Genomic DNA, 52,945 nt, shown 5'->3' with positions numbered 1-52,945 from the left:
GGTAATTTAGATATTTAGCAAACTTATCAACCAACTCAAGAATCTAACCATTTTAGCCAAACCCTTGTTTCTCAACAAGTTTTTATCTGCATCACCGCCGATGGATGTGCATTCTACAGCATTTCAGACCGGATGCAACCCTGTTTTTTATTATTTTCTTTTGCATGTTTCTTTTTTCAACAAAACTGATGTTTTCGTTGTTTTTATCATCTATATACGTATAAAAAGCAGGCTCTGGGCCTGCTTTTTATAATTTTTATTTCGATTTAGTCGGTGAAAGTCACACGTGCAATCGCTTTTTTACCTGACTGAATGATTAAAGTGACGTTTTCTTTGACAGAGTAGCTCATATCCACCACATTCCAGTCGACTTTAACCGCACCACGACCCACCGCGTCTTTTGCAGCAGCAGCATTCGGGTTTAAACCTGCCACGCGCAGAATAGTTGCAATAAACAACTCGCCACCAAACTCGCCACGAGAAATCGTTACTTCAGGGGTATCTTCTGGCACTTCACCTTCAGTTACACGGTTACCTGCACTTTTATGAGCATTTTCTGCCGCTTCTGCATCATGAAAACGTTCCACCAGCTCAAGTGCCAAAATACGTTTGATCTCTTGTGGGTTACGACCCGCAGCCATCTCATCAAGCAAGACTTTGATTTCATCCAGTGATTTAAAGCTGAGTAAATCAAAGTAGCGCTCAATCAGGCTATCTGGCATCGACAGGATTTTTTGGTACATCGCGCCTGGCGTGTCGAACACACCAATATAGTTGCCTAAAGATTTAGACATCTTATTAACGCCATCTAAACCTTCAAGAATTGGCACAGTGATACACACTTGTGATTCTTGACCATAGCGACCTTGTAAGGTACGGCCCATCAACAAGTTAAACGTCTGGTCTGTTCCGCCTAATTCGACATCGGCTTCAAGCGCAATCGAGTCATAGCCTTGTACCAATGGGTAGAGAAACTCATGAATCGCAATCGGCTGATGGTTGTTATAACGCTTGGTGAAATCATCACGTTCTAACATACGCGATACCGTTTGCTGGCTTGCCAACTGGATTAAATCAGCAGCGGTTTTTTGACTAAACCATTCTGAGTTAAAACGGACTTTGGTTTTATTTGGATCTAGGATTTTAAAAACTTGTTCTTGGTAGGTTTTTGCATTGGCAATGACCTGCTCTTGTGACAACGGCGGACGCGTTGCGCTCTTACCCGTTGGGTCACCGATCATGGCTGTATAGTCACCAATCAGGAAAGTCACTTCATGACCTAAATCCTGAAAGGTTTTTAATTTATTGATCAGAACAGTATGTCCCAAGTGTAAATCAGGAGCCGTAGGGTCAAAGCCTGCTTTTACACGGAGAGGACGATTCTCTTTCAGTTTTTTCAGTAAATCTTCTTCAGAGATAATCTCGTGCGTGCCTCGTTGAATGAGAGCAAGCTGTTCTTCGGCTGGCAAGAAATTTGACATCACAAAACCTAAACACATCAGTTATTCAATTTGTGCGATATACTAACATTTTTTCAGCATCTTGCAGGATAAGTTGTATATGAGCGCGATCTATATTGGTGTAATGACAGGCACGAGCATGGATGGTGTTGATATTGTTGCAACTTCATTCGATCCTTTAACACTGCATGCCACACTCACCGTGCCTTTTGAGCCAGAATTGCGTGATGAATTGATGGCATTAACGCTGCCTGACGACAATGAAATTGACCGTATGGGTAAAGCCGATGTCGCTTTGGCACAAATGATCGGGCACGGCATCAATCAACTGATTGAGAAAAATAATTTAGACCGCACGCAAATTAAAGCCATCGGCTCACATGGGCAAACTATTCGTCATCGTCCTGAGCATGGCTTTACCTTGCAAATTGGTGATCCGAATATCATCACTGAAATCACACAACTGCCCGTGGTTTCGGATTTCCGCCGACGCGATATGGCTGCTGGCGGGCAAGGTGCACCCTTAGTTCCGGCGTTCCATCAGGCGTTGTTTCAGCATGACAGTATTCATCGTGTGATTCTAAACTTAGGCGGGATTGCCAATATCAGTATGTTGCCTGCCAACAATGCAGACGGCGTTTATGGCTTTGATACAGGCCCGGCCAATATCTTGATGGATGGCTGGTGCCATCGTCATACCGGTCATCCTTATGATGAAAATGGCGACTGGGCAGCCTATGGTAATCCGATTCGCTCGCTATTAGATCGTTTGCAAAGCCATGAGTTTTTTGCCAAAGAACCGCCAAAAAGTACGGGTCGTGAAGACTTTAATCTGGAATGGCTAGACGAACAGCTCAGTGACTGGCGCAATGACCTGGGCTATGACGAACTGGAAGACACGCCAGAAAATGTTCAGGCTACCTTGATGAAACTAACCACACGTGCCATTAAGAAAGCCATTTATCGCAGCAAAGAGGCGATGCCGACAGGCGAAATCTACGTATGTGGTGGTGGAGCGTATAACTCGCATTTACTTGAACAGTTGCGCTGGCGCTTGCGTAAACATAACTGGTCGGTACAAACCACAGATGCGCTGGGTTTAGCGCCAACATGGGTAGAAGCAGCAGCGTTTGCCTGGTTAGCAATGCGATTCGTAGAACAGTTGAGTGGCAATCTTCCCGCAGTGACCGGTGCATCAGGTGATCGTATTTTAGGGACCATCACCGTGGTATAAGAATAAAAAAAGCTTCTCAACTGGAGAAGCTTTTTTTTATGACAACAAGAATCTATTAAATCGAGAAAGATGAACCACAGCCACAGGTCGTGGTCGCATTCGGGTTTTGCACCACAAAACGTGAACCTTCCAGTCCTTCCAGATAATCAACCACTGAACCGACCAGATATTGATAGCTGAGTGAATCGACCAGCATTTTCACATCGCCATTCACAAATTCAGCATCATCTTCATTGACACTTTCAGCAAAGTTAAAGCCGTAAGAGAAACCTGAACATCCGCCACCCGTTACATATACGCGTAACATAAGGTCGTTATTCCCTTCACTTTCGCGTAGTTGGCGAACTTTGTTGGCAGCATTATCTGACAATTCTAGAGCTTGGGCGTTCATGATGGATATTCCTCAGACTTCAATACGTCTTTCATAAATAAAAGACCCGATATGTAGTATAGCATACTCAATATCGGGTCTGTATTTGAAGTTTTAAAGTGCGCTTAATGACTTTTTACAAGTTTACTTGTAGTTTTCGTCTTGTAAGCCACATTCAAAATTCTTGGCATCTTCACGGCAACGGAATTGCCATAATAATTTCATCATCCGCTTGTCATAAATCCCTTTAGCGGTCAGGTTGATACGCGCTTCACGCATCAGTTTTTGATAGCCAGGCTTGTCTGCGGCAGGCACTTCCATCCAGTATTTTTGAGGAATGTCTGCTTTCATTTTGCCCAGAATACCAAACGCGCGTGGTAATTGCGCTTTCACCCATTCACGAGATTTTTGGCCAAAGCCTGTTGGAAATTTATCAGGATGAATAATCAGGTTGCCCGTCACCTGCAAGATTGGATAATTCACAATTGCGCCTTTGCTGCCTAAACCCTTATAGAGTTCCAACGGCTTAAATGCAGCGGCTGGTGCACCAATGATATCGACCTGTCCGTTATTAAATTTAGCGCCAAAGTTAGTAATATCTGAGCTCACTGCTTGTGCACCGACCTGTGAAGCCATGATTTTTTGTGCTTCATCATAGTCCAGTACGGCGATTTTCTTGCCCGCAGCTTTAGCAACAGTATTGATATTACGGTCATTTACCAATAAGTAGGCATCACCGACAGGAATCACCCCCACCACTTCATATTTGCCATTGACCATGGCTTTAGCAAAGGTTGGACTCGCAAGGCCCTGCATGACTTTCACGGCGAGTTTAAGATCAGTAATCGCTCCAATCGCATCCAGTGAACCTGTAAACGGGTTAAACTGACGACCACGCATCCCTGTGATACTGACCCCATCACATTTACCTGCTTTGAAATCTTCAGCAATAACCGCTTCATTGGTGCCCACTTTAAGCTCAATATCTGCGCCCCAGTTTTTTGCAGCCAGTTGATAATCTTTCATCAAGGCATACACATCACCGCTTTTGCCGACGATATCGAATACACAAATTGTTTGTTTGGCCTGAGCACCCGCAGATGCCGCCGCGATCCCTGTTGCAAGTAATAAGGTTTTAAACCATTGCATTTTATTGTTCCTTTGCATCTATGCTAATTGTTGTTGCACCACACCCAAATTTAAAATCCTGGTCCATCCTGTTCAGATTTCAAATAAATCTATGTTGTTATGCAGTCATGTTTCATTGTCCAGACCAAACCTGCTTTCGATCTTTCAAGATTCCATCTGGTTTTTATATATTTCTATCATTACGATCTTTCAATCTAAACACAATGACTCAAATGACAGTGGTAAAAAAACCAAAAGCCTAGATGAATCTAGGCTTTAAGTACGCTTTATGGCAATTAAGGATTATTCACCCGGTAATGCACATTCAAAGTTTGCTTTGTCTACCGAACAACGTGCTTTCTTCAATACAGACATCATGCCAGCATCGTAAATACCGCGTTTAGTAAGATCCATACGACCGTCACGTAACAGTTTTTGGTATTTCAGATTATCTTCAGCACTTAAGTTCATTTTGTATTTTGCTGGGATTTCAGACTCGTAACGTTTGATCATGGCAAAAGCTTTTGGCAATTGTTTCACGAAGTAGTCACGAGATTTTTGACCAAAACCAGCAGGGAATTTTTCTGGACGAATCACAAGATCAGCAGTCACTTGTAATACTGGGAAGCTAAACATTGCACCATTCGCGCCCAAACCTTTGCTTAACTCTAATGGTTTGTAGGCATAAGCAGGTGCACCCACCATATCAACCTGACCATTGTTGAATTTCGCAGCGAAGTTTGAGATGTCAGAAAGAACCGCTTGCGCGCCTACGCGTTGTACCATGATTTTTTGCGCATCGTCATAACCCAATACCGCGAATTTTTTACCCGCTGCTTTTTCAATTGAGTTAATGCTCTTGTCACGTACGAAAATGTAAGCAGCACCTAGCGGAGAGATACCCGCAACTTCGTATTTGTTACCACCTAAATTGGTGGTCATTTTTGCAGCATTACGCGCATCAAGAACATAGGTAATTGCACGTTGTGCTACCGCATTACTTGGCGCACCACCAAGCGAGTCAACAGAACCCGCAAATTTGTTATATGGACGAGCACGCATTGCTGTCATTGCTACAGCAGCACATTTACCCGCTTTAAAGTTATTGTCTGCAACCTGTTCATCCGTGATTGCAAGCAGGTTGACATCAGCGCCCCAGCCTTTCGCTGCGAGTGCCCAGTCCTGCATCATTTTGTATGATTCACCTGACTTTCCTAATAAGTCGAATACACACACGTCAATTGCTGCTTGAGTAGAAGCAGATACACCAAAGATCGAAGTTGCTGCAAGAGCAAGTGCCATTTTTTTCATATTTTTCATCCTTTCACAAACTTTATGTTTGTCTCCTTGTTCGAAGCAAATATTAATCATGTTTTTTGAAAAAAAATAGAGCTTCTACTCTATTTTTATGACTGGATTGTTTATTTTTTACCCTCTTTTATCTCTTTCTATTATTTTAATAGGCATTTTTGTTATATATGCCTAAGTTTGTGTATCAAATTATCTATTGCTTGTTGTTCTCCTGTTTTATTCGCCACTCAGGGTACATTCAAAATTGGTCCGTTCTACCGTACAACGGGCGCGTTTGAGTACATTCATCATACTCGCATCATACACGCCTTGCTTGGTTAAATTCATGCGTCCATCACGCAACATTTTTTGATAACGGGTTTTATCTTCATTGGTCAAGGTAATTTTTTTGGCATTCATGCCTGCTTCTAAACGTTGCACCATGGCAAAGTTACTCGGCAATTTATTGACGAACCATTTACGTGATTGCGGACCAAAACCTGCAGGAAATTTTTCCGGGCGAATAATCAGGTCACCGGTAATATTGACCACAGGGAAATTAAACAGCGCACCATTGGCCAGTCCCTTACTGATTTCCAGAGGTTTATAGGCATAGGCAGGTGCAGCAATCACATCGACCTGCCCGCTATTGAATTTTTTTACAAAATCAGAGATATCCGATGGTACTGCCACCAGATCAATACTTTCAACAATCGCTTTTTGTGCCTGATCATAATGTAAATACGCAAATTTCTTGCCTTTGGCCTTTTCTATGGTGTCGATCTTTTTATCACGAACAAAAATGTAGGCCAGCCCGACCTGAATAATGCCGGCAACTTCGAATTTTTCACCATTCATTGTTGCAGTTAAACGATGCTGATTGCGTTTATCCAGTACATAACTAATCGCTTTCTGTGCAATGGCATTACTGGTGACTGCCCCGACAGCATCGACAGAACCTGCAAATTTATTATATTTACGCGCCCGCATCGAGGTCATATATACCCCGTCGCACTTGCCGGCATCAAAATCTTTTTCTGCCTTTTCCTCATCCTGATAAGGAATTAATTCAACGTCCCCTTGCCAGGTCTTGGCAGCAAGCTTCCATTCTTCGACCAGCTTATAAGACTCCCCAGCCTTACCCAATAAATCAAATACGCAAATGTCCTGTTTTGCCTGTGCAGGAGTCGCCGTGACCAAGAGCGCCGTAGCACTCAATGCCCAAAGTCCTTTTTTCATCTTGTTTTCCCTTTCTACCCTATATTGCACAATTTTCCATCAGTGCCAGATCAATATAGTCAGCTTTTGTTTAAAAGCATAGTGCTTTTATATACATACGTCGGGTTTTCCTGACTTTTAACACTATTGATCACAGTTTGACAATTTAAGCCAACTCTTTTTTGAGAAGGGCTGTTTGCCCCCGATTACTCATCACTAGAGGGTGGACTCTATTTATTCTCCACCTAAGGTACATTCAAAATTAGTCCGGTCGACGGTACAACGTGCCCGTTTGAGTACGTTCATCATGCTGGCATCGTAAATTCCACGTTTGGTCAGATCAATCCGTGCTTCACGCAAGATGCGTTGATAACGGGTTTTGTCTTCCTGATCCAGACTGATTTTATATTTGGCAGGTAATTCCGCTTCGATTCGCTGGATTAAGGCAAAATTGCGATTAAGCCGACTGAGAAACCACTGTCGTGAGTTTTGCCCAAAGTTGGTCGTGAATTTTTCAGGTCGAATAATCAGATCCATGGTCATGTTGACCGCAGGAAAAGTAATGATCGCACCGTCATTGCCCAAACCTTTATAAATTTCCAGTGGTTTATAGGCATAGGCTGGCGCTGCCATGATATCGGCCTGCCCTTGATTAAATTTCTTGGCAATATCCGAGATATCGGAAAGTACAGCTTGCCCGCCAAGACTCCTGACCACAATTTTTTGCGCTTCGTCATAGCCCAAGACTGCAAACTTCTTGCCCCGGATTTGTTCAATGCTGTTCATTCTTTTGTCTTTGACAAAGATATAGGCCAGACCAATTTGTGAGATCCCTGCCACTTCATAGCTTTGATTCGCGACCTGACTGATTAAACGGCGCTGGTTTCGCTTGTCCAAAGCAAAACTAATCGCTTTCTGTGCAATGGCATAGCTGGGTACCGCGCCAATCGCATCGACAGAGCCTGCAAACTTGTTATAGGCACGTGCACGCATTGAGGTCATATACACACCCTCGCAACGACCTTGTTCAAAATCATGTTCAGCCATCGCCTCATTCTGATAGCTGACCAGATTGATTTCACCCTGCCATGCGCTTGCGGCTAAGGCCCATTCTTGCATGGCCTTGTAGGCTTCGCCTGATTTCCCCATAAGATCAAATACACAAATTTTAGTTGCAGCACTGGCCTGTGTATTGATAGCCAGCATCAGCATGGCTCCCAATGCCAGAATTCCCTTCTTCATTGCCCCGTCCTAGTTGACTCTTTTTGATGTGATGTGTTGTTTTTCCTAGATTTTAAATCATAATCTGATTTTCATCACAAAAATAGAGCATTTACTCTATTTTATAATAAGCGGGTGAAATGATGATGTCTGCCTTAATCTGCAATATAAAATTTGCATTCATGGGTGATCACCTTAAAATGCAGCTATCTATTCGCTATTTTGCATGCTCATGATCCAATTTGACCAAGTTTCATTACGCCGTGGTGGGCGCGTCCTGTTCGAAAAAGCCTCAATGCAGCTTCATCCTGGCTGGAAAATTGGTCTGACTGGTGTCAATGGCGCAGGTAAATCAACTTTATTTGCAGCATTTTTAGGTGAATTGGGCGCAGATGAAGGTAATTTAAGCCGTCCGGCAGTGTGGACCGTGGCACACATGGCGCAAGAAATTAAAGCGCTGGAAATGCCTGCAATTGATTTTGTCCTTTCTGGCGATGAGGAATATTGGGAGATTCAAGAAAAATTAGCCCATCCTGATCAGCTCAGTAATGATGAGCTTGCCCGTCTGCATGGCCGTTTTGATGAAATCCACGGCTATGCCGCCCCCGCCAAAGCAGCGCAATTGATGGCTGGCTTAGGCTTTCTGGATCATCAAATCCGTTTAAATGTCGCCAGTTTCTCTGGGGGTTGGCGTATGCGTTTAAACCTAGCCCGTACTCTGATGAGTCGTTCAGACCTGTTATTACTGGACGAACCGACCAACCACTTGGATTTAGATGCAATCCTGTGGTTAGAAGACTGGCTAAAAGCCTATGAAGGAACACTGGTTCTGATTTCGCATGACCGTGACTTCCTGGACGCAATTACTGATCATATTCTGCATATCGAAAATCAGGAACTGACGCTGTATACCGGCAATTACTCAACCTTTGAAACCACCCGCAGCGAACGTTTGGCACAACAACAACAAGCCTTTGAGAAGCAGCAAGAAACCCGTGCCCACTTACAAAAGTTTATTGATCGCTTTAAAGCCAAAGCCACCAAAGCCCGTCAGGCACAAAGCCGCATTAAACAGCTAGAGCGCATGCAACAGCTCGCCCCTGCGCATGTCGATACACCATTTACCTTTAGTTTCCGTGAACCTACCAAAATGAGTTCACCATTACTCAGTTTAGATGCTGCAAGCATTGGTTACGGCGATAAAATCATTGCCGAAAAGATTCGCCTGCAAATCACCCCAAGCTCACGGATCGGTTTACTGGGGATGAACGGCGCGGGTAAATCAACACTGATCAAAACTTTGGTCGGGGATTTACCGTTACTTGCAGGTGAACGTAAAGCTTCTGAATTATTAAATATCGGATATTTTGCCCAGCACCAGATGGATGCTTTGGATGCCAATGCCAGCCCAATGCTGCAACTGGCCCGTATTGCGGATAAAAAAATCAGTGAAGCTGCGTTACGCGCCTTTCTGGGTGGATTTGGCTTTAGCGGTGAACGTATGGACACCCCATGTGAAAGCTTCTCTGGAGGCGAACGCGCACGTCTGGCACTGGCCTTAATCGTATGGCAGCGTCCAAACGTGCTGATTCTGGATGAACCGACTAACCATTTAGATCTGGATATGCGTCATGCCCTGACGATGGCGCTGCAGGATTTTGAAGGCGCTGTGGTGCTGGTCTCGCATGAACGTCAGTTGATCGCCAGCGTCTGTGATGATCTATTACTGGTGCATGCAGGCAAATGCACCGAATTTGAAGGTGATTTGCAAGACTATGCCAAATGGTTACGTGAAGCACGCCAACAACAGATCAATGCACAAAGTGCCGGGCAGCAACAAAGCGTGGCCACTCAAGCTCCAGCCGTGAAGATCGATAAGGAAGCGCAACGTAAAGAAGCGGCACGCCGCCGTGAAATGACGCGCCCTATTCGTAAAAATATTGAAAAAGTCGAAGCTCAGATCGAAAAGGTACAGCCCCGTCTGGCAAATATCGAACAGGCGCTGGCAGACAGTGCTTTATACGAAGCAAGTCGCAAAGAAGACTTGATGAAACTCATGAATGAACAAAATGAGCTAAAAGCCAAACTGGAGCAATTTGAGGAACAGCTTTTAGAATTGATGATGGAGCTGGAAGAACTGGAAAGCTCATTTGCTGAATAACATGAATGATCTATATCTGTAACTGAAACAGGTATGGATCTCATCTTTTCAGGCCTCGACACTGAATAAAAATGATTTTGATAAAACCTAACCATAGTGAGCAGATACTTAAAAACACTATGAATATCATCAAAAATGTCATGATTCTGTCGATAATTTAAGATAAGGTAAAACTGGAATTTTCGTAGAAAATTGAGCTTTGGGTTCAGGCTCGATATACTCAGCTCCCATTGTTGTAATGTTATAACTGACGAATGAATCCTGAGGGTTAAATTCATTTCACATTTTTTTGTACTTTAATTTGGTGAGTACTCTATTTTGGATCATACAAACTGAATGAATTCTTTAGATTTTATTTTTAATTTTGAGCATATTCTGCCCGTTTTGGTGCAAGAATATGGTTTATGGATCTATTTTATCCTCTTCTTAATTATTTTTTCAGAAACAGCCTTTGTTTTCATGTTCTTCTTACCCGGTGATAGTTTATTGCTGACAGTCGGTGCATTGTGTTCAGTGGTTGAAATAATGCATTTAGGTTATATGATCAGTTTGCTGTTCTTTGCCGCAGCATTGGGTTATATGGTCAATTACCATATCGGCCGTCATTTTGGTGACCGTATTTTCAATATGAAATCACGCTTTATCAAGCAGGAATATCTACAAAAAACCAATGTGTTTTTCCTGAAACATGGCGGAAAAACCATTCTATTGGCGCGTTTTATTCCTTTTGCACGTTCTTTCGCGCCTTTGGCTGCAGGTTCGAGCAATATGAATTATACCCATTTTGTGATGTATAACATTCTGGGGGCTTTTCTCTGGATCAGCGTACTGGTGACAGCAGGTTACCTGTTTGGTCATGCCTTAATTCAGGTCAGTGATTTTGTAGAAAGTTAATCCCCTTTTAATACAGTATTGTATGATTTAGCAGGAAAGTTCGTCTTTCCTGCTTTTTTTAATCCATTTATTCTATGTCAGGTTTCACGTGGAACCTAGAAAAAATGTAAAAGACAGGCTAAATATTTATGCCAAGAAAAATAAAAAAAGGGAGAATCACTGTAAAAAAACAATATTACATAAACAAAAATAAGAGAAATATATCAAATAGTTATATAGTACATAAAGAATAATCGACATACTGGTGAGGGATGCTACCGCAAATATTATTATTTTAATCATTACCCCGCTTCCAGTTTTGGTTACAGGGTGAAGCGCTTATCTTTTACAGCAACGCAAAAGATAAGCGCTTTTTACATATTATTGATGCCTAAACTGATTAAGCATCAATATCTGCATTTAATGCATTTTCTTCAATGAAGGCACGACGTGGTTCTACATCATCGCCCATTAAGCATGAGAACATCCGATCTGCTTCGATCGCATCATCAATGGTCACCTGTAACATATTACGGTTTTCAGGGTCCATGGTCGTTTCCCAAAGCTGCTCAGCGTTCATCTCACCCAAACCTTTATAGCGCTGGATCATCATGCCGCGGCGCGAGTCTTGTAAAATGTGCTGCCACACCTGGTGGAAATTGCTGACCTGAATACGACGCTCACCTTTTTGCAGATAAGCCCCCTCTTCAAGCAATTTAAACCAGCTCTTCGAGTTCTTCAGCAAACGTGCGTACTCGGCAGAATTGAGCAAACCGGCATCCAGTAAATAAGAATGCGGTAAGTTATGCACATAGACCGTCACACGTGGCCAATAATGCGCTGATTTCTCACCTTGTGCATTTTCACGTTCAAATGCTTCCAAGCTAATTTCAGGACGCAGGCTTGGTTGCAACTTTTCAATCGCTACACGTAATTGCTCAGCCCATGCTTCAACATAGTCACGTTCATGGTTATGATCGCCTTTGAAAGCATCCAGCTCCAGTAAGCCATCCAGTAAACTTGCCGGATAACGTTGCGTTAAGCGCTGTAAGCTTTTTTGTGATACCTGATAATCGGCAATCACACTGGCCAATGCAGAACCATTAATCGCAGGTGCATCCGCACTCACATGCAAGGACAGCTCATCAATCGCATTGGAGATCAGGAAGGTTTCAAGCGCATCATTATCTTTGATGTACTGCTCTTGCTTGCCTTTCTTCAACTTGTACAATGGTGGCTGGGCAATATAGATATAGCCACGCTCAACCAGTTCCGGCATTTGACGGAAGAAGAAAGTCAATAACAAGGTACGAATATGTGAACCATCCACGTCCGCATCGGTCATGATAATGATTTTGTGATAACGTAATTTGTCCGGATTGTATTCTTCACGTCCGATACCACAGCCCAAAGCGGTAATTAAAGTTCCCACTTCCTGACTGGAAATCATCTTGTCAAAACGCGCACGTTCAACGTTCAGGATCTTACCTTTCAACGGTAAAATCGCCTGCATTTTACGGTTACGACCTTGTTTGGCACTACCGCCCGCAGAGTCACCCTCGACCAGATACAGTTCCGACAATGCTGGGTCTTTTTCCTGACAGTCTGCCAGTTTACCTGGCAAACCAGCGATGTCTAACGCGCTCTTACGGCGTGTCATTTCACGCGCTTTACGAGCGGCATCACGCGCACGAGCGGCATCAATAATCTTGCCAGCAATCGATTTCGCTGCTTGCGGATTTTCCAGCAGATAAGCCGAGAACTCTTTGTTCATGGCCTGCTCGACCGCAGGTTTCACTTCACTCGACACCAGTTTTTCTTTGGTTTGTGAAGAGAATTTTGGATCAGGCACTTTTACTGAAATGATGGCAGTTAAGCCTTCACGTGCATCGTCACCGGTCACGGCCACTTTTTCTTTTTTCAGTAAGCTTTCATTTTCCATGTAGCTGTTTAAGCCACGGGTCAATGCTGCACGGAAACCTGCAAGGTGGGTACCACCATCTTTTTGCGGAATATTGTTGGTAAAGCAACGCACATTCTCTTGATAGCTATCATTCCACTGCAATGCCACTTCAACGCCAATACCGTTATCTGCATCTGTGGTGAAATGGAAGATATCATTCAGATGGGTTTTACCTTCGTTAATATATTTAACGAACTCGGATAACCCACCTTCATAATCGTAAACGTGCTCAAGATTCACGCGCTCGTCACGCAATACGATACGTACACCGGCATTCAGGAATGAAAGTTCTCTTAAACGGCGTGCCAGAATATCCACACTGAAAATGGTTTGGCTAAAGGTCAATTCACTTGGCCAGAAACGCACGGTGGTACCGGATTGGTCAGTTTCACCGACAACTTTCAATGGATATTGCGGATCACCATGTGCATATTCCTGCTCATGGATTTTACCTGCGCGTTGAATGGTCAAATGCAATTTCTTAGAGAGCGCATTTACTACCGAAACACCAACGCCGTGTAAACCGCCCGACACTTTATAGCTGTTGTCATCGAACTTACCACCCGCATGCAGAATGGTCAGAATAACTTCTGCGGCAGACACCCCTTCTTCAGGGTGAATGTCGGTTGGAATACCACGACCATTATCCGAGACACTGACTGATTCATCTTCATGAATGGTCACTAGGATTTCGTCACAATGACCTGCCAAAGCTTCATCGATGGCATTATCCACCACCTCAAACACCATATGGTGCAAACCGGTACCGTCATCGGTGTCACCGATATACATGCCCGGACGTTTACGAACCGCGTCTAATCCACGTAATACTTTAATACTAGAGGAATCATAAGCCTTTTCATTTGTTTGTTCTGTTTGAGAGACTGATTGAGACTCTGAACTCATGGTTACTCCCTAGTAAATATCTAATCTATCCAAAGATGAGGAAATAAAATTATGGCGCAGCAAGACTGACTTGGCCTTGGACAACGTGAAACAATTGAAAGGAAATCGACAAATCATGTAAGTGTTTTAATACCGACGTATGGTCTAAGGTCGTCATAAAAACCTGACTTCCTAACTGACTCAATCGCTCAATTAAACGTTGTTGTGCAGCTAAATCTAACTCTGCTGTCAGATCATCTAATAATACCACAGTTTCCTTGTTACTCGCATGCAGCATTGCAATTTGTGACAGTTTTAATGCCATGATTAACAACTTTTTTTGCCCACGTGATAACACGTCATCTGCATTGCCATACGGGGTTTTCAGGCGCAAATCTGCACGATGAGGACCATACTCGGTATAACGCCGTTCCTGGTCCCTTTGGTGCTGCTGAATCAAGTCCTGCAACAGCCCCTGTTCGGTATGAAAACCGGCATGATATTCCAGTTCAATTTCAAGATTTGGCAATAGTTGCTGCAAATCTTCCTGAAAGAACTGGTTCCATTGCTCCAAGATACCGACCCGTTGCGAGTGCAAAATTTCGCCATAATCACTCAGCATTTTGTTCCACGGCTCTAAATCGGCCAGACTCAGGTTACGCCGTGTTTTTAATAAGCTATTTCGCTGTTTTAATGCGCGAGAATAGTACTGCCAGGCAAAATAGAACTCGGGTTCCACGTGGAACATCAACCAGTCCAGCAATTGCCGTCTGGGTTTGGCACCATGATCAATAATATCGGTACTTTGCGGATCAATATGTTGTAAGGGCAAAAGTTTTGCCAGTTGCCCTTGTGTGGCAATGGTATCGCCATTGACCTTGATCAGTTGCTCACCCGAAGCCAGTTTTTGCATGCCAATCCGTTCACTGGCCGACTGTGCGAAGACAATCGCATCATCAGCCTCGTACTGGATGTAATGCTTGGGAATATGGGTGCGAAATGAGCGACCTGTGGCCAATAAATGAATGGATTCCAGAATTGAGGTCTTTCCAGAACCATTCGAGCCGTAAAAAATATTAAACGGTTGCAACTCATTGAGTGCAACCGCCTTTAGATTACGTACACGTTCGATATTTAAACGCGTGATTTGCATGCTTAAAAACTCAAATCATCAATGCCAATTACACACGCATCGGCATAACAACATAAGTCTGGTCTGGATGCGCCGGATCTTGAACAAGTACCGATTGATTTGCTTCAGTCATGCTCATTCTCACATCATCACCATCCAGCACACTCAATACATCCAGGATATATTGCGCATTGAATGACATTTCCAGTGGTGCATCCTGATATTGAATTGCAATATCTTCAACCGCTTCATCTTGCTCCGGGTTATTGGCACGGAGTTGCAACGAATCCTGATTAAAATTCAGGAACACGCCACGTAATTTTTCATTACTTAAAATCGCGACCCGTTGTAAAGACTGTTTAAATACATCATGCGCAATAAACACATGCTTATCACCACCTTTCGGAATAACACGGCGATAATCAGGGAATTTACCATCAATCAATTTGGTGGTGAAACGAACGGTAATATCCCCCTGCTCTTTATCACGGCTTGGCGTATTAATCGTAACATTCAACAATTCACGACCAATGAGCAAGGTAAGCTGCTCATCTTCAATACTCAACAAACGCTGTAATTCACCCACGGCCTTACGCGGTACAATGGCCTGAATCGGTGCAGCAGCAGTTGAGGATGCCAATACTTCGCACAATGCCAAACGGTGACCGTCTGTGGTTACGGTACGTAATTGATTTTGATCAATTTCCAGCAAAGTACCAGTCAGATAGAAACGTACATCCTGTACCGCCATTGCAAAGGCAGTTTTTTCAAATAAACGTTTTAATTCACGCTGAGTCACCTGAACTTGTGTGCCCTGGCTATTTTCAGTGGTGAGTAAAGGATAATCGTCCGCTGGAAGTGTACCCAACACAAAGCGGCTGTTACCCGATTTTAAAATACAACGCTGATCTTCTGTAATTTGTAAGTCAATCAAGGCTGCTGTTGGAAGAGATTTACAAATTTCGACCAGTTTACGTGCCGGAACGGTGGTCTCCCCTGCTTCCAGACAAGCACCTTCAGCTAACGTTGTGCTTGCCACCAGTTCAACTTCTAAATCAGAACCGGTAATGGTTAAGGCCTGTTGCGTGGTTTGAATTTTGACATTTGAAAGAATATTCAAGGTATGACGACGCTCTACAGCCCCGACCACATGGGATAACACATTGAGTAAACTTTCTTTAGCGATTTTCAAACGCACGATTTTATTCCTCTTACAACAGAAGCCGATATGAATGTTAGCAGTGTACTATGCTGCACTTAAAAGCAGTTTGCAACCATGAAAATTGAGTCAGCCGAGATTATGCTCAGGCCTAACTTTGTAATAAACGAAGTAAGTTTTTATAATCTTCATTAAAAATTGGATCTTCTTCACGCAAGCTGACCACTTTTTCGCAGGCGTGCATCACGGTACTGTGATCTCGTCCACCAAAGGCCATACCGATTTCCGGAAAACTGTCTCCGGTTAATTCACGCGCCAATCCCATCGCCAATTGACGAGGTCGGGCATAAATACGGGTACGTTTTGGCCCAATCAGTTCTTTTAGCGGAATGCGGAAGTATTCACTGACCACACGCTGGATGTTTTCTACACTAATGGTCCGGGCACGGATTGCCAGCACGTCTTTTAAAGATTCTCTCACTACATCCAGATCGATGGCGGTCCCTTTAAATCGTGAAATTGCCACAACTTTGTTCAATGCACCTTCAAGCTCACGCACGTTTGCGACCACTTGTTGCGCAATAAACAAAGCACAGTTGCGCGGTAAATCAACGCCACTATTTTCAGCTTTTTTCAGCAAGATTTCGATACGGGTTTCAATATCCGGTGGTTCTACCCCCACCGACAATCCCCAAGAGAATCGCGATACCAGACGTGGATCTAGTTCGGTGAGTTCTTTTGGATAACGGTCTGAAGTGAGAATAATTTGCTTAGATTCATCCAGTAAAGCATTGAAAGTATAAAAGAATTCAACGAGACTGGCTTCTTTACCGGCAAGCAAATGAATATCATCGACCAGGAGTAAATCTAAAGAACGACAATTTTTCTTAAACTCTTCAACCTTGCCTTTCTGTAATGAACTGACAAAGTCTTGTACAAAACTTTCTGAAGTCATGTACATCACCCGTGCATTGGGTTTGGCTTGTAGCAGCGCATTACCGACCGCTTGCATCAAGTGGGTTTTACCCAAACCTGTTGGGCCATACAAAAATAAAGGATTGTGCTGAGATGCACCTAATTGGGTTAATACCTTACGGCAAGTCTCAGCAGCCATCTGGTTAGAACGGCCTTCAACAAATAAAGAAAATGTAAATAACGGATTGAGTTGTCTTTTCTTCGGTATTTTCGTGACATTTTGGCCGGGTTGGATCAGATCAGATTCTTTTTTGGCTTTAACTGGTACGGCAGTGGCGGTTGGCGCACTACTTAAAGCAGCAGTGGTAGTGGCTGGTTGTTCATTCGAAGACAAAATTGTCCCTGGGCGAGAGTCGACCAAAATCTCAACCTGACGTACGCGACCTTCAGACAGTTGTTCAGCAAGAATTGAAATCAATTCTAAATGGTTATCTTGAATATAACGGGTCCAATAAGGGTTCGGTGCGTATAAACGCATCACACCATCAACCTCTTCGGCAACTAAAGGACGAATCCACATCGCAAAGACGTTATCAGAGAGCTCTTGTCGCAAGCGAGTTAAGCAGTCTGTCCAGAGCATGTGCATCCCCTATATATCCATTTTTAAATTCAAAAAATAAAAATCACCAACCCCATCTTTCGAAGGGGTCGCCATTCTAACCAAGTTATCCACATCTGTCAGGCCAATTTATGGGACTTTTGCTGAAAAAGAAAGCAGTCGTTTATAAATTTAAATTCAAAACCACTTGTGTATAACTTTTTGCACAAGCTGTGGATAATTTTAACCATCAAGTTATCCACAATCTATAAAATTAATAAAAACATGGTTATCCACAAAGTAACTATTTGTTTGTTTATATAAAAACGTCACTTTCCACAGAAAAAATCCACCCTAATAAGAATAAATTTAAATTTTAAAATTTGAATTTACTTATAGGGGTTTAACCGAATTGTGGATAACCGAGCATATCGAAATTTAAATTCAAAATCCAAGAATTAAATTTAAATCAGAAATTGAATTGTTGATAACTGTGCTATTAAGCTGTGAATATAGCTGAATGTTGATATAATATAAAGAGATAGCTTGTGTATATTTTTTGTTTTCAATAAAAGCACTTCTTTACGCGTAGCGCTATTGCTTCAAAACAGAACAAAGAAAATGTAAAGTTTTTGATTTTTCATTGACAGCGTAAACATTGCACAATAAAATCGCGGACCTTTATAGAAAGATCATTTTGGAGTTTCGAAATGAAACGTACTTTCCAACCATCTGAATTAAAGCGTAAACGCGTTCATGGTTTCCGCGCTCGTATGGCTACTAAAGCAGGTCGTCAAGTGTTAGCTCGTCGTCGTGCAAAAGGTCGTCATAGCTTAACTGTTTAATACTGTTAAGCTGACCAGACTTGGGTGATGACACTTTACAGTTTCAGTACTGAATCTCGTATTCGTTGTGCTGCTGATTATAAAAGTGTATTTGATGGTGCGCTTTTTAAAGTGCATCAGCCCCATTTCCTTTTTTTAGCAAAATTAACCGAACAGCCTAATAGCCGTTTGGGTATTGTCGTTGCTAAAAAAAAGGTACGTCGTGCTCATGAACGAAATCGAATAAAACGTCTTGCTCGGGAGAGCTTTCGTATCCATCAAGCACAATTTAATGCTGATATCGATATTGTGGTGATGCCTAAAGTAGGTATAGAAGCAATTTCAAATGAAGAATTACATCAACAATTAGATTTTGCTTGGCAAAAATTACAACGCTTAGCAAAGAAGCATTCCAAAGTCGTTGTGACATCCCTCCAGAATTAGAGATCTCCAATGGTACGTTTACTTCATTGGTTGATAAGATGTTACCAGATTGCAATTAGTCCATTATTGGGTCCTCGTTGTCGCTATATTCCCACGTGCTCGCAATATGCAATTGAAGCTTTACAAACGCATGGTGCGCTCAAAGGTGTATGGCTATCGACTCAGCGAATTTGCCGTTGTCATCCTTGGGGTGGTTCAGGCTATGATCCGGTACCCCGCAAAGCACTTCGTTTTATTTCGTTTCATCAAATAGATTCTCAAATGCATCACGTTGCTGTACCCTTTCGTGATCGTTTATTCAAGCAAAATCTCTCTAATCATTTGGGATAATAGATATGCAACAATGGGCCAGATTTGCAATTCTTGGAGCCATGTTTGTTACCGCATATTTGCTTATTTTGGCTTGGCAAAAAGACTATGGTCATGCTGCACCAGCACCGCAACAACAAGCGGCGGCTGTCACTGCACATGATGTATCTGCAGATTTGCCAAATGCTCAAAATGCAACAGCGGCTTCAGACTTGCCACAAGCAAATGTGACTGCATCACAAACCACAGAAACACCATCTGTGAGTCAGCAACTGATTTCAGTACAAACGGATCTGTATCATCTTTGGATCAATCCTAAAGGTGGTGATATCGTTCGTATTGAATTGTTAAGCCATGATGAAAGCAAAGACAGCGATAAACCGTTTGTCATGCTGGAAAGTGATGCGAAACGTACTTACGTCGCTCAATCTGGTTTGATCGGTTTGAATGGACCAGATAGCAGCCGTGGCGGACGTCCAATGTATGATGTTGAAAAAACAGCATATACCTTGGCGGATGCAAAGAGCGTTGCCTCAAAAGATGGTAAGACACATCAAGTGTTGACTGTGCCATTGGTATTTAAAACACCTGAAGGTGTGGAAGTGATCAAGTCGTTCACCTTCACCCAAGGTGATTATCCAATTACAGTGAAACATCAGGTTGTTAACCGTAGCCAGCAAAACTGGCAAGGCCAGATGTTTGGTCAGCTAAAGCGTGACAATTCTGATGATCCGGGTAAATCTTCTCAAGGTATCTTTACCCTTGGAACTTATCTGGGTGGCGCATGGGGTACACCAGACGCGCATTATAACAAGTTGAAATTCAGCAATTTTAATGATGAAAAATTGAGTGTTGAAGCCAAGGGCGGCTGGGTTGCCATGGTTCAGCATTATTTCGTCAGTGCCTGGATTCCGGGTAATCTGAAACTGACCCAAGCGGATGGCCAGCCTTATGTGGCTAAACTGGAATCGCGCCAGTCTGCTGATCACATGAATATCATGGGCTTCACTTCTCCAGTGATTAATGTACCGGCCGGTACCTCAATGGAAGTGGATGCACAACTTTATTCTGGTCCAAAAATTCAGTCTGAACTCAAAGATTTAGCTGCGGGCTTAAACCAGACTGTAGATTACGGCTGGTTATGGCCGATTGCCAAACTCTTGTTCCTGGGCTTACAGTTCTTCCATAACATCATTGGTAACTGGGGTTGGTCAATTATCTTATTGACGATCTTGGTGAAATTGATTTTATGGCCACTTTCTTCAAAAAGTTATCGCTCAATGGCGAAAATGCGTGTGATTGCACCAGAAATGCAACGCATGAAAGAAGAATTTGGTGAAGACCGTATGCGTTTCTCTCAAGAAATGATGGCCTTATACAAGCGTGAACAAGTCAACCCATTGTCTGGTTGCTTGCCGTTATTGTTACAAATGCCGATTTTCTTGGCCTTGTACTGGGTATTGATGGAATCGGTTGAACTGCGTCATGCACCATGGTTAGGCTGGATTCAAGACTTATCAGCAATGGATCCATGGTTTATCTTGCCGTTGATCATGGGTGTCACCATGTTCGTTCAGCAAATGTTGAATCCACAACCGACTGATCCTATGCAGGCAAAAGTGTTCCGTATCATGCCAATCATGTTTACGGTATTCATGTTGTTCTTCCCTGCCGGTTTGGTGCTTTACTGGATCGTCAACAACAGTATTACCATTTTGCAACAATGGTTTATTAACAAAGGTGTTGAAAAAGACCGTCTCAACAAGGTTGAATCGAGTTCTTAAGTTCGAACTTTTACTGAATAAATCCGCTTAAGATGGTAATCTTAAGCGGATTTTTCTTTATCTGTATTTAGGGTTCCTGTTTCATAACCCTCGTGTTTTTTAGGTGAATTTAACATGCAACATCAAACCACAATTGCTGCGATTGCTACCCCATTAGGTCGTGGTGGTGTGGGCGTGATTCGACTTTCTGGCCCTAAAGCTTATGCCATTGCTGAACAGTTGACCCAGAAAACTCTTCCTGCTGCCCGCATAGCAGGCTTCCGTCAGTTCTATGATGCGGATGGTTCAGTGATGGATGAAGGCATTGTACTGTGTTTTCCAAACCCGCATTCATTTACCGGTGAGGATGTGGTGGAATTACAGGGGCATGGTGGTCCAGTTATTCAGAATGCGTTATTAGCGCGTTTACTGGATCTGGGTGCGACGGCTGCCAAGGCGGGAGAGTTTTCCATGCGTGCCTTTGAAAATGGCAAGATGGATCTGGTGCAAGCCGAAGCGATTGCCGATTTGATTGATGCAACCTCACAGGCCGCCGCACGTTCAGCGGTTCGTTCCTTACAGGGCGCCTTTTCAACCAAAATTAATACCGTTTTAGAAAAGCTGATTCACTTGCGTTTGCATGTGGAAGCTGCCATTGATTTTCCAGAAGAAGAAATTGATTTCCTTGCTGATGGCAAGATTTTAGCTTTGCTGGATGATGTGCAGGACTCGGTCAAGGCTGTACAGCAATCTGCACGCCAAGGACAGCTGTTACGTGAAGGTTTGCAGGTGGTGATCGCAGGTAAGCCGAACGCGGGCAAATCCAGCCTGTTAAACGCGCTGGCGGGCCATGAACGGGCCATTGTGACCGATATTGCGGGAACCACCCGCGATGTATTGCATGAAAAGATCAGTTTGAACGGTTTGCCAATTACCTTAACCGATACTGCCGGTTTACGTGAAACAGGTGATATCGTCGAGCAGGAAGGGATTCGTCGTGCGATTAAAGAAATTGAACAGGCCGATTTATTACTGCTGGTCTACGATTTAAACCAGGGCGATGAACCGTTACAGCTGGCGCGTGAATATTTTGCCGATCATCTTGAGCCGAAACGTTTACTGTTGATCGGTAATAAATGCGATTTAACCGGTCAGGAGGCGACTTTAAGTGATTATCAGGGCTTCCGTCATATCAGTGTGTCTGCCAAACAGGATATGGGTGTTCAGGCGCTCATAGAGGCGATTACAGCGCATGCAGGCTTTCAGCCTGAGGAAGACACCTTTATTGCCCGAACACGTCATTTAGACGCAATGAAGCGCACTCAGCGCTATCTTGCAGAGGCACGTGAGCAACTTGTGGTGTTTAACGCAGGTGAACTGGTGGCTGAATCATTGCGCCTGGCACAAAATGCATTGGGTGAAATCACTGGTGACTTTAGTGCTGACGATCTTCTAGGAAAGATTTTTGGTTCGTTTTGTATTGGTAAATAATCAATTGAATCAAATACTCATGGCTTGAATTGTATTGCAATCCAAGCCATTTTTTTATTCCTTCTCTTCAGCGGTCTGTTCTTGCTCTGCTTTTTGTTCTTGTACCACATTTAATGCCGTCATCATGGCAACCGGTGCGCCGTCCTGACGTGTGGCTTTGAGTTTGATCTGCAAACGCAATTCATTGACTGAATCGGCATTACGCAAGGCCTCATCATAGCTAATCGCGTCTTCGTTATACAGATCGAATAAAGCCTGATCGAAGGTTTGCATCCCCAGCTCACGTGATTTACTCATAATCTCTTTCAGTGCGTGGAACTGGCCTTTTAAAATATTATCTGCAATTAAAGGTGTATTCAGCAGGATTTCAATCGCTGCGCGACGCCCTTTGCCATCCTGCGTGCGCACCAATCGTTGAGAAATAATACCTTTCATATTGGATGAAAGATCCATCAGTAACTGGTTACGACGTTCTTCCGGGAAGAAATTAATAATCCGGTCCAGCGCCTGATTGGCATTGTTGGCGTGTAAAGTCCCTAGGCAAAGATGCCCTGTTTCGGCAAAGGCAATCGCATGTTCCATGGTTTCCGTATCACGGATTTCCCCAATCAGGATCACATCGGGTGCCTGACGTAAGGTGTTTTTCAGGGCATGCTGCCATGAGTGACAATCAACACCGACTTCACGATGGGTAATCATGGATTTTTTGTGTTTATGTACATACTCAACCGGATCTTCAACGGTAATGATATGTCCCGCTGAGTTTTCATTGCGGTGATCAATCATGGCGGCCAAAGAGGTTGATTTGCCTGAGCCAGTACCGCCTACCACCAAGACCAGACCACGTTTTTCCATGATCACCTGTTTAAGCGACTCAGGCAGCTTCAGCTTCTGGAAGGTTGGAATTTCTGAGGTAATGGTACGAATCACCATGCCGATCTGTAGCTGCTGTTTAAATACATTGACACGAAAACGTGAAACATGGGGAATATTGATGGCAAAATTACATTCCCATTCTTTTTCAAACTCTTGACGTTGCTTTTCATTCATTAAGCTATAGGCAAACAGTTTGGTTTTATCGGCCGTCAGTTCCTGTTGCCCAAGTGGACGCATCAGTCCCTGTAATTTAATGCTGGGCGGAAAATCTGCAGTAATAAATAAATCTGAACCACCATATTCCACTACTTTGGTCAGCATATGAAACATAAATGTTTTGGCTTCTTCGAGTAATTCTGCGCTATACATCAATCTACCTAGATCTGAATAATAAGATGGTTTGTTGCTATTCGATTTAAAAATTGCAATGAAAAGAATGGACTATATGATTTTGAAATATGTGTTAAAACTATTCAGCCTCAAAAACACCCCAAATATTTGCTGAATCATTTCCACAGCTCATCGTTTCCTGAGGAATTATTCCAAACATGGCCCGATTGATCTAGTTCTTTTCAAATTAACGCGGATATTTCAATGTGATGTGAAAATAATTGTCATTTTCTAACTAAAAATAGCTCATGAAAAGCAATCTAAAACCAGACTTGGATTGAAGCAGATGTTCCACGTGAAACATCACAATCGTCGGTTGAATTTTGGTTGTTACTGCGTAAGCTGAGCTGTTTGGCCGTCCGATAATCATTACAATAGCGGCTGATTTTTGTATAGAGTGTCACTCATGTTAAAAAAAATTGGGATTTTCTCATTATTAAGTTGTGTTTCTGCACTGGGCTTTGCCAATGTCGAGACCTTAAAAAGTAATTTGAGTAAACAATATCCCAATATTCAGGTGACCAACATCCAACCGACTGCAATGAACGGTTTATACAGCGCCAGTCTGGACAACCAGATTATCTATCTGGATGAAAGTGCCCAACATATGTTTATCGGGTCAATGGTGCGTTTAAAAGACCAGAAAAATTTGACCAAGGATCTGGTGATCCAGCAAAACACGGTGGACTGGAAACAGCTTCCGTTCAAAGATGCGATTAAAACCGTCAAAGGCAATGGTAAGCGTGAGTTGGCGGTTTTCTCCGATCCGAACTGTCCATATTGCAAGAAACTGGAAGCCGAGCTGGACAAGCTGAATGATGTGACCATCTATACCTTTATCTATCCCTTAAAAGCACAATCGGTTGCTGTGTCTCAATCAGTCTGGTGTGATGCTAACCCGGCCTATGCATGGAAAAACCTGCTGCAGAAGAATGTACAGCCGCAACAAAAAACCTGTGCGAATCCGTTAGAGCGTAATTTGCAGCTCGGTCGAAAATTAGCTGTAGATGGCACCCCAACCCTGATTTTTAGCAATGGATTTAAAATGGTCGGTGCACGAAGTGCTGCAGAGATTCAGACGATCTGGAAAGAACTCGGCCTATAAATAAAAACGCCCAATCCATTACATGAATGAATTGGGCGTATTAATCTAGACCGTTCTAGCTTTTTTTGGTGACCAGATTGTAGATAAACAAAATAATGATCGCACCAATCACAGAGGCAATGAAACCGGCTGCCGAATTTTCACCATATAGACCGAGCAAGCGACCACCATAGGTTGCCAAGAGTGAACCTGCGATACCTAATAAGGTGGTTACAATAAAGCCTGCTTTATCTTCACCTGGATGTAAAGCACGTGCAATTAAACCAGCAAAAAAACCAACGACGATTGCCACAATTAGAGACCACATTGTCTTTCTCCTTGTTTTAACAGTGATATTTATTACTATCCTGCTTGATACCGACAAACTTTGTCTGTAGTGGATTACTGAGTTATGTCGTATTTTTGTGCTGGATTTAGCGGGTTTTGATTAAAGCACGGCTGAAAAAGCAGCTTTAGATGCATTACTCAGACCAAAGCATTCGACAGTTGATCTGAGCACAAGACAAGGTAGGAACGAGACCGTTAACCGCAGGATTGGATTAAATCCCGATTTCACCAATAAATGGCAAGTGACGATATTTTTGATCAAAGTCGAGGCCATAGCCGACAATAAAGCGGTCTTCGACTTCAAAGCCCAGAAATTTTACATCTAAAGGAATTTCACGGCGCGAAGGCTTGCTGACTAAAGTACATAATTCAATTGAGTTTGGATTACGGGTTTTCAGCATTTCAACCACTTTGCTGAGGGTATTACCGGAGTCGATAATATCTTCGACCACAAGTACATCTTTACCGTGAATTTCGCCATCAAGGTCTTTTAAAATTTTGACATCACGAGAGGAAACGGTTCCACCACCATAACTAGACACGGTCATAAAATCGAGTTCATGTGGTTTGTCGATGGCACGGCATAAATCCGCCATAAAAATGACTGAACCACGTAATAAGCCGATCAGTACCAGTTCTTTATCACTTTGAGCATAGTGTGCATTGATTTTGTCGCCAAGTTCTTTCACTTTGGCTTGAATCTCTTCACTTGAAATCATAATGCGCATTGCAATGGTCATCGGTAGATTCCTAAAACTTAAAAACGGGAAAATAAAAAAGGTGTTGACCTGCAACACCTCGAAATCTTGAGCTAATCTGGCAATTTTAAAACAAAATCACTTTTCATGCACCTTTTGATGACGAAGAATGTGTTTCATTTTGAGCAGACGAGCTGTCCCGTTTCAGCAGAACTGCACATCCAATCGCAATACAGAGTAAGCCAAGTCTCTGTTTATTTAAAAATTTAGTTTTGGCTATAGGCTTTTTGTCCATAGATATAGGTTGCCTCAATATTTCGGTCATCGCCCATGGTGAATAAAGCAAACAGGCTATCTTCAACCGATTTTGAACGTGACTGACGCAGTTGTTGTAACGCGGTTGGCTGGGTATTCAAGACCACGAAATCAGCTTCTTTACCGATATTAAAGTTACCGAGTTTCTCATCCAGATCCAGCGCTTTCGCCCCACCGAGTGTGGCGTGATACAGCGATTCAAAAGCCGAGAGTTTATCGCCTTGTAACTGTTGAACTTTGTACGCTTCATTCACGGTCTGCAACAGACTAAATGAAGTCCCTGCCCCAACGTCAGTGCCTAAACCGACTTTTACTTGCTGTTCCCAGGTCTTTTGTAACGGGAATAAACCACTGCCCAAGAACAGGTTTGAAGTTGGACAGAAGGCAATCGCAGAGTCGGTTTCATGCATGCATTTCCATTCTGCATCTTCCAGATGGACACAATGCGCAAATACAGAACGTTGACCGGTTAAGCCATAATGATGATACACATCCAGATAGCCGTCCTGCTCAGGGAACAGCTCTTTTACCCATGCGATTTCATCTTTGTTTTCACTTAAATGGGTATGTACATAAACATCCGGATATTGCGCTTTGAGCTGGCCTGCTTGTTCCAGTTGTTCCGGTGTAGACGTTGGCGCAAAACGTGGTGTAATCGCGTATAAAGCACGGCCCTGTCCATGCCACTTCTCAATCAGGGCCTTAGAATCATCATAGGCGCTCTGTGCGGTATCACACAACGCTTCTGGTGCATGACGATCCATCATCACCTTCCCTGCGATTAAACGCATCTGGTGCTGTGCCGCGGCTTCAAATAAAGCATCCACAGATTCAGGATGTACCGTACAGAACACCAATGCGGTGGTGGTCCCGTTTTTAAGCAATTCATTGACAAAAAATTGGGCTATGTCTTGGGCATAAGCTTTGTCTTTAAACTGAATTTCAGTCGGGAAGGTATAGGTGTTGAGCCAGCTTAATAATTGTTCGCCGTAAGCACCGACCATTTCCGTTTGTGGGAAATGGATATGCGTGTCGATCATACCCGGGATGATCAATTGTTCGGGATAATGCTGGATTTCAACGTTTGCAGGAAGATGGGCTTGAGCGTCGTTCCACGGGCCAAACCAGCGAATTTTACCTTGTTCAGTGATCATTACGCCGTCTTCGATATAACGGACTTGATCGGCAATTTCAGTGGCTTGAGAAACGGTCTTTTGAATATCTAAGAAGCGACCACGAATCACCGTGGTTGGGGTAGCCAAAGTCATAACAACCTACAATTTTACTTTTTTCGGTTGATTGTACCTGATTTTGCCAAATTTACTGGATTATTCGGCTAATTAATGCGCTTAAAAGGTATATAAATGTGAGCAGTAGTTTGAGCCATTTGATTGTGTCTTCAGCGACGCTGTATCTATATTTTCAATAAAAAGAAGTGCATTTGAGAACAGTAGATGAATATTTGAAGACCCGGATGTGTTCTGAATCATATTATTTCATTCGCCCGGCAGTGCTTATGAAAGCTATAATCAAGTGCACATTCACTTTGCTGTCATTTAGAGTTTAGAAATCAAGAGAAAATTTATGAAAAAAACAGGGTTATTTATTTTATTGGCATGCACAATTTCGGCATGCAGTTCTCACAACGAAACCTATCAAAGCACGTTTAAGCATACTCCTGAATGCCAAGCTCAGTTAATAGACATTAGCAAAGGCAATTTTAAGCTGGATGATATTGCAAAGGAGCGTTTGAGCTTTGATTTTCAAGCGAAAGATAACAATGAAGAAATTATCCAAATGAATATCGCTGAAAAACAGCCAAATGCCACCCGATCAGCTGGGCGGATTAAGGTGAATAAAGCTCGAAATGAAATTTTCAACTCAACCTTTGATGATATGAATATAATTCCTATCAAGCTGGGTTCACATCCCTCTTTTATTAAAGACTGCTTTTAAAAAGTAGGTCATGATAAAAAAGGCCTGCAATGCAGGCCCTTTTCTATTTCCGATGGTTTATTGCGCTTGTCGCTTATTGTGTCGTAACGACAGATAAGCGGTGATGCCTAATACCAGAACGATAAAGCCTAACGAAATCCAGATTGGCATGTGGAACACATCCAGCAATAACATTTTTGCACCAATGAACAGCAAGATGATGCCCAAACCATACGGTAAGTAGTGCATTTTCGACGCCGCACCTGCCAGTAAGAAGAACATCGCACGTAAACCCAAAATCGCCATTAAGTTTGCGGTTAAAACGATGAACGGGTCGCTGGTCACGGCGAAAATTGCAGGAATGGAATCCACCGCAAAGATCACGTCAGAGGCTTCAACCAAAATCAAAACTAAAAATAAAGGGGTTGCCCATAACACGCCATTCTGGCGAACGAAGAAATTATTGCCTTCAAGCTGTGGTGTGATACGCATGTGTTTGCGTAACCATTTCAGTAACTTGATATCTTCAATATTGGTGTCTTCTTCATCCTGACCTTTCAGGAATTTAAAGCCGGTGTAGACCAGGAAGGCACCGAAGATATATAGCACCCAGGAGAACTCTTGCACAAACCACGCACCAATAAAGATAAAAATGGTTCGCAGAATGATTGCACCGAGTACGCCATAAAGCAGGATTTTACGTTGATATGCAGGCGGGATCGCAAAAGCTGCGAAAATCATTAACCAGACAAAGACATTATCAATTGCCAGCGATTTTTCCAGTAGATAACCTGCGAAGTATTCCATGGTTTTCTGATTGGCAATGGTCGCACCTACGGTTTGCTGTAGATAAAACCATAATCCGCCACCAAAAATCACTGCAACACTGACCCAGGCAATACTCCAGTAGGCTGCCTGTCTGATCGGCACGTCCTGGTTTTGTTTTTGCTTAAAGCCTAAAAAGTCGACCAGTAGCATCACGGTAACGAGACCGAAGAATGCGACATAGAGCCATAAATTACCGATAGTTTCCATCACAACTCCCTATCTGGCAAATGGACATAAAAAAACCTCGACCAGTTGCCAGATGAATTAATACATCTGTTTCAACATGATCAAGGTCTTGCCTACACCACGATGGATTGTGATGCTCAGAGTCCGACTTTTTGCAAAGTGTAATGACGAAGCTCTGACACCTAAGGCATTCAGCGCTTAGGTCTGGAGGAGGCTACTCCCCTTGTCAACTTATTCTGTATGGATATTCATATCCAAATATGCGTATAGAATTACATACTTTTAAACAATGTGCAAATATTCATCAGCAAGGTTGAACTAAAAAATTTTCAGGATTTCCGTGCGTAAAAATTGATGGCGTGGATGATGTTTCACGTTTTCATGCCAATACATGCCCATATTGATTTGAGGCAGCTCGATTGGCAAGGGATGGATATGTAAGGCTTGGGAATAATGCAAATGCTTGAGGATGCTTTGCGGAATGGTCAGAATGGCATCGGGATAATGATTCAATATCTGTAATGCCGTTGCATAGTGCTGGCAACGCAGGAAAATCTGGCGGGATAATTGCTGCCGATTGAGATAGATATCCTCGAGCAGAATCCCGGTACGCCGTGAAGACACACCGATATGTGGTGAAGACAAATATAGCGATAAATCCATATTGGGCTGCTGGGTACACACCACAAAATGATCTTCAATCAGATTTTCAAACTGTAAACTGGCCTGATACGGTTGCACCAGATCAATGACAAAATCAATCTGTTGGGCAGAAAGATCCGCCAGCATGTTTTTACGATCCAGTTTGGAGCTCAGGAACTGGATGTCCAGATTCAGTTGCGCAAAATGATGTACCAGCTGCGGAAAAATAATCGGCTCAATTTCGTCATGAATGGCGATTTTCAAGCTGTGCAACATATCAGGCACAAAGTCCTGTTGCGGTACGGCAATACTCTGGATCGTCAATAACGCGGTTTGAATCGGCTGGTAAATTTGCTCGGCATACGGTGTAGGCAGCATTTTTTGGCCGCTGCGCACAAATAACTCATCACCAAGCTGGCTACGCAAGCGTTGCAAGGCATGACTGACGGCAGACTGGCTGATACACAGCAATTGTGCCGCTTTAGAAATGCTCTTCTGTTCAAAAATCGCGATAAAAAGCGGATATAAATTAATATCGATACGATGAAAGTGCCCGACTTCCAGTAGGTTACCATTATGAATCTGATTCATAGTTTTGAATAAAATAAAATCATTTCATTCATAATAAATTTTCGCTTATGGTGATGTAAAGCAGCGAATCAGCTTTCGCCAAATTTTAGATTGAGGGAGAACAGGATGTTTGCATTATCAGCGCGTGCGCAGGATTTTATTGCACGAACGCAAGCGTTTATCCAACAAGAAATTGAACCCGTTGAAAAAGCATTCTGGGATGAGGTACATCGTCTCAATGTCGATGGTGACTGGACCCAATGGCAATGGCCTGAACAATTACAACAATTGAAAGACAAAGCCAAAGCAGCGGGCTTATGGAACATGTTCTTACCTGACGCCGAGCTTGGTGCAGGCTTATCGGTTCAGGAATATGCACACATTGCTGAACTGACTGGACGTAGCCTGCTTGCTCCAACGGTATTCAACTGTAATGCGCCCGATAGCGGCAATATGGAAGTATTGTGGCGCTATGGTAGCGATGCGCAAAAACAGCAATGGCTACAACCGCTACTCAAGGGTGAAATTCGTTCCGTGTTCTGTATGACCGAGCCTGCGGTGGCATCCAGTGATGCGACCAATATGCAGGCCACTGCGGTGGTAGAGGGTGATGAAATCGTCTTGAATGGACGCAAATGGTGGTCATCCGGTTTAGGCGATCCCAATGCCAAAATCATTATTTTTATGGCCTATACGCCTGACCCCGGCAAAGACCGTCATCACCAGCATTCTATGGTACTGGTACCGGTCAATACCGCAGGTGTAACCATTGAACGTATGTTGCCTGTGTTTGGTGATTACGATGCACCGCATGGGCATGGACAGGTTAGCTTCGACAATGTGCGCGTGCCTGTTAGCAACTTCATTGGTGGTGCAGGCCAAGGCTTTGAAATTGCGCAAGGCCGTTTAGGCCCTGGGCGTATTCATCATTGTATGCGCTGTGTTGGCGCCGCAGAGAAAGCACTGGAACTGATGATTGATCGTGGCATGTCGCGTAAGGCTTTTGGCAAAGAACTGCTCAAGCTGGGTGGCAATCTGGAACGCGTTGCAGATGCACGTGTGCAGATCGATCAGGCGCGTTTATTGACCTTATACGCTGCCTATAAGATGGATACGCAAGGCAATATGGCGGCATTAACTGAAATTTCGGCCATTAAAGTGGTCGCGCCAACAGTCTTGCAAAATGTGGTGGATATGGCGATTCAGATCCACGGTGGCGAAGGTGTTTCCCGTGATACACCGTTAACGGCTTTCTTTACTCAGGCGCGAAGTTTACGTTTGGCCGATGGACCTGACGAAGTCCATAAAGGCATGATTGCCAAATTAGAACTCAAAAAACGTGGCTATGGTCGTGGATAAGGATAAACGCAAATGACAGTAATTGATATGGGCGGTCAGGTTCGTCATGGTGAGGAACTGGATATTGCAGCGGTTGAAACATGGTTAAAAAATCAGGGTGTGAATGTGCAAGGACAAGCAAAAGTCACCCAATATTCAGGTGGCGCATCTAACTGGACTTACCGTTTAGCGTATGACAATGCTGATCTGATCCTACGCCGCCCACCGAAAGGCACCAAGGCCAAATCAGCGCATGATATGGCCCGTGAATACAATGTGCAGAAGTATCTGGCACCCTTCTACCCTGTGCTGCCTGAAATGATCGCGCTGTGTCAGGATGAGAGCGTGATCGGTTGTGATTTCTATGTGATGAAGCGGATTGAAGGCATTATTCCACGTGCCAATTTACCCAAAGAATTACAGCTGGATGAACAGCAAGTCCAGCAACTGTGCCTGAATGTGCTGGATAAATTGATTGAACTGCATCAAGTGCCTTATCAAGGCACAGAGTTAGAAAAATTGGGTAAAGGCGAAGGCTATTGCCGCCGTCAGGTTGAAGGTTGGGATGCGCGCTATAGCAAGGCCTTGACACCGAATGTACCTGATTTCGCGTTTGTGCGGGAATGGTTGCAACAACATATTCCGGCCGATTCCAAAACCTGTGTAATTCATAATGACTGGCGTTTTGATAATGTCATTTTAGATCCACAGCAACCGACTCAGGTGATTGGGGTACTGGACTGGGAAATGGCGACCTTAGGTGATCCATTGATGGATTTGGGCAGTGCCCTCGCCTACTGGATTCAGGACGATGACGATGCCTTGATGAAATCCAGCCGTCGTCAGCCGACCAATCTGAAAGGGATGCTGACGCGTCAGCAAGTGGTCGATTACTATCTGGAAAAAACAGGGTTGAAGCCTGACAACTGGGCATTTTATGAAGTATTTGGTCTGTTCCGCCTAGCCGTGATCGCGCAGCAGATTTATTACCGTTATTACCATCAGCAAACCGATAATCCAGCCTTTAAAGACTTCTGGGTCCTGATTCATGCCCTGCATATTCGTGCCCTAAAATTGATTGCACAGGACAATACACAAGCCCAGCAATTAATTCCTGAATATGGCGCAAAACTGAAGGAAATTTTAACAGCATGAGCACCATATATCTGGTACGACATGGGCAGGCCTCCTTTGGGGCGGCCAGTTATGACCTGCTCTCTGCCAAAGGTGAGCAACAGGCACAGGCAGCGGGTGAGTTTCTCAGCAAGACTTTAAAATCCTCTCCTTTGGTGGTGGCCGGTTCAATGCAGCGCCATCAACAAACCGCGCAACTCGCTTTAGCGCAAGGTTTTGCAGAGGTACCGATTCACACTGAATCCAGCTGGAATGAGTTTGATCATCAGCATGTATTTGCTCAATACGAACCCCGCTTTAATCAGCCTGAATTACTCAAACAGGATGTCGCACAGGTTGCGAACCCACGTGCCTATCTGGCGAAAATCTTTGATGGGGCGATTGAACGCTGGATTGGAGAGCAATATGACCATGAATATCATGAGACCTGGTTAGGTTTCCAAAGCCGTGTAGAAAGCGCATTGCATGGCCTGTGTCAGCAGCTTGATGCCACACAGCAGCGTCAGGCGGTGGTGTTCAGCTCTGGTGGTGTCATTTCAGTGGCGGTGGGTCAGGGGCTGGGCTTGAATGCGAAACAGATCTTTGCGCTGAACTGGTCGATTGCCAATGCCAGTATTACGACGCTGCGTTGGGTGGATGGTCGCTTGCAATTACTGAGTTTTAATGAACATCATTATTTAAAAACACATGATGCAGAACTTCTTACATGGATTTAAACAAGAATAGGTGACGGAAATGGCAAAGACAATTTTAATTACAGGTGCAAGTTCGGGTTTAGGCGCAGGTATGGCGCGTGAATTTGCCGCCAAAGGCTACAATCTGGCGCTTTGTGCACGACGTTTAGAGCGTCTGGAAACGTTACAACAGGAGTTGCAAAGCCAGTTTTCCGTTCAGGTCAAGATCAAGACCCTGGATGTGACCCATTACGATGATGTGTTTACGGTGTTTAAAGCCTTTCAGCAAGAATTTGGCAGTATTGACCGCATTATTGTCAATGCAGGTGTGGGTGATGGCCGCCGTATTGGTAAGGGGCATTTTGAGGTGAATCGGGCGACGGCGGAGACCAATTTTATTTCTGCTCTGGCACAATGTGAAGCCGCGGTTGAAATCTTTAGAGCACAAAACCAAGGCCATTTGGTGGTGATTTCCTCGATGAGTGCCATGCGTGGTTTACCGAAGCATTTATCGACCTATGCGGCCAGTAAAGCAGCGGTGGCGCATTTGGCAGAGGGCATCCGTGCGGAATTGCTGGGTACACCCATTAAAGTGTCGACGATTTTCCCAGGTTATATTCGCACTGAATTGAATGAAGGCGCCAAGAAACTGCCGTTTGAAGTGGATGAGAAGACAGGAAGCAAGGCTTTGGTGAAAGCCATTGAGAAGGAACCTGTGAAGGCTTATGTGCCGCAGTGGCCATGGTTGCCGATGGGCATAGCAATGAAGATTTTGCCGTTAAAATGGGTGAATAAACTGAGTTGATGGCAATTTAAAATGCATGGACACAGATGTTTATTCGGCAATATTTTCACAGCCTCATATAGGCTGAATAGTCGAGTTGTTTGGGGACAGGCGTTTCTTTACTTTTCAAAGATGAAAAGTAACAAAAATCTTTTGTTGAGCAGAGGGTACATCCATGTTACCCCTGCTCAACTGGCGGCATCCATGCCGCCTGTCACGATAGTAAATATCAGCAAGAAATTAATTTAATCTGAGTTCGACAAGAAAGATGATACGCGTAAACGTCATCCACAACCTGAGCTAACTAAAGCATTTAAAGCTTTGAGTTAGCGCAAGACAAACAAAGTGCGTAGTTTGTTGCTCAAGCATAGCTTTCACCTTACGGTACGGCAAAGATTATTAATCTTTGCTATTCGTCCCTCAGGTTTTGCCTACTTTTCCCGAAAGAAAAGTAGGGCGAGCCGCAGGCTGATCCAGAAATTAGATAAGAACCTGCAAGACTCCGTTAAGACAATAGTTTTTCAGAAAGTGCTGACTTTGATTATGACAAAGCTGTAATCAACTTTTGGTGTAAACCACCAAAACCGCCATTGGACATGATCACCACAGCATCCCCCTCACCTGCTTCATTCACCACACGGGCAATGATCTCATCCAATGAACGGCTGACTTCTGCTTTGTTTGCTGATGCTGCAATCACAGGTTGCAAATCCCAATCCAGACCTTCCGGTTGATACCAGATCACTTCATCGGCTAAACGGGCTGAATGTGCCAGACCATCTTTATGGCTGCCCATACGCATGGTATTTGAACGTGGTTCAATGATCGCCCATAGCTTACGTTCACCTAAACGTTTACGTGCGCCGTCCAGTGTGGTTTCAATGGCAGTTGGGTGATGGGCAAAGTCATCATAGACTTCGATGCCACGCACCGTCCCTAACAGCTCCATACGGCGTTTTACCCCACCGAAGTTAGAGAGTGCTTCACAGGCCTGTTCAAGGCGAACACCCACGTGTTGTGCAGCAGCAATGGTCGCTAAGGCATTGGCAACGCTATGTTGCCCTGTCATGTTCCATTTCACTTCACCGACCACGTTGCCGTGTTCAAGCACTTTAAAGTGGCTACCATCTGCACTGATTAATTCGGCAGATAACGCGGCTTGTGCATTTGGCTCTAGACTGGTACGAATCACTGGTGTCCAGCAGCCCTGCTCTAAGACTTCATCAATATTGGTTTCGGTAATGGGCGCAATAATACGACCTTCACTTGGAATGGTACGGACTAAATGATGGAACTGTTTTTGAATCGCAGCCAGATCATCGAAAATGTCGGCGTGGTCAAATTCAAGGTTGTTTAAAATCGCGGTTTTAGGATGATAGTGAACGAACTTAGAACGCTTATCGAAGAATGCAGAATCATATTCATCCGCTTCAACACAGAAATATTGACCACCACCTAAACGTGCACTTTCACTAAAACCAAGCGGTACGCCGCCGATCAAGAAACCTGGATTTAAACCCGCCTGATCCAGTACCCAAGCCAGCATCGTCGTGGTAGTGGTTTTACCATGTGTACCTGCGACACCGAGTACGTGTTTGCCTTGCAGCACATGGTCTGCCAGAAATTGTGGGCCAGAAATATAAGGCAGGCCTTCATTCAGCATATATTCAATCGCATCAATGCCGCGTTTCATGGCATTGCCGACAATCACCAGATCAGGATGCGGCTGTAAATGGCTACGGTCATAGCCCTGCATCAGTTCAATACCCGCATTTTCGAGTTGAGTTGACATAGGTGGATAAACATTGGCATCTGAACCTGTGACTTTATGTCCTAAATCTCGTGCGAGTAGAGCCAAAGACCCCATAAATGTGCCACAAATACCCAAAATATGCAGATGCATAACGCGCCTTCTCCACTGCTCTTCATACAGCACTGATATCGTATGTATGATTGTCGTTATCAATAAAAATCAAACGCAACGATAGCAAGGCTTGCATGGAAAAGATAGTCAAAATTCGTTGTTGTTGTTTAGTTCTAATTATGCAGATGAATGCTAAAATTTCAGGGTTTTTACAAGCATATCTTTTCTGCGATTCACCCTTGATCTGGATACCAGCACATTATGTTGAGCCCTACTCTTTTAGCGTTATGTTTGTTGATTATTTCCAACTGTTTTATGACGTTGGCATGGTATGGACATCTGAAAATCCTGCATGATGCACCGATCTGGCAAGCGATCCTGTTTAGCTGGTGTATTGCCCTGCTGGAATACAGTTTTATGATTCCTGCCACCAAGTTGCTCAACCAGCATGGCTGGAGTCTGGGAGAAATGAAGATTACCCAAGAGGTGGTGACATTAATGGTGTTTGTGCCTTTTATGATTTTTGTATTTAAACAGCCGTTTAAGCTGGACTATATCTGGGCAATGCTGTGTTTAATGGGGTGCGTCTATTTTGTATTTCGAAACCAGAGCTAATTTTCGTGAAGCAGTTCACGCGTTCTTTTGTTGGGGATGCTTGAAAAAACCGCTATAATATTTGCCAATTTATTCCTTCGTGCTTGGCGTAAGTCGAGATACTTCTCTATTTTTATCATGTTTTGGAAAAGCCAATGAATGCGGTCGCAACAGATAGCCAACCTTTAGTCGGAATTATCATGGGTTCTCAATCAGATTGGGCAACACTTGAACATACCGCTAACATGCTCAAACAGTTGGGTGTTCCTTTTGAAGCTGAAGTGGTTTCTGCGCACCGTACCCCGGATCGTTTGTTTGAATATGCTGAAACAGCTCGTGATCGTGGTATTCAGGTGATTATTGCGGGCGCTGGTGGGGCTGCACATTTACCGGGGATGTGTGCGGCTAAAACCGATTTACCTGTACTGGGCGTACCGGTTAAATCATCGATTTTAAATGGTGTAGATTCACTGCTTTCAATCGTGCAAATGCCAGCAGGTATTGCGGTGGGTACTTTGGCGATTGGTCAGGCTGGCGCAACCAATGCAGCGATTATGGCAGCGCAGATTTTAGGCTTAACCCGTCCAGACATCGCTAAAAATGTAGCGGATTTCCGTACGGCACAAACAGAAAAAGTATCGAGCAATAACATTCCTGGTCATGAGTGAGGATAAGCAAAGCAACGCTTTGCCCGAATGCAAGGCAAGGACTTTGTCCGAGTAAGAGGATAAGCAAACTTAAAGCATCGCTTTAAGGCTTTGCCCGAGCAAAAGAGTTATAGATATGAATAAAACCATCGGTATTTTTGGTGGCGGACAGCTTGGACGTATGATGGCGCAAGCGGCATTGCCACTGAATATTCAATGCACCTTCTTTGAGGCAGAAACGGATTGCCCTGCCGCAATTTTAGGTCCGGTATTTTCTAGCCAAAATCCGCAAGGCTTGCAAGATTTCATTGCCAGTGCGGATGTATTTAGTCTTGAATTTGAAAATACGCCTGTTGCGGATGTAGATGTTTTAACCCAAAGCAAAACCCTGCACCCGCCTCGCCTTGCGTTAGCGACTGCACAAAACCGCTTGGCCGAGAAAAGTTTGTTTGATGAGCTCAACATTCCTGTTGCGCCGTATCGTGCTGTGGATAGTTTAGAGAGCTTAAAACAGGCGGTTGTTGATCTTGGCTTACCGATAGTCTTAAAAACCGTGACAGGTGGCTATGATGGTAAAGGCCAGTTCGTATTACGTACTGAAGATCAGATCGACACGGCTTGGGCTGAACTTGGCCCTGCAAAAAGCCTGATCGCTGAAAGCTTTGTTAAATTCAGCCGTGAAGTCTCGATTATTGCGGTGCGTGGACAAAACGGCGATGTGAAAACCTGGGCGCTGGCAGAAAACCATCATCATAACGGCATCTTGTCCCATTCGATTGTACCAGCGCCAAATAGCGTTGATTTACAGCCCGTGGCACAAGATTATATTACCCGTTTGTTAAACCACTTGAATTATGTCGGCGTGCTTACACTTGAATTGTTTGTAACCGAGCAAGGTCTCTATGCCAATGAAATGGCATGTCGTGTACATAATTCAGGTCACTGGTCGATTGAAGGTGCGATTTGCTCGCAATTTGAGAACCATATTCGTGCGGTTGCCGGTTTACCTTTGGGCTCAACTGAAGTGATTCGTCCAACGGTGATGATCAATATTATTGGTCAGCATCCAAAATCTGAAGATGTTTTGGCGCTGAACGGTGCGCATTTACATCTCTATAATAAGTCTGAGCGTACAGGTCGTAAGCTGGGACATATTACCTTGATGCCGAATAATTCAGATGATTTAACCGCTTTATGCCGCCAATTGGCACAAATTTTACCTGTACCATTGGCATTAACAGCAGATATGACCCTCTAAATTTATCCACAATAGCTCAAAAAAAGCGATCTTCGGATCGCTTTTTTCATTCTGCGCTGTTTTTAAATTTAAAATAATAAAATTGAGCTGTTGTGGATAACTTGTTTTGGTATTTTGAATTTAAAATTATGGGGGTGATTTGAATTTAAATATGCAGTGGATAAGTTGTTCTGTATTTTAAATTCAAAAAAGAGCGCCTGATTTAAATTTAAAAGTTAAGGCCAGAGTGGGTTTTTAAATTTAAATCAAGGGCTGTGGATATCTATTTTACCTGGAATAACAAGCTGAAAAATATAAGCTTAGCGTCTTCTGGGTGTTTTGTTCGCATCATGTACTGTTTAAATCGAAGAAATGAATTTAAAAGTGGATAAGTTTTTTAAATTTAAATGCTCAAGTTATCCAGTATGGTATTTTTGAATTTAAATTGGGCTTGTTGATAACTTTTAAATTTAAAATAAAGTCTGAATTATGAATTTAAAAGCAGGGTTTTAAATTTAAAAACCGAGAAATGAATTCAAAGTTACGTTTCCAAACTATACATCTTCATATAGCGTGTTAAGGTGGAGAGGAAATTTAAATTCAAAAGTTTTGGTTCAGTCATGAAACGTCATTTTTCTTTTTTTCTAGGCACTGCCTTATTTACTTTTTTCAATCAGGCGCATGCCGAGCTGGTGATTAATGGTGCAGCCGTTTCTACACCAGCCACGACCGCAGCGGTCGCCAGCAATTATACGCCTAATTCTAATTTTCAGGGCTGTATTGCCAATTTGCGTTCGCAGGCCATCGCATCCGGTGTTTCTGGCGCGACTTATGATCGCTATACCCAAAATTTAACCCCGGATTATTCCGTGATTGATAAATTAAATTATCAGCCTGAATTTTCGACACCGATCTGGGATTATTTGTCTGGCCTTGTGGATAACGAGCGCGTTCAGGCAGGGCAGCAAAAATTAAATCAGCACCGTGCAGTATTGAACCGTGTCGAACAGGCCTATGGTGTTCCTGCGGAAACAGTTGTGGCCGTGTGGGGAGTTGAAAGTAATTATGGTGATATTTCCGGTAAATATCCTTTATTACAGGCTTTAGGAACATTAAGTTGTGAAGGTCGCCGTCAAAGTTATTTCCGTGGCGAGTTTTTTGCCACCATGCGTATTTTACAGCGCGGTGATTTAACGCAGGATCAGCTGTACGGTTCATGGGCTGGGGCTTTTGGTCATACCCAGTTTATGCCATCGACTTATGAACGTTTAGCGGTTGATTTTGATGGTGATGGTCGTCGTGATCTGGTTTCTAGTACCACGGATGCTTTGGCTTCAACAGCAAACTTCTTAAAACGGGCAGGGTGGCAAACCGGTATGCCATGGGGCTTTGAAGTGAAGATTCCGCAAGGCATGTCGATTTCTGGTGAAAGCCGCCGTAATAAAAAGCCGTTAAATAGCTGGATTGCCCAAGGTGTGACCCGGGCCGACGGTACCGCATTGATTCAAGGTAATTTATCCGGCAGCACCCCGGCAGGGCTGATTTCTCCAGCGGGTGCCAATGGTCCAGTGTTCTTGGTATTTAAGAACTTTGACGCGATTTACAGCTATAACGCGGCGGAAAGCTATGGTTTAGCTATTGCCCATTTATCGGATCGTTTACGTGGTGGTACACCATTCTTAACTTCATGGCCAACCGATGATCCGGGTACTTCACGTGCGGAACGTCGTGAAATTCAACAGTTTTTAGTACAACGCGGTTATGATATTGGGACTGTAGATGGACTGATTGGTGATAAAAGCCGTCAGGCTATTCGCCAGGAGCAAACCCGTTTAGGCTTAAATCCAACCGGACGTGCAGGGCAGCAGATTTTACGCGCTTTCCGTCAGGAACAAGCCAAACAAATGATGCAATAATTGATGCATTAAAAAAAGGTCTGCCATATGCAGACCTTTTTTATATTAAGGGGCAGGATCGAGTTTAACGGCTTCTAAAATATCGAAAATCACTGCAGTTACATCCTGACTTAAATCACGGTCATTAAAAATTTCATAAGCAGTAATGGTCACATCTGTATCACTCGGGAGTTGCTTTTGTTCTTCTTCAACCAGATGTTCGATGGGCAATAAGGTCTGTTTAACTTCCAGATGTAAAATCTCGTCATAGGCGACATTTTCATCTTCCAGCTCAACTTCTTGCTCGTTGAAATAGGGAATCAAAATGGAATGGAGAAAGGGGCTAATATCTTCAATATTCAAGAATTCGATATCACGAGTCTGCTCAATCGTACTGATGTGGTCGTTCACTTCAATTAAGATATGATAATAACTCATGCCGATCTCCATTAAGATAAAGATGATGTTTTCATCCACAATAACATGAATAAATCCAAAGAATCGACCCATTCTTGTTACTAAGCAAGCGATAATGGATAAAACACCTATATTTTATAGGGATTAAGGCACTCGAGAAAAACCCAATAATTCCAGATCGGTATCCGTCAGCTGAAAATCTTTTGCATTCTGCTCTTTAATGCGTGGATACATTAAGGATTTCGGATCTTGAGTATGTTTTAGGCCTAAAGCATGCCCAAATTCATGCGCTAGTGTTAGGCGTAAGTCATCCATGGATGAAAATTCATAAATAAAAATCTGTTGACCATGAAACTGACCTTTATGCAGGACCTGAGGTTTAAAGGTCTGGTTAAATACCGTTACGGATTCAGTCAATTGTTGGTAGAGCTGTTTCGATTGCTCTGTTTGCGTATTGAATTGTTGGACCAGTTGATTATGTTCAGCTATTTTGGTCTGTAAATCGCTCGCTTGCTGTTGCAGGGTGTGTTGTTGTTGCTGCAGTCGTGCAACTTGCTTTTGATTTTGAGCGGAGGCTTTCAGATTTCGCAGGGCCTGCTGATACTTTTGCTGATTATTTTGATATTCAAACTTTTGTAATTCGAGTCGAGTCCTGGAGTCAGCGACGCTTTGTTTTAGACGCTGTAATTGCTGATTTTGCGCTAACCAATGCTGTTGTTCCTGCTCAAGCTGGTTCAGATTTTCCGAGCGTTTCATGCTGCGTACTTGACGCTGATCAAATACCAAATGAATGACAAACTCTGCTTCTGGATCATAGACAAAATACTGTTGTCCGGTATCTTTTGCCCAGATGGCAGCCGCCTGCTGGCTTAACTCAATCATTTGTTGTTGCGTGATATTGAGACGTGGATCCAGATCGGCAATCCGGTAGCGTAGAGGATGCTCGCTGCTATAACGGATTTGTGTTTGAGGGGCGTTTGACGAAATTTGGGCAAAAGCTGGCGCTGGGACCAGCATGAACACACATGTAGCCAATAAATGAGAAAAACAACGCATAAAGGGAGATAAAGCTTGAAAAAGATCGCATTTTAATCAGTTTAAACAGGGAGTCAAATGGATCAATTGAGTGAAGAGTGAGAATTTGGGAAGATATTTCTAGAAAATGAATAAAAATACAGATGTAGAAAAAAGTAAGTAAAATATAGCGGAATAGAGCAAGTTTGCAGTTAAAGTGAATAAAAAATAAAATCAGAACAGTTGTTTAATTTTTATTCTTTTCTCATGTGTGCTCATCTAAAGAGCGTGTCTAAACTAGGCAAAGCATAAAATAAAGGATTGAAAATTATTTTATTTTTCACATAAAAGCCAAAATTTAACTGATTGAAAAGTAGACAATGAGTCTAGTCGTTCCTCAATCGTTACCAAATTGGGAGGGAATAATTAATACATGGCTTTCACTAGGTCTTTATCAGAATCGGTTAATGCGAACTTTTGCAGGTTCTGTTGTTGAATAATCGGATACATCAAAGAGCTTGGATCATCGGTATGGGCAAAACCTAAGGCATGCCCAAACTCATGCGCCAGCGTTAAGCGTAGATCATGTGTCGATGAAAATTCATAAATCATGATGTGTTTGCCATCAAAATGGCCTTTGTGGAACAGACGGGGCTGAAAGATCTGATTAAACTGATTGGCAGAAGCCACCAGTTGCTGATTGCCTTGATTTAAAGCCTGAATGTCCTGATTAAGTTGTCGGCTACGTTGATTATGTTGCTGAATGTCCTGTTGCAAAGCTAAAGCTTGCTGCTGTAAGGCAATTTGTCGTTGAGCCAGTTGATCCGCCAGAACTTTTGAAGAAGAGCGCTGCTGGTTAAAGCGCTGCGCATCCTGATTATATTGCTGAAATTGTGCGTTGAGTTGTGCCTGTTTATCGGCAATCAAGGCTGAATTTTGCTGAATATCCGCCTTGACCTGCTGTAATTGTTGATTCTGTTTATGCCATTGTTGCTGGTCTTGCTGCAGTTGTTGCAGGCTCTGCACGCGATCTGTACTGCGTTGTTGGCGTTCATCAAAAACCAGATTGATACTAAATTCCGCCTCTGGATCATAGATAAAATTTTGCTGGCCTGTTTCATGTTCCCAGATTTTGGCTGCTTGCTGCGTCAGTTCTAGCACTTGTTGCTGACTTAAATGAAAGCGTGGATCAATATCGGCAATACGATAATGCAGTGTTTTTTTGATGGTTTGATGCTGATGCGGATTAACCGGATTGATATTGGTCTGCGCATAGCTAAGGTGAGGGGAGAGCGTACAGAAATATACTGCAAGCATCGCCATATTCATAATACGCATAAGCCAAACTCCCCTAAATAAGGCTTATTTTTGAGCAGTATTGGATTCAGGTCAAAACGCTATCTATTTAATAAATAAAACTAAAAAGTGTGATTTTTTTCTAATAAATAAAAAAATAAATCGAATAATTTACACTATCGTAAAATCAGCAGCTTGTCTGTTTTTTGTTCATAATTCCAAGAGAATCAAAAGATTAAATTTATTAAGCACGGAACAGCTGTATAAATAGCGATAAAAGTCTTGATTGTTAACTTTTGTAAAATATTGATAAATTGGCAATTTTTTCTAATTTTTGATAAAAAATTGCTGCTTTGTGACATTTAATGTCGAGGCGTATTCTGCGCAAAATGTGAATGATCGCTCATTCTGGAAGGTTTTTATTTACTCTACTTATCTGTTCTTTAACAGGTTTAAATCTGCTTCAGTAAGGCGAAAATGCGCCCTATCCTGATCTTTCATAATCGGATGCATTAATGCATGTGGATCATCAGTATGTTGTAGGCCTAAGGCATGGCCGAATTCATGCGCCAGGGTTAAACGTAGATCATCCTCAGATTCAAATTCATAAATCAGAATCTGTTTGCCATTAAATAGGCCTTTATGGAATAAATGTGGCTTAAAACGTTGTTTATAGTGGTCAACGGATGCATTCAATTGCTGGTCCAGTGCATTAAGCTCATCTATTTGCTGATTGAGCTGCTGAATCTTCTGATTGTACTGGTCAATTTCCTGTTTAAGCGACTGTACATTTTGCTGCAACGCCTGTTGTCGCTGTTGAAGATCAGCTGGATTGGCGAATACCGCCGGATTTTGCCGAGCCTGTTGCTGTGCTTGCTGATAGGCCTGGATTTGCTGATTTAATTGTTGCTGTTTTAAGCCTAAAAATTGCCGGCTTTGAAGAATTTCCTGTTCAATCTGATCTAAGGATTTCTTTTTCTCTTGCCAGCGTTGCTGATTGGATTCAAGCTGGCTTAAATGTTCCCGACGTTGTTCACTCTCGATTTGACGTTCATCATAAATGAGATGTATTGCCAGCTGGGCCTTTGGATCATAAACCAGATAATCCTGTCCTGTACCGTCTTTCCAGATCTGTGCGGCTTGCTCACTGATCGCCTGCACTTGCTCAAGGCTGAGCTTAAAACGTGGATCCACCTCAGCAATACGATAGCGAAGCCGTGTATCAAAGGGTTTGCTGATACGATCGGTCAGTGAGTTAAATTTAAGCTGCGGGTGTTGGTAGGTTTGATAACCCGACCAGAACAGAAACATTGCCAATGTAACAACGAGGAGATGCTTCATTGTTTGGGTGTGCAGAATAAAGACTGATACAGGCTCGGGAGCAGGAGAATTCCCCAGATCAGTGTCGCGAAAATATTGCCCATTTCATAAAAAATAGCACCCAGACCGGATATGAATGTCCAGGAAAAACCGGGCAAAAGATAAAGTAGTAAAAAGGGGAAATAGCTATACAGATATAAGGTTCTTGCCCATGGCTTAAAGAAAAATAAACCCGCTAACATGATAACGGCAATAATAGCGGCTAGGCTTGAAAGCAGAATTTCCCAGTTTTGGGGTTCGGTTGCCAGCAATTCCGCTACGGCAATAGAGCGTTGATCATAGGCATCCAGGATTGTCCCTAAACCAATACAAAGCAGTGAAGCACTTAATAACAGTCTAAATTTGGATTTGCTAAGGATAGGATCATTTTTCATTTTTAGCGCTGAAGGATTTTTTAATTGCCTGAATTATACATAAAAAGAATTCAGTTCCTTAACTTGTTGCAAGCGTTTGCGGAAGGGGGGAAATAAGCGGTTGATAGCACGTGCATGCCTATGATTTGGCTCAAACAGCAGATATTTAAAATAAAAAAACCGCGCTTACGCGCGGTTTTTTTAAAGAGACAAATTATTTTTTGTCATCTTTTACTTCTGTGAACTCAGCATCTACAACGCCATCGTCCGCTTTTTGTTGTTGACCCGCATCGCCACCTTGGAATGCATTTGGATCAAAACCTTCTGCGCCGCCAGCTGCACCTTGTGCTTGTTCATAAGCACGTTGTGTAATTGGCATCAAGATGTTTTGCAAAGCTTCAGTTTTCGCTTTGATGTCTTCAACATCATTTTCTTTAGTTGCTGCTTCAAGTTCAGAAACGGCAGTGCTTACAGCTGTTTTTTCATCTTCAGTGACTTTATCACCAAGATCTTTCACGGCTTTGTTCGAGCTTGAAATTAATGCATCAGCTTCGTTACGTGCTTTTGCAAGTTCTTCAAACTTACGGTCTTCTTCTGCATTCGCTTCAGCATCTTTGATCATTGCTTCGATTTCAGCATCAGACAAACCTGAGTTTGCTTTAATCTGGATCGATTGCTCTTTACCTGTGCTCTTATCTTTCGCTGATACTTTCAAGATACCGTCAGCGTTGATGTCGAACGATACTTCAATTTGCGGTACGCCACGTGGAGCAGGTGGGATATCGCCTAACTGGAAGTTACCCAACAATTTATTTTGTTGAGCCATTTTACGTTCACCTTGGTAAACCGAAATGTCTACTGCAGGCTGATTGTCAGCAGCGGTAGAGAACACTTGTGATTTCTTCGCAGGAATCGTGGTGTTTTTCTCAATGATCGGAGTCAATACGCCGCCCATTGTTTCGATACCTAAAGTTAATGGTGTTACGTCTAATAAAAGCACGTCAGTTTTGTCACCAGACAATACTGCACCTTGAATCGCTGCACCAATCGCAACTGCTTCGTCAGGGTTCACGTCTTTACGTGGCTCTTTACCGAAGAATTCTTGTACTTTTTGTTGTACAAGTGGCATACGAGACTGACCACCAACTAAAATTACGTCAGAGATGTCAGAAGTCGAAAGACCTGCATCTTTAAGCGCGATACGGCAAGGCTCAATCGTACGAGCAACTAGGTCAGCAACCAAACCTTCAAGTTTTGCACGCGTTACATTGATCACTAAGTGTTTAGGACCAGTTGCATCAGCGGTGATGTATGGAAGGTTGATTTCTGTTGCATTCGATGAAGAAAGCTCGATTTTTGCTTTTTCAGCAGCTTCTTTCAAACGTTGTAACGCAAGTGGATCATTTTTCAAGTTCACACTTTGTTCTTTTTTGAATTCTTCAACCAGGAATTCAATTAATGCGTTATCAAAGTCTTCACCACCAAGGAAAGTATCACCATTGGTTGATAACACTTCAATTTGCTGGTCGCCATCAAGGTCAGCGATTTCAATGATTGATACGTCAAAAGTACCACCACCTAAGTCGTAAACTGCAACTTTACGGTCGCCTTCTTTTTTGTCCATACCGAACGCAAGTGCCGCAGCAGTTGGTTCGTTAATGATACGTTTAACGTCTAAACCAGCGATTTTACCCGCATCTTTAGTTGCTTGACGTTGCGCATCGTTAAAGTAAGCAGGAACAGTAATAACCGCTTCTGTAACTGTTTCACCTAAATAGTCTTCTGCAGTTTTTTTCATCTTTTTCAAGATTTCAGCAGAGATCTGTTGAGGTGCCAATTTTTTATCGTTAACTTCAACCCAAGCATCGCCATTATCAGCTTTGATGATTTTGTAAGGTACAAGACCGATGTCTTTTTGTACTGCTTGATCTTCATAACGACGACCGATTAAACGCTTGATAGCGAATAATGTGTTTTTCGGGTTGGTTACCGCTTGGCGTTTCGCGCTTTGACCCACCAAGATCTCGCCATCTTTATAGGCAATGATCGATGGAGTGGTACGTGCGCCTTCAGCGTTTTCGATTACTTTTACTTTATCGCCTTCAAGTACAGCAACACATGAGTTGGTAGTACCTAAGTCAATACCAATAATTTTTGCCATTGATTGTGTTCCTCTAAAATTTTGTTGCAATGTTTTTGCTTGTTATTCGATATGAGAGTCAATCGGTTTTTTTCAAGCATTTTTATGAAAAAAAATCAAAAAACTCTCAAAATTCTGTATTTTTGAGCAAATAAATGCTCTGCCCATCGGGATTATTGGCCCACCATCACCATTGCAGGGCGGAGTAGGCGACCATTTAAGGTATAGCCTTTCTGTAAAACAGTGCCGATTTGGTTGGCTTGGGCATTTGGATCAATCCCTACCGCCTGATGTAAATCTGCATTGAAACCATTTTGGGTGTCTGCTTCGACTACGCCAAACTTCTCAAGCGTAGTCAATAATGATTTCAAAGTCAGCTTAACGCCTTCAAGTACCGGTGTTTCTTCTTCGCCAGCTGCCTGAATTGCACGCTCGAGGTTATCGACAGAATCGAGCAATTCTTTTGCGAACTTCTCAAGCACGGTATCTTTATGCTTTTCAGATTCACGTTGAATACGCTCTACACTTTTCTGCGCTTCATAAACCGCATTGGCAGTACGTGCTTTTTCTAATTTCAGGCTTTCTTCAAGTTTGGTGATTTGCGCTTGTAAATCTTCAACGCTAAGCTCGTTTGCCTGCTCTACACCTTCAGCTTGAGTTTGTTCAGTCTGTTGCTCATTTTGAATGTCTTGAGCTTGCTCATTGTGCTCATTAGCCATTGATGATCTCCGTTGAAAAAAGTTCTTAAACATGTACAGTCCTTTTGGCGTGAATGCTCTTAGGGTTAAACCCGAACTGCCACATCTTGGTCATTCATTGATAGGGATGAAGTATGGGCAAGCCGACAAAATTCAAGCGTTCAGGTCAATTTAAATCTTTTAATTTTGCTGATTTAAGTAAAAATTCAGGTTTTCAATCACAAAAGCAATAAATTCTTGGGTGATTTTGGGTAAATGTTGCCTTGACGCATAGACCAGCGACAAGGTCAGGTCAGGTGCAGAAAAATCTGTAAATACCTGTTGCAAACGCTGCTGCGCGATGTCCTTGCGTACCAGTAAGCTCGGGAGCATGGCAATGCCTTCAGCTTTAAGACACATCTGATAAAGCGCAATCACATCATTGCTTTTAAACGTAACATTTAATGGATAGTTCTGGGGTTGCTGATCTGTATCAAACAAGGTCCAGTACTGGTTATGGGTATGATGCGCAATACAGTCATGCTGAATCAGCTGACTGGGATGCGACAGGGGAGTGTGGTCTTGTAAATAATGGGGATGTGCGCAAAAGATCGATTCAATCTGGCAGACCGGTCGTGCAATTAAACCATCAGCCACTTTTTGGGTAATACGCAAAGCTAGATCGACATGTGCATCGATGAGGTCAACAGTATTCTCTGTTAAATACACATCAAAATGGATCTGGGGATAGCGCTTTTTAAATTGTTTAATACATTCATTGACACCAAGCTGAAACAGAAACAGACCACAGGTAAAACGAATGGTGCCATTATGTTGTTCGGGCGCAGCCAAACCTTCCAGTAACTGTTGTTGCTGTAAAATATTCTCACAATACACCAGCGCTTTTTCACCTGCTGGGGTGAGCGAAACTTTACGGGTATTACGTTGAAATAACCGGGTTGAAAATGTCTGCTCAAGATGTTCCAGATAGCGGGACACCATGGCTTTGGAATAATCCAGATGCTCGGCTGCTTTACTCAGATTGCCTTGCTGCGCAATACAGACAAAGACTTGAATGGCTTTTAAGGTATCCATGTTTATTATCATTGTTGCAAGATATGCAACATTTTATCTTAGTTTAGTGTGTTTCTTCAGCAATAATTGCAATTTAAAGTGTTCCTTATCAGATTGGAGACGATAAGATGAATACCAAACCTTACATCCTTGCTTTATCAGCTTTAGCCGCAACATCTGCTGCATTTGCACAAGATTTAAAAATCCAGAATTTTCTGGCTCAACCTGAGCATTTTGGCGTGACTTCAACTTTAATTGAAGGGGATAAAGAAGTTTTACTGGTCAATGCGCAATTTTCTAAATCAGAAGCATTGCGGATTGCTGCCGACATCTTGGATAGCGGTAAGACCTTAAAAACCATTTTTGTCAGTTATGGTGATCCAGATTTCTATTTTGGCTTAGACGTATTTAAACAATACTTCCCGAATGTTCAGATCATTGCGACTCCTGAAACAGTAAAACATATTCAGGATACACAAGCGTTGAAAGTTGCCTACTGGGGTCCAAAAATGGGCGCCAATGCGCCAAGTAAAATCTTTGTGCCACAAGTCTATAGCGCGAAGACTTTAAAACTCGAAAATCAGGATATCGAGATTAAAGGTAAAAAAGAACTGACTTATTTATGGATTCCGAGCGCGAAAGCTGTCGTTGGTGGTATTCCGGTATCATCGGGTATTCATTTGTGGACCGCAGATACCCCGACAGTCAAAGATCGTGCTGAAGTGGTTCAGGCTTTAGAAAGTATTAAAGCCCTCAACCCGAAAGTCGTGGTCCCTGCGCATATGAAAGCAGGAGCGGCAGAAGGACTGGATGCGGTGAACTTCTCGATTGATTATTTGAAGCAATATGAGAAAGCTGTGAAAAGCACAAACAACTCGGCTGAGCTGGTGAAAAAGATGCAAACGCAGTATCCGGCGTTGGGTGAGTCGAGTAGTCTGGAACTTGGCGCCAAGGTGGTCAAAGGCGAGATGAAATGGCCTTAATTATGGGCTAATCAATGAAAACCGTGATGAAAATGCACGGTTTTTTTATATCTGCTACATTTATTTTTAATCATAATTACTTAATTGTAATCTTTTAGGACGGTTGTGCTGTGTTTCTATGAATTATAAAAAAATAAGATAACGGCTTTTTTCATTTTCTATGCCAGCAAAAATCGATGAAAGTGCTGTATTGATAAATGCTTAGCGTTTGGTGAAGGTTGAGAGAATACGTGAATTAAGCAATGAGTTGATTTAAGAAAAATTGCAAAACAATGCGGCTTACATAACAAACTGCAACTAATCCTCATCACGTCCGTGAAAAAAATTGTGAATGATAGGCATCGCAAAGACAACTTTGCTTTTTGTCATAATGAAAGGAAATACGAAATGAAAAAGTTAGCATTGATTTCTGCAGTTGTAGCTGGTGTTGCATTAACAGCTGTAGGTTGCTCGTCTCAAGCTGGTTTGGATGCTTCTGGTTCAGCTCAAACAAGTGCTAGCCCAGCAGGCGTACAAGGTGGTGTTGGTGTAGAAGCAGGTTCATCAGTTGATGTTCAACCAGGTGGTGCTTCAGCTGACGTTTCAGGTTCAGTATCAGGCTCAGCAGGCGCTGGCGCGCAATAATTTTTTATTGTTAAGTTGGCTTCGCATAAGATTGAACAACAGATGCCGCATTTAATCTTATTCATGTACTGCTATACATAACGCGAAGTTGACTTATTCATAAAAATGACACTGTTAAAGTGATATAAAACTAGAGCTCACTGATTAGTTCTAGTTTTATAGTTTTGACAATTACCGCTTAAAACAGCATTGAATTGACATAAAAACTAGCTGTGAATAAGCACTCTGGTTAATGACTTTTTAGTAATAGCCCTTTAGCGTACGACTTATTTCAAATCTTGAACTTGATCTAAGACTTTAGAAAAGCATATAGTCGAAGACAACAACAATGATGGACAGAGCGAGAGAAGGGGACAACAAGTGACAGCATTACCTCCAAAAATACAAACACTGTTAGATAAAGGTCAAGGCCCTGCTGCACGAGCGCTCGACAAGCTGCCCAAAATTGTACAAGAATCTCTAGCCAAGCTTTTAGGCTATCCTCATCAATATCCAGATCTGGATGCATTTACCAAGTGTTTGATGGCCGTTCAGATCAAGCAAGGCCGTATTGGTTTTATCGGTGATGATCCGATTAGCTCCCGTCGTCAGTTTGATGCACAAATGCTGGCGATTTTGAATAAACCTACTTCGATTGAATCGGTTGAAGATATTCGTTTACCGCTGCAAAGCGGCACGGTCTTCGCCCGCCATTATCATCCGGCGCCCAATAAAAAATTGCCGATGCTGGTGTTTTATCATGGGGGAGGCTTCGTTGTTGGCGGTCTGGATACGCACGATGAAGCCTGTCGTCTGATTGCCAAGCATGCCAAAGTTCAGGTTTTAAGTATTGATTATCCGCTGGCACCTGAAGCTTCACCGCAGTTATTGATAAAATCATGTGAAGATGCGTTGGCATGGGTGTATCAAAACCGCCGTCAATTGAAAATCTATAAAAACCGTATTGCGGTTGCCGGAGACAGTGCCGGTGGAAATATCAGTACGGTAGTGGCTCAACACGCCGTCGGTAAATCTTATGCGCCACAGGCACAGTTACTGATTTATCCTGTGGTTGACTTTAAAAGCAGACATCCTTCCTTCTATGCGTATGGTGAAGGTCTGGTCCTCACCAGTAAAGATGTGGACTATGTGACAGACTATTATGCAACCCAGCAAAATGTGGCTCTGGATGATCCATTAATTTCACCAACGTATGGCAGCCTTAAAAAGCTTGCGCCCGCGTATGTGATTACAGCTGGTCATGACCTGCTGCATGATGAAGGTGCCATCTATAGTCATAAACTCAGACAAAATGGTGTTAAAGTCCAATATATCGATTATCCAGATCAAACCCATGGTTTTATCAATTTGACCCCCGTCTCAAGCAAGGCAAAGCGTAATACCATTGAGGTAGCGAAGAACTTTAGAAAGTTCTGGGATAAACACAGTTGATTATCGAGTTAATTACCGAGCGCCGATGTTTCACGTGAAACATCGGCGCTTTGTTTCAGGTAACAAATAGAAATAGCAAAAACAGTTTTGCAAAATTAAGATGAAGATCCACAACACCTCTATTTCCAAGCTGAGAAAAGCAATGATGAAAAAGTTGTTCATGACAACAAGTTTAATTTTGGCAAGCGGTCATTTATTTGCAAATACCATGGTTGATATGAAAACCAGTATGGGGAATATTGAAATTGAGCTATTTGATGACAAGGCGCCTGTTTCAGCAAAGAACTTTGAAAGCTACGTAAAAAGTAACTTCTATACAGGCACAATCTTTCATCGCGTGATTCCTGGTTTCATGGTGCAAGGTGGTGGCCTAGAAGCCAACATGGTTGAGAAAAGCACGAAAGCGCCGATTGTGAATGAAGCAAGTAATGGTTTAAAGAATACCCGGGGTACTTTGGCCATGGCACGGACCAGTGATCCAAACTCTGCAAGTAGTCAGTTCTTCATTAATGTGGCGGATAATAACTTTTTAAACAAATCAGCGATGGATGCAGGCTACGCCGTTTTTGGTAAAGTTACTAAGGGCATGGATATTGTTGACAAGATCGTGAGTGTTCCGACTGGTAACTACGGAATGCATCAAAATGTGCCTAAACAGCCCGTTAAAATTATCAGTGTTCAGATAAAGAACAAGAAGTAAAAAGCAAAGCAGAAATATGAATAAAATATTTCTGCTTTAAATTTATATAGTTATAAGAAATTTTTTTAAATAGCACACATATTGGTGTGTAAAAAAAGAACACTCAATAAAACAAGGGTTTAAAAAAGCTTGCACACTAAAAAAAATCTCCTATAATGCACACATCCCGACGCAATGAAGCAAAAATAACTTAGCTTTAACGGTTAAGTTGTTAAATATTTATTGCGTTTTATTTATCGCTGACGAGGCGATAAATAGATCATTAAGAGAATAGAAGAACAACTTGTGTGGATTTTTACTGGTTGATCGATCGAAAATATTTCATTGATTAATTGGTTTAAATTTCTCGAAGTTTATTTGAGCAAATATTAAGTCAGTA

The 52,945-nt window shown here is 42.9% G+C and carries 47 protein-coding genes; 22 read left to right on the top strand and 25 right to left on the bottom strand.

Features of this window, described 5'->3' with window-relative positions; genetic code table 11:
• Positions 1–266: 266 nt before the first annotated feature.
• On the bottom strand, positions 267–1,499 hold the full coding sequence (gene tyrS, locus JO943_RS17920; protein ID WP_009506246.1) for a tyrosine--tRNA ligase: 1,233 nt from the start codon (positions 1,497–1,499) through the stop codon (positions 267–269).
• Positions 1,500–1,560: 61 nt separating this feature from the next.
• Here tyrS and JO943_RS17915 point away from each other — a divergent pair, with 61 nt between their 5' ends.
• Complete coding sequence (locus JO943_RS17915; protein ID WP_202741445.1) at positions 1,561–2,694, top strand: anhydro-N-acetylmuramic acid kinase; 1,134 nt, start codon at positions 1,561–1,563, stop codon at positions 2,692–2,694.
• Positions 2,695–2,749: 55 nt separating this feature from the next.
• Here JO943_RS17915 and erpA read toward each other — a convergent pair whose 3' ends face one another.
• The 5 genes from erpA to JO943_RS17890 form a co-directional block, all read right to left on the bottom strand.
• A complete protein-coding gene (gene erpA, locus JO943_RS17910; RefSeq protein WP_005281616.1) occupies positions 2,750–3,085 on the bottom strand; it encodes an iron-sulfur cluster insertion protein ErpA in 336 nt (111 codons plus the stop codon).
• A gap of 123 nt (positions 3,086–3,208) precedes the next feature.
• A complete protein-coding gene (locus JO943_RS17905; RefSeq protein WP_005281613.1) occupies positions 3,209–4,213 on the bottom strand; it encodes a putative solute-binding protein in 1,005 nt (334 codons plus the stop codon).
• A 282-nt stretch (positions 4,214–4,495) separates the two neighbouring features.
• Positions 4,496–5,503, bottom strand: coding sequence for a putative solute-binding protein (locus JO943_RS17900; RefSeq protein ID WP_032871454.1), 1,008 nt, complete (start codon positions 5,501–5,503; stop codon positions 4,496–4,498).
• Positions 5,504–5,719: 216 nt separating this feature from the next.
• Complete coding sequence (locus JO943_RS17895) at positions 5,720–6,721, bottom strand: putative solute-binding protein (RefSeq protein WP_005228154.1); 1,002 nt, start codon at positions 6,719–6,721, stop codon at positions 5,720–5,722.
• A 213-nt stretch (positions 6,722–6,934) separates the two neighbouring features.
• On the bottom strand, positions 6,935–7,942 hold the full coding sequence (locus JO943_RS17890) for a putative solute-binding protein (protein WP_202741444.1): 1,008 nt from the start codon (positions 7,940–7,942) through the stop codon (positions 6,935–6,937).
• Between the two features lie 211 nt (positions 7,943–8,153).
• Between JO943_RS17890 and JO943_RS17885 the strand changes: the two genes are divergently transcribed.
• Together JO943_RS17885 and JO943_RS17880 are read left to right on the top strand one after the other, a co-directional pair.
• Complete coding sequence (locus JO943_RS17885) at positions 8,154–10,082, top strand: ATP-binding cassette domain-containing protein (protein WP_202741443.1); 1,929 nt, start codon at positions 8,154–8,156, stop codon at positions 10,080–10,082.
• A 336-nt stretch (positions 10,083–10,418) separates the two neighbouring features.
• Positions 10,419–10,976, top strand: coding sequence for a VTT domain-containing protein (locus tag JO943_RS17880; RefSeq protein ID WP_005228161.1), 558 nt, complete (start codon positions 10,419–10,421; stop codon positions 10,974–10,976).
• 379 nt (positions 10,977–11,355) lie between these two features.
• On the opposite strand, the gene gyrB is transcribed toward JO943_RS17880, so the two are convergent.
• The 4 genes from gyrB to dnaA form a co-directional block, all read right to left on the bottom strand.
• On the bottom strand, positions 11,356–13,824 hold the full coding sequence (gene gyrB / locus JO943_RS17875; protein WP_199950462.1) for a DNA topoisomerase (ATP-hydrolyzing) subunit B: 2,469 nt from the start codon (positions 13,822–13,824) through the stop codon (positions 11,356–11,358).
• Positions 13,825–13,873: 49 nt separating this feature from the next.
• Positions 13,874–14,956 (bottom strand): DNA replication/repair protein RecF, encoded by a 1,083-nt coding sequence (recF, locus tag JO943_RS17870; RefSeq protein WP_202741442.1) that lies wholly within the window; start codon positions 14,954–14,956, stop codon positions 13,874–13,876.
• 28 nt (positions 14,957–14,984) lie between these two features.
• Positions 14,985–16,133, bottom strand: a complete 1,149-nt coding sequence (gene dnaN, locus JO943_RS17865; protein WP_005228168.1) for a DNA polymerase III subunit beta — start codon at positions 16,131–16,133, stop codon at positions 14,985–14,987.
• Between the two features lie 112 nt (positions 16,134–16,245).
• Positions 16,246–17,649, bottom strand: coding sequence for a chromosomal replication initiator protein DnaA (dnaA, locus tag JO943_RS17860; RefSeq protein ID WP_005281583.1), 1,404 nt, complete (start codon positions 17,647–17,649; stop codon positions 16,246–16,248).
• 668 nt (positions 17,650–18,317) lie between these two features.
• Here dnaA and rpmH point away from each other — a divergent pair.
• From rpmH to mnmE, 5 genes are all read left to right on the top strand, one after another.
• Complete coding sequence (gene rpmH, locus JO943_RS17855) at positions 18,318–18,452, top strand: 50S ribosomal protein L34 (protein ID WP_000831329.1); 135 nt, start codon at positions 18,318–18,320, stop codon at positions 18,450–18,452.
• Between the two features lie 27 nt (positions 18,453–18,479).
• Positions 18,480–18,875 (top strand): ribonuclease P protein component, encoded by a 396-nt coding sequence (gene rnpA / locus JO943_RS17850; RefSeq protein WP_005228170.1) that lies wholly within the window; start codon positions 18,480–18,482, stop codon positions 18,873–18,875.
• A gap of 9 nt (positions 18,876–18,884) precedes the next feature.
• Positions 18,885–19,205 carry a membrane protein insertion efficiency factor YidD gene (gene yidD, locus JO943_RS17845; protein WP_005228171.1) on the top strand — a complete coding sequence of 107 codons (321 nt, stop codon included), beginning with the start codon at positions 18,885–18,887 and terminating at the stop codon, positions 19,203–19,205.
• Positions 19,206–19,210: 5 nt separating this feature from the next.
• Positions 19,211–20,968 carry a membrane protein insertase YidC gene (gene yidC / locus JO943_RS17840; RefSeq protein WP_005228173.1) on the top strand — a complete coding sequence of 586 codons (1,758 nt, stop codon included), beginning with the start codon at positions 19,211–19,213 and terminating at the stop codon, positions 20,966–20,968.
• A 114-nt stretch (positions 20,969–21,082) separates the two neighbouring features.
• A complete protein-coding gene (mnmE, locus tag JO943_RS17835) occupies positions 21,083–22,438 on the top strand; it encodes a tRNA uridine-5-carboxymethylaminomethyl(34) synthesis GTPase MnmE (RefSeq protein WP_202741441.1) in 1,356 nt (451 codons plus the stop codon).
• Positions 22,439–22,492: 54 nt separating this feature from the next.
• Here mnmE and JO943_RS17830 read toward each other — a convergent pair whose 3' ends face one another.
• Positions 22,493–23,683: a PilT/PilU family type 4a pilus ATPase gene (locus JO943_RS17830; RefSeq protein ID WP_202741440.1), complete on the bottom strand. Its 1,191-nt coding sequence runs from the start codon at positions 23,681–23,683 to the stop codon at positions 22,493–22,495.
• A gap of 427 nt (positions 23,684–24,110) precedes the next feature.
• Between JO943_RS17830 and JO943_RS17825 the strand changes: the two genes are divergently transcribed.
• Entirely contained in the window at positions 24,111–24,809 is a 699-nt protein-coding gene (locus tag JO943_RS17825) for a DsbC family protein (RefSeq protein WP_202741439.1), read from the top strand.
• 55 nt (positions 24,810–24,864) lie between these two features.
• Here the strand turns inward: JO943_RS17825 and JO943_RS17820 are convergent, their stop codons facing one another.
• From JO943_RS17820 to guaD, 3 genes are all read right to left on the bottom strand, one after another.
• Entirely contained in the window at positions 24,865–25,116 is a 252-nt protein-coding gene (locus JO943_RS17820; RefSeq protein ID WP_004660536.1) for a GlsB/YeaQ/YmgE family stress response membrane protein, read from the bottom strand.
• A gap of 232 nt (positions 25,117–25,348) precedes the next feature.
• Complete coding sequence (hpt, locus tag JO943_RS17815; RefSeq protein ID WP_004776485.1) at positions 25,349–25,876, bottom strand: hypoxanthine phosphoribosyltransferase; 528 nt, start codon at positions 25,874–25,876, stop codon at positions 25,349–25,351.
• Positions 25,877–26,100: 224 nt separating this feature from the next.
• A complete protein-coding gene (guaD, locus tag JO943_RS17810; RefSeq protein WP_202741438.1) occupies positions 26,101–27,417 on the bottom strand; it encodes a guanine deaminase in 1,317 nt (438 codons plus the stop codon).
• 316 nt (positions 27,418–27,733) lie between these two features.
• On the opposite strand from guaD, the gene JO943_RS17805 reads away from it, so the two are divergent.
• Complete coding sequence (locus JO943_RS17805; RefSeq protein ID WP_202741437.1) at positions 27,734–28,105, top strand: hypothetical protein; 372 nt, start codon at positions 27,734–27,736, stop codon at positions 28,103–28,105.
• Between the two features lie 57 nt (positions 28,106–28,162).
• On the opposite strand, the gene JO943_RS17800 is transcribed toward JO943_RS17805, so the two are convergent.
• Complete coding sequence (locus JO943_RS17800) at positions 28,163–29,119, bottom strand: TerC family protein (RefSeq protein ID WP_005228180.1); 957 nt, start codon at positions 29,117–29,119, stop codon at positions 28,163–28,165.
• A gap of 297 nt (positions 29,120–29,416) precedes the next feature.
• Positions 29,417–30,331 (bottom strand): LysR family transcriptional regulator, encoded by a 915-nt coding sequence (locus JO943_RS17795; protein WP_202741436.1) that lies wholly within the window; start codon positions 30,329–30,331, stop codon positions 29,417–29,419.
• 105 nt (positions 30,332–30,436) lie between these two features.
• Between JO943_RS17795 and JO943_RS17790 the strand changes: the two genes are divergently transcribed.
• The 4 genes from JO943_RS17790 to JO943_RS17775 are packed head-to-tail and all read left to right on the top strand — an operon-like array spanning position 30,437 to position 34,261.
• Positions 30,437–31,669: an acyl-CoA dehydrogenase family protein gene (locus JO943_RS17790; RefSeq protein ID WP_005228184.1), complete on the top strand. Its 1,233-nt coding sequence runs from the start codon at positions 30,437–30,439 to the stop codon at positions 31,667–31,669.
• 12 nt (positions 31,670–31,681) lie between these two features.
• Positions 31,682–32,803 carry a phosphotransferase family protein gene (locus JO943_RS17785; RefSeq protein WP_202741435.1) on the top strand — a complete coding sequence of 374 codons (1,122 nt, stop codon included), beginning with the start codon at positions 31,682–31,684 and terminating at the stop codon, positions 32,801–32,803.
• Complete coding sequence (locus JO943_RS17780) at positions 32,800–33,498, top strand: histidine phosphatase family protein (protein WP_202741434.1); 699 nt, start codon at positions 32,800–32,802, stop codon at positions 33,496–33,498. Before JO943_RS17785 ends, JO943_RS17780 begins: the two co-directional genes overlap by 4 nt.
• Positions 33,499–33,517: 19 nt before the next feature.
• Positions 33,518–34,261 carry an SDR family oxidoreductase gene (locus JO943_RS17775; protein ID WP_202741433.1) on the top strand — a complete coding sequence of 248 codons (744 nt, stop codon included), beginning with the start codon at positions 33,518–33,520 and terminating at the stop codon, positions 34,259–34,261.
• A gap of 520 nt (positions 34,262–34,781) precedes the next feature.
• Here JO943_RS17775 and mpl read toward each other — a convergent pair.
• Positions 34,782–36,143, bottom strand: a complete 1,362-nt coding sequence (gene mpl, locus JO943_RS17770) for a UDP-N-acetylmuramate:L-alanyl-gamma-D-glutamyl-meso-diaminopimelate ligase (protein ID WP_202741432.1) — start codon at positions 36,141–36,143, stop codon at positions 34,782–34,784.
• Positions 36,144–36,365: 222 nt separating this feature from the next.
• Between mpl and JO943_RS17765 the strand changes: the two genes are divergently transcribed.
• The 4 genes from JO943_RS17765 (at position 36,366) to JO943_RS17750 (ending at position 40,498) form a co-directional block, all read left to right on the top strand.
• A complete protein-coding gene (locus tag JO943_RS17765) occupies positions 36,366–36,719 on the top strand; it encodes a DMT family protein (protein ID WP_005186310.1) in 354 nt (117 codons plus the stop codon).
• A 134-nt stretch (positions 36,720–36,853) separates the two neighbouring features.
• Entirely contained in the window at positions 36,854–37,366 is a 513-nt protein-coding gene (purE, locus tag JO943_RS17760; RefSeq protein ID WP_005260369.1) for a 5-(carboxyamino)imidazole ribonucleotide mutase, read from the top strand.
• A gap of 109 nt (positions 37,367–37,475) precedes the next feature.
• The gene (locus JO943_RS17755) at positions 37,476–38,603 is read left to right on the top strand and encodes a 5-(carboxyamino)imidazole ribonucleotide synthase (RefSeq protein ID WP_265102662.1); all 1,128 of its coding nucleotides are present in this window, start codon (positions 37,476–37,478) and stop codon (positions 38,601–38,603) included.
• A 599-nt stretch (positions 38,604–39,202) separates the two neighbouring features.
• Complete coding sequence (locus JO943_RS17750; protein ID WP_199975467.1) at positions 39,203–40,498, top strand: lytic murein transglycosylase; 1,296 nt, start codon at positions 39,203–39,205, stop codon at positions 40,496–40,498.
• Positions 40,499–40,543: 45 nt separating this feature from the next.
• On the opposite strand, the gene JO943_RS17745 is transcribed toward JO943_RS17750, so the two are convergent.
• From JO943_RS17745 to JO943_RS17710, 8 genes are all read right to left on the bottom strand, one after another.
• Entirely contained in the window at positions 40,544–40,927 is a 384-nt protein-coding gene (locus JO943_RS17745; protein ID WP_165569325.1) for a hypothetical protein, read from the bottom strand.
• 111 nt (positions 40,928–41,038) lie between these two features.
• Positions 41,039–41,950, bottom strand: coding sequence for a matrixin family metalloprotease (locus tag JO943_RS17740; RefSeq protein WP_202741431.1), 912 nt, complete (start codon positions 41,948–41,950; stop codon positions 41,039–41,041).
• Positions 41,951–42,334: 384 nt separating this feature from the next.
• On the bottom strand, positions 42,335–43,246 hold the full coding sequence (locus JO943_RS17735; RefSeq protein WP_009506214.1) for a matrixin family metalloprotease: 912 nt from the start codon (positions 43,244–43,246) through the stop codon (positions 42,335–42,337).
• Between the two features lie 390 nt (positions 43,247–43,636).
• Positions 43,637–44,545, bottom strand: a complete 909-nt coding sequence (locus JO943_RS17730; protein WP_202741430.1) for a matrixin family metalloprotease — start codon at positions 44,543–44,545, stop codon at positions 43,637–43,639.
• On the bottom strand, positions 44,542–44,958 hold the full coding sequence (locus JO943_RS17725; RefSeq protein WP_202741429.1) for a hypothetical protein: 417 nt from the start codon (positions 44,956–44,958) through the stop codon (positions 44,542–44,544). The genes JO943_RS17730 and JO943_RS17725 overlap by 4 nt, the downstream gene beginning before the upstream one ends.
• A gap of 193 nt (positions 44,959–45,151) precedes the next feature.
• Positions 45,152–47,098, bottom strand: coding sequence for a molecular chaperone DnaK (dnaK, locus tag JO943_RS17720; protein WP_009506244.1), 1,947 nt, complete (start codon positions 47,096–47,098; stop codon positions 45,152–45,154).
• A 152-nt stretch (positions 47,099–47,250) separates the two neighbouring features.
• Complete coding sequence (gene grpE, locus JO943_RS17715) at positions 47,251–47,796, bottom strand: nucleotide exchange factor GrpE (protein WP_005228204.1); 546 nt, start codon at positions 47,794–47,796, stop codon at positions 47,251–47,253.
• A 159-nt stretch (positions 47,797–47,955) separates the two neighbouring features.
• Entirely contained in the window at positions 47,956–48,849 is an 894-nt protein-coding gene (locus JO943_RS17710) for a LysR family transcriptional regulator (protein WP_227614508.1), read from the bottom strand.
• A 107-nt stretch (positions 48,850–48,956) separates the two neighbouring features.
• On the opposite strand from JO943_RS17710, the gene JO943_RS17705 reads away from it, so the two are divergent.
• From JO943_RS17705 to JO943_RS17690, 4 genes are all read left to right on the top strand, one after another.
• Positions 48,957–49,811 carry an MBL fold metallo-hydrolase gene (locus JO943_RS17705; RefSeq protein WP_202741428.1) on the top strand — a complete coding sequence of 285 codons (855 nt, stop codon included), beginning with the start codon at positions 48,957–48,959 and terminating at the stop codon, positions 49,809–49,811.
• Positions 49,812–50,198: 387 nt separating this feature from the next.
• Positions 50,199–50,435, top strand: a complete 237-nt coding sequence (locus JO943_RS17700) for a hypothetical protein (RefSeq protein WP_005281513.1) — start codon at positions 50,199–50,201, stop codon at positions 50,433–50,435.
• A gap of 360 nt (positions 50,436–50,795) precedes the next feature.
• Positions 50,796–51,866 (top strand): alpha/beta hydrolase, encoded by a 1,071-nt coding sequence (locus JO943_RS17695; protein ID WP_202741427.1) that lies wholly within the window; start codon positions 50,796–50,798, stop codon positions 51,864–51,866.
• Positions 51,867–52,008: 142 nt separating this feature from the next.
• Positions 52,009–52,566, top strand: coding sequence for a peptidylprolyl isomerase (locus JO943_RS17690; protein ID WP_005228214.1), 558 nt, complete (start codon positions 52,009–52,011; stop codon positions 52,564–52,566).
• Positions 52,567–52,945: the final 379 nt, after the last annotated feature.

The organism is Acinetobacter sp. 'aerobic (ED)' (genome assembly GCF_904886855.1).
In the GTDB taxonomy this organism is placed as follows: Bacteria; Pseudomonadota; Gammaproteobacteria; order Pseudomonadales; family Moraxellaceae; genus Acinetobacter; species Acinetobacter courvalinii.
The sequence above is the reverse complement of the archived record's forward strand: the minus strand, read 5'-3'. Positions and strand labels throughout refer to the sequence as shown.

Bases quoted from the DNA above. Each gene is read 5' to 3' on its own strand.
- tyrS (WP_009506246.1), bottom strand. From the start codon at position 1,499: ATGTGTTTAGGTTTTGTGATGTCAAATTTCTTGCCAGCCGAAGAACAG.
- JO943_RS17915 (WP_202741445.1), top strand. From the start codon at position 1,561: ATGAGCGCGATCTATATTGGTGTAATGACAGGCACGAGCATGGATGGT.
- erpA (WP_005281616.1), bottom strand. From the start codon at position 3,085: ATGAACGCCCAAGCTCTAGAATTGTCAGATAATGCTGCCAACAAAGTT.
- JO943_RS17905 (WP_005281613.1), bottom strand. From the start codon at position 4,213: ATGCAATGGTTTAAAACCTTATTACTTGCAACAGGGATCGCGGCGGCA.
- JO943_RS17900 (WP_032871454.1), bottom strand. From the start codon at position 5,503: ATGAAAAAAATGGCACTTGCTCTTGCAGCAACTTCGATCTTTGGTGTA.
- JO943_RS17895 (WP_005228154.1), bottom strand. From the start codon at position 6,721: ATGAAAAAAGGACTTTGGGCATTGAGTGCTACGGCGCTCTTGGTCACG.
- JO943_RS17890 (WP_202741444.1), bottom strand. From the start codon at position 7,942: ATGAAGAAGGGAATTCTGGCATTGGGAGCCATGCTGATGCTGGCTATC.
- JO943_RS17885 (WP_202741443.1), top strand. From the start codon at position 8,154: ATGATCCAATTTGACCAAGTTTCATTACGCCGTGGTGGGCGCGTCCTG.
- JO943_RS17880 (WP_005228161.1), top strand. From the start codon at position 10,419: ATGAATTCTTTAGATTTTATTTTTAATTTTGAGCATATTCTGCCCGTT.
- gyrB (WP_199950462.1), bottom strand. From the start codon at position 13,824: ATGAGTTCAGAGTCTCAATCAGTCTCTCAAACAGAACAAACAAATGAA.
- recF (WP_202741442.1), bottom strand. From the start codon at position 14,956: ATGCAAATCACGCGTTTAAATATCGAACGTGTACGTAATCTAAAGGCG.
- dnaA (WP_005281583.1), bottom strand. From the start codon at position 17,649: ATGCTCTGGACAGACTGCTTAACTCGCTTGCGACAAGAGCTCTCTGAT.
- rpmH (WP_000831329.1), top strand. From the start codon at position 18,318: ATGAAACGTACTTTCCAACCATCTGAATTAAAGCGTAAACGCGTTCAT.
- rnpA (WP_005228170.1), top strand. From the start codon at position 18,480: ATGACACTTTACAGTTTCAGTACTGAATCTCGTATTCGTTGTGCTGCT.
- yidD (WP_005228171.1), top strand. From the start codon at position 18,885: ATGGTACGTTTACTTCATTGGTTGATAAGATGTTACCAGATTGCAATT.
- yidC (WP_005228173.1), top strand. From the start codon at position 19,211: ATGCAACAATGGGCCAGATTTGCAATTCTTGGAGCCATGTTTGTTACC.
- mnmE (WP_202741441.1), top strand. From the start codon at position 21,083: ATGCAACATCAAACCACAATTGCTGCGATTGCTACCCCATTAGGTCGT.
- JO943_RS17830 (WP_202741440.1), bottom strand. From the start codon at position 23,683: ATGTATAGCGCAGAATTACTCGAAGAAGCCAAAACATTTATGTTTCAT.
- JO943_RS17825 (WP_202741439.1), top strand. From the start codon at position 24,111: ATGTTAAAAAAAATTGGGATTTTCTCATTATTAAGTTGTGTTTCTGCA.
- JO943_RS17820 (WP_004660536.1), bottom strand. From the start codon at position 25,116: ATGTGGTCTCTAATTGTGGCAATCGTCGTTGGTTTTTTTGCTGGTTTA.
- hpt (WP_004776485.1), bottom strand. From the start codon at position 25,876: ATGACCATTGCAATGCGCATTATGATTTCAAGTGAAGAGATTCAAGCC.
- guaD (WP_202741438.1), bottom strand. From the start codon at position 27,417: ATGACTTTGGCTACCCCAACCACGGTGATTCGTGGTCGCTTCTTAGAT.
- JO943_RS17805 (WP_202741437.1), top strand. From the start codon at position 27,734: ATGAAAAAAACAGGGTTATTTATTTTATTGGCATGCACAATTTCGGCA.
- JO943_RS17800 (WP_005228180.1), bottom strand. From the start codon at position 29,119: ATGGAAACTATCGGTAATTTATGGCTCTATGTCGCATTCTTCGGTCTC.
- JO943_RS17795 (WP_202741436.1), bottom strand. From the start codon at position 30,331: ATGAATCAGATTCATAATGGTAACCTACTGGAAGTCGGGCACTTTCAT.
- JO943_RS17790 (WP_005228184.1), top strand. From the start codon at position 30,437: ATGTTTGCATTATCAGCGCGTGCGCAGGATTTTATTGCACGAACGCAA.
- JO943_RS17785 (WP_202741435.1), top strand. From the start codon at position 31,682: ATGACAGTAATTGATATGGGCGGTCAGGTTCGTCATGGTGAGGAACTG.
- JO943_RS17780 (WP_202741434.1), top strand. From the start codon at position 32,800: ATGAGCACCATATATCTGGTACGACATGGGCAGGCCTCCTTTGGGGCG.
- JO943_RS17775 (WP_202741433.1), top strand. From the start codon at position 33,518: ATGGCAAAGACAATTTTAATTACAGGTGCAAGTTCGGGTTTAGGCGCA.
- mpl (WP_202741432.1), bottom strand. From the start codon at position 36,143: ATGCATCTGCATATTTTGGGTATTTGTGGCACATTTATGGGGTCTTTG.
- JO943_RS17765 (WP_005186310.1), top strand. From the start codon at position 36,366: ATGTTGAGCCCTACTCTTTTAGCGTTATGTTTGTTGATTATTTCCAAC.
- purE (WP_005260369.1), top strand. From the start codon at position 36,854: ATGAATGCGGTCGCAACAGATAGCCAACCTTTAGTCGGAATTATCATG.
- JO943_RS17750 (WP_199975467.1), top strand. From the start codon at position 39,203: ATGAAACGTCATTTTTCTTTTTTTCTAGGCACTGCCTTATTTACTTTT.
- JO943_RS17745 (WP_165569325.1), bottom strand. From the start codon at position 40,927: ATGGAGATCGGCATGAGTTATTATCATATCTTAATTGAAGTGAACGAC.
- JO943_RS17740 (WP_202741431.1), bottom strand. From the start codon at position 41,950: ATGCGTTGTTTTTCTCATTTATTGGCTACATGTGTGTTCATGCTGGTC.
- JO943_RS17735 (WP_009506214.1), bottom strand. From the start codon at position 43,246: ATGCGTATTATGAATATGGCGATGCTTGCAGTATATTTCTGTACGCTC.
- JO943_RS17730 (WP_202741430.1), bottom strand. From the start codon at position 44,545: ATGAAGCATCTCCTCGTTGTTACATTGGCAATGTTTCTGTTCTGGTCG.
- JO943_RS17725 (WP_202741429.1), bottom strand. From the start codon at position 44,958: ATGAAAAATGATCCTATCCTTAGCAAATCCAAATTTAGACTGTTATTA.
- dnaK (WP_009506244.1), bottom strand. From the start codon at position 47,098: ATGGCAAAAATTATTGGTATTGACTTAGGTACTACCAACTCATGTGTT.
- grpE (WP_005228204.1), bottom strand. From the start codon at position 47,796: ATGGCTAATGAGCACAATGAGCAAGCTCAAGACATTCAAAATGAGCAA.
- JO943_RS17710 (WP_227614508.1), bottom strand. From the start codon at position 48,849: ATGGATACCTTAAAAGCCATTCAAGTCTTTGTCTGTATTGCGCAGCAA.
- JO943_RS17705 (WP_202741428.1), top strand. From the start codon at position 48,957: ATGAATACCAAACCTTACATCCTTGCTTTATCAGCTTTAGCCGCAACA.
- JO943_RS17700 (WP_005281513.1), top strand. From the start codon at position 50,199: ATGAAAAAGTTAGCATTGATTTCTGCAGTTGTAGCTGGTGTTGCATTA.
- JO943_RS17690 (WP_005228214.1), top strand. From the start codon at position 52,009: ATGATGAAAAAGTTGTTCATGACAACAAGTTTAATTTTGGCAAGCGGT.